Annotated in this window: 39 protein-coding genes (1 of these 39 running past the window's edge); 20 read left to right on the top strand and 19 right to left on the bottom strand. The window is 66.8% G+C overall.

Annotated features, from left to right (window positions below; all coding sequences use genetic code 11):
- Positions 1–322: 322 nt before the first annotated feature.
- Positions 323–1,090, bottom strand: a complete 768-nt coding sequence (locus tag A6723_RS11260; protein WP_054910930.1) for a helix-turn-helix domain-containing protein — start codon at positions 1,088–1,090, stop codon at positions 323–325.
- 303 nt (positions 1,091–1,393) lie between these two features.
- Between A6723_RS11260 and hppD the strand changes: the two genes are divergently transcribed.
- From hppD to A6723_RS11240, 4 genes are all read left to right on the top strand, one after another.
- A complete protein-coding gene (gene hppD / locus A6723_RS11255) occupies positions 1,394–2,476 on the top strand; it encodes a 4-hydroxyphenylpyruvate dioxygenase (protein WP_054910929.1) in 1,083 nt (360 codons plus the stop codon).
- 52 nt (positions 2,477–2,528) lie between these two features.
- A complete protein-coding gene (maiA, locus tag A6723_RS11250; RefSeq protein ID WP_054910928.1) occupies positions 2,529–3,170 on the top strand; it encodes a maleylacetoacetate isomerase in 642 nt (213 codons plus the stop codon).
- Between the two features lie 112 nt (positions 3,171–3,282).
- Complete coding sequence (locus A6723_RS11245; RefSeq protein WP_054910927.1) at positions 3,283–4,698, top strand: amino acid permease; 1,416 nt, start codon at positions 3,283–3,285, stop codon at positions 4,696–4,698.
- Positions 4,699–4,799: 101 nt separating this feature from the next.
- Positions 4,800–5,177, top strand: coding sequence for an MliC family protein (locus A6723_RS11240; RefSeq protein WP_024764361.1), 378 nt, complete (start codon positions 4,800–4,802; stop codon positions 5,175–5,177).
- 170 nt (positions 5,178–5,347) lie between these two features.
- On the opposite strand, the gene A6723_RS11235 is transcribed toward A6723_RS11240, so the two are convergent.
- Positions 5,348–6,142: a nucleoside-binding protein gene (locus tag A6723_RS11235; RefSeq protein ID WP_226046570.1), complete on the bottom strand. Its 795-nt coding sequence runs from the start codon at positions 6,140–6,142 to the stop codon at positions 5,348–5,350.
- 369 nt (positions 6,143–6,511) lie between these two features.
- Here A6723_RS11235 and arfB point away from each other — a divergent pair, with 369 nt between their 5' ends.
- Complete coding sequence (gene arfB, locus A6723_RS11230) at positions 6,512–6,925, top strand: alternative ribosome rescue aminoacyl-tRNA hydrolase ArfB (RefSeq protein WP_054910926.1); 414 nt, start codon at positions 6,512–6,514, stop codon at positions 6,923–6,925.
- Positions 6,926–7,185: 260 nt separating this feature from the next.
- Here the strand turns inward: arfB and A6723_RS11225 are convergent, their stop codons facing one another.
- The 5 genes from A6723_RS11225 to glcD all read right to left on the bottom strand — a co-directional run bounded on the left by A6723_RS11225 (position 7,186) and on the right by glcD (position 13,315).
- The gene (locus A6723_RS11225; RefSeq protein ID WP_054910925.1) at positions 7,186–8,871 is read right to left on the bottom strand and encodes a lactate permease LctP family transporter; all 1,686 of its coding nucleotides are present in this window, start codon (positions 8,869–8,871) and stop codon (positions 7,186–7,188) included.
- Positions 8,872–9,124: 253 nt separating this feature from the next.
- Positions 9,125–9,523 (bottom strand): heme-binding protein, encoded by a 399-nt coding sequence (locus A6723_RS11220; RefSeq protein WP_054910924.1) that lies wholly within the window; start codon positions 9,521–9,523, stop codon positions 9,125–9,127.
- Positions 9,502–10,776, bottom strand: a complete 1,275-nt coding sequence (gene glcF / locus A6723_RS11215) for a glycolate oxidase subunit GlcF (RefSeq protein WP_054910923.1) — start codon at positions 10,774–10,776, stop codon at positions 9,502–9,504. The genes A6723_RS11220 and glcF overlap by 22 nt, the downstream gene beginning before the upstream one ends.
- Positions 10,776–11,816, bottom strand: coding sequence for a glycolate oxidase subunit GlcE (glcE, locus tag A6723_RS11210; protein WP_054910922.1), 1,041 nt, complete (start codon positions 11,814–11,816; stop codon positions 10,776–10,778). Before glcE ends, glcF begins: the two co-directional genes overlap by 1 nt.
- Entirely contained in the window at positions 11,816–13,315 is a 1,500-nt protein-coding gene (gene glcD / locus A6723_RS11205; RefSeq protein WP_054910921.1) for a glycolate oxidase subunit GlcD, read from the bottom strand. Before glcD ends, glcE begins: the two co-directional genes overlap by 1 nt.
- Positions 13,316–13,543: 228 nt before the next feature.
- Here glcD and glcC point away from each other — a divergent pair, with 228 nt between their 5' ends.
- The gene (gene glcC / locus A6723_RS11200) at positions 13,544–14,314 is read left to right on the top strand and encodes a transcriptional regulator GlcC (RefSeq protein ID WP_054910920.1); all 771 of its coding nucleotides are present in this window, start codon (positions 13,544–13,546) and stop codon (positions 14,312–14,314) included.
- Positions 14,315–14,523: 209 nt separating this feature from the next.
- On the opposite strand, the gene A6723_RS11195 is transcribed toward glcC, so the two are convergent.
- On the bottom strand, positions 14,524–14,943 hold the full coding sequence (locus A6723_RS11195; RefSeq protein WP_054910919.1) for a MerR family transcriptional regulator: 420 nt from the start codon (positions 14,941–14,943) through the stop codon (positions 14,524–14,526).
- A 92-nt stretch (positions 14,944–15,035) separates the two neighbouring features.
- Here A6723_RS11195 and A6723_RS11190 point away from each other — a divergent pair, with 92 nt between their 5' ends.
- Positions 15,036–16,268, top strand: coding sequence for an NADH:flavin oxidoreductase/NADH oxidase family protein (locus A6723_RS11190; RefSeq protein WP_054910918.1), 1,233 nt, complete (start codon positions 15,036–15,038; stop codon positions 16,266–16,268).
- Between the two features lie 168 nt (positions 16,269–16,436).
- On the opposite strand, the gene A6723_RS11185 is transcribed toward A6723_RS11190, so the two are convergent.
- On the bottom strand, positions 16,437–17,162 hold the full coding sequence (locus tag A6723_RS11185; RefSeq protein ID WP_024764350.1) for an SDR family oxidoreductase: 726 nt from the start codon (positions 17,160–17,162) through the stop codon (positions 16,437–16,439).
- 112 nt (positions 17,163–17,274) lie between these two features.
- Between A6723_RS11185 and A6723_RS11180 the strand changes: the two genes are divergently transcribed.
- Positions 17,275–18,069, top strand: a complete 795-nt coding sequence (locus A6723_RS11180) for a LysR family transcriptional regulator (RefSeq protein WP_054910917.1) — start codon at positions 17,275–17,277, stop codon at positions 18,067–18,069.
- Between the two features lies 1 nt (position 18,070).
- Here the strand turns inward: A6723_RS11180 and A6723_RS11175 are convergent, their stop codons facing one another.
- Positions 18,071–19,267, bottom strand: coding sequence for an MFS transporter (locus tag A6723_RS11175; RefSeq protein ID WP_054910916.1), 1,197 nt, complete (start codon positions 19,265–19,267; stop codon positions 18,071–18,073).
- Between the two features lie 88 nt (positions 19,268–19,355).
- Here A6723_RS11175 and A6723_RS11170 point away from each other — a divergent pair, with 88 nt between their 5' ends.
- Positions 19,356–19,910, top strand: coding sequence for a TetR/AcrR family transcriptional regulator (locus A6723_RS11170; RefSeq protein WP_082450908.1), 555 nt, complete (start codon positions 19,356–19,358; stop codon positions 19,908–19,910).
- Positions 19,911–20,035: 125 nt separating this feature from the next.
- On the opposite strand, the gene A6723_RS11165 is transcribed toward A6723_RS11170, so the two are convergent.
- Positions 20,036–21,280: an NAD(P)/FAD-dependent oxidoreductase gene (locus A6723_RS11165; RefSeq protein WP_054910914.1), complete on the bottom strand. Its 1,245-nt coding sequence runs from the start codon at positions 21,278–21,280 to the stop codon at positions 20,036–20,038.
- Positions 21,281–21,473: 193 nt separating this feature from the next.
- A complete protein-coding gene (locus A6723_RS11160) occupies positions 21,474–22,544 on the bottom strand; it encodes an AbrB family transcriptional regulator (RefSeq protein ID WP_024764345.1) in 1,071 nt (356 codons plus the stop codon).
- A gap of 106 nt (positions 22,545–22,650) precedes the next feature.
- On the opposite strand from A6723_RS11160, the gene A6723_RS11155 reads away from it, so the two are divergent.
- Positions 22,651–23,553: a LysR family transcriptional regulator gene (locus A6723_RS11155; protein ID WP_064979649.1), complete on the top strand. Its 903-nt coding sequence runs from the start codon at positions 22,651–22,653 to the stop codon at positions 23,551–23,553.
- A gap of 290 nt (positions 23,554–23,843) precedes the next feature.
- Here the strand turns inward: A6723_RS11155 and A6723_RS11150 are convergent, their stop codons facing one another.
- Together A6723_RS11150 and A6723_RS11145 are read right to left on the bottom strand one after the other, a co-directional pair.
- The gene (locus A6723_RS11150) at positions 23,844–24,626 is read right to left on the bottom strand and encodes a 2-keto-4-pentenoate hydratase (RefSeq protein WP_064979647.1); all 783 of its coding nucleotides are present in this window, start codon (positions 24,624–24,626) and stop codon (positions 23,844–23,846) included.
- An 11-nt stretch (positions 24,627–24,637) separates the two neighbouring features.
- Positions 24,638–25,531: a TauD/TfdA family dioxygenase gene (locus A6723_RS11145; RefSeq protein WP_054909395.1), complete on the bottom strand. Its 894-nt coding sequence runs from the start codon at positions 25,529–25,531 to the stop codon at positions 24,638–24,640.
- Positions 25,532–25,654: 123 nt separating this feature from the next.
- Between A6723_RS11145 and A6723_RS11140 the strand changes: the two genes are divergently transcribed.
- From A6723_RS11140 to A6723_RS11115, 6 genes are all read left to right on the top strand, one after another.
- Positions 25,655–26,686, top strand: coding sequence for an AraC family transcriptional regulator (locus A6723_RS11140; RefSeq protein ID WP_054909394.1), 1,032 nt, complete (start codon positions 25,655–25,657; stop codon positions 26,684–26,686).
- Positions 26,687–27,031: 345 nt separating this feature from the next.
- Positions 27,032–29,311 carry an acylase gene (locus A6723_RS11135; RefSeq protein WP_082450740.1) on the top strand — a complete coding sequence of 760 codons (2,280 nt, stop codon included), beginning with the start codon at positions 27,032–27,034 and terminating at the stop codon, positions 29,309–29,311.
- Between the two features lie 186 nt (positions 29,312–29,497).
- Positions 29,498–30,415: a polyphosphate kinase 2 gene (ppk2, locus tag A6723_RS11130; protein ID WP_054909393.1), complete on the top strand. Its 918-nt coding sequence runs from the start codon at positions 29,498–29,500 to the stop codon at positions 30,413–30,415.
- 181 nt (positions 30,416–30,596) lie between these two features.
- Positions 30,597–32,210 (top strand): inorganic phosphate transporter, encoded by a 1,614-nt coding sequence (locus A6723_RS11125; protein ID WP_054909392.1) that lies wholly within the window; start codon positions 30,597–30,599, stop codon positions 32,208–32,210.
- A gap of 432 nt (positions 32,211–32,642) precedes the next feature.
- Positions 32,643–33,881 carry a glutamine synthetase family protein gene (locus A6723_RS11120; protein ID WP_175405539.1) on the top strand — a complete coding sequence of 413 codons (1,239 nt, stop codon included), beginning with the start codon at positions 32,643–32,645 and terminating at the stop codon, positions 33,879–33,881.
- 287 nt (positions 33,882–34,168) lie between these two features.
- Positions 34,169–35,509 (top strand): MFS transporter, encoded by a 1,341-nt coding sequence (locus A6723_RS11115; RefSeq protein WP_054909390.1) that lies wholly within the window; start codon positions 34,169–34,171, stop codon positions 35,507–35,509.
- A 43-nt stretch (positions 35,510–35,552) separates the two neighbouring features.
- Here A6723_RS11115 and A6723_RS11110 read toward each other — a convergent pair whose 3' ends face one another.
- The 4 genes from A6723_RS11110 to flgA all read right to left on the bottom strand — a co-directional run bounded on the left by A6723_RS11110 (position 35,553) and on the right by flgA (position 38,127).
- Positions 35,553–36,302, bottom strand: a complete 750-nt coding sequence (locus A6723_RS11110; protein WP_054909389.1) for a flagellar brake protein — start codon at positions 36,300–36,302, stop codon at positions 35,553–35,555.
- Between the two features lie 105 nt (positions 36,303–36,407).
- The gene (locus A6723_RS11105; protein ID WP_054909388.1) at positions 36,408–36,869 is read right to left on the bottom strand and encodes a flagella synthesis protein FlgN; all 462 of its coding nucleotides are present in this window, start codon (positions 36,867–36,869) and stop codon (positions 36,408–36,410) included.
- A gap of 43 nt (positions 36,870–36,912) precedes the next feature.
- Positions 36,913–37,227, bottom strand: coding sequence for a flagellar biosynthesis anti-sigma factor FlgM (gene flgM / locus A6723_RS11100; protein ID WP_024764336.1), 315 nt, complete (start codon positions 37,225–37,227; stop codon positions 36,913–36,915).
- A 141-nt stretch (positions 37,228–37,368) separates the two neighbouring features.
- Entirely contained in the window at positions 37,369–38,127 is a 759-nt protein-coding gene (gene flgA / locus A6723_RS11095) for a flagellar basal body P-ring formation chaperone FlgA (RefSeq protein ID WP_052239092.1), read from the bottom strand.
- 67 nt (positions 38,128–38,194) lie between these two features.
- Between flgA and A6723_RS11090 the strand changes: the two genes are divergently transcribed.
- Both A6723_RS11090 and cheR read left to right on the top strand, forming a co-directional pair.
- The gene (locus A6723_RS11090; RefSeq protein WP_037011045.1) at positions 38,195–39,133 is read left to right on the top strand and encodes a chemotaxis protein CheV; all 939 of its coding nucleotides are present in this window, start codon (positions 38,195–38,197) and stop codon (positions 39,131–39,133) included.
- 121 nt (positions 39,134–39,254) lie between these two features.
- Positions 39,255–40,076 carry a protein-glutamate O-methyltransferase CheR gene (gene cheR, locus A6723_RS11085; protein WP_024764333.1) on the top strand — a complete coding sequence of 274 codons (822 nt, stop codon included), beginning with the start codon at positions 39,255–39,257 and terminating at the stop codon, positions 40,074–40,076.
- 77 nt (positions 40,077–40,153) lie between these two features.
- On the opposite strand, the gene A6723_RS11080 is transcribed toward cheR, so the two are convergent.
- Positions 40,154–40,522, bottom strand: coding sequence for a hypothetical protein (locus tag A6723_RS11080; protein ID WP_054909387.1), 369 nt, complete (start codon positions 40,520–40,522; stop codon positions 40,154–40,156).
- A gap of 112 nt (positions 40,523–40,634) precedes the next feature.
- On the opposite strand from A6723_RS11080, the gene A6723_RS11075 reads away from it, so the two are divergent.
- Positions 40,635–44,951, top strand: a complete 4,317-nt coding sequence (locus A6723_RS11075; protein ID WP_054909386.1) for a DEAD/DEAH box helicase — start codon at positions 40,635–40,637, stop codon at positions 44,949–44,951.
- Between the two features lie 57 nt (positions 44,952–45,008).
- On the top strand, positions 45,009–46,180 hold the 5' portion of the coding sequence (locus A6723_RS11070; protein WP_054909385.1) for a glycosyltransferase family 39 protein. The gene runs 349 nt beyond the window's last position; only the first 1,172 of its 1,521 coding nucleotides appear in the window; it begins with the start codon at positions 45,009–45,011; its stop codon lies beyond the right edge, outside the window.

The following is a 46,180-nucleotide window of genomic DNA, read 5'->3' as shown; positions in this document are numbered from 1 at the left end:
CCCGGACATCCGGTTTTTCGCTTGGGGCGAAAAATACCCTCGTTGAATTGAAGTTTCAGGGGCACGCSRCGAMGGGCCATCCCTGGCCCATCGCCGCTCTCGCGACATCCATGTCGCTCAACCCCTGAAACTCCAATTCAACGAGGCCTCCTGAACGGGGCATTCCGGAGCGCTTGGATGTTTCTCTGGAAGTCTTCTAGAAGCCAGAACCAGAACCAGAGCGTGATGCACGCTTTTCCTGTAGGAGCGAGCTTGCTCGCGAACCCGCAAGGCACGGTGCAATGCCGTTCGTGAGCAAGCTCGCTCCTACGAAAGGCCCGGCCTATCGGGCGCAATACTCCGACGGCGCCACGCCCAGTTCGCGGCGGAACATCTCGCTGAAGCTCCCCGGCTGATACCCCAGCCCATGGGCGATCTGGCTCACCGCGAGGCCTTCGTTGAGCTGCGCCACCGCCGTGGCCAGCTGCACCTGCCGGCGCCACTGGGCGAAGCCCATGCCCAGGCTGCGCTGAAACAGGCGGGCGAGGGTGCGCACGCTGGCGCCGGCGTCGGCGGCGTGCTGCTCGAAGGAAATCTCCTGGCTCGGCTCGGCCATCACCGCCAGGCACAGGTTCAGCAGGCGGCGGTCGGAATCCTCCGGCAGCGGCACGCGCAGCAGCAGGCTGCGGGCGCGTTGCAGCTCCAGCACCGCCAGTTGCGACAGCGCCTGGTAGTAGTCGGTGTCCGGCTCGCGCTCGTGCTGCACCAGTGTGACGATCAGCTCGCGCAGCAGCCCGCCGACCTCGAACGCCTGCACCTGCTCGCCCAGCGAATCCGCCGTGCCCGGCCGCAGGTAGATGTTGCGCATCTGCAGCTCGCTGACCACGCGGATGCCATGAAGCACCTGGGGCGGTAGCCAGACGGCGCGATTGGGCGGCACCAGCAGCGCTTCGGAGGGCGTCTCCAGCCACATCACGCCGGACATCGCATAGAGCACCTGCCCCCAGTCATGGGAGTGCGGCTCGATGTGCAGGCCGCGCGGATAGCTGCGGGCGAGGGCGCGCAGTGGAGCGGGCGTGGCGTCGAAATCGGGGGGAGCGGCGCGGGCCATGGGACGATTCGGGCAGGGGAGATGGGCCGCATGGTAGCCGCCACGCGACGGCCTGACGAGTACGCGGCACTCGCACTGGCACGCCGGCGCACCACCTTGTCACGAATTCTTTACGGTGCGGCGGCATGCCGCACGGGGCTTTGGGCGACGTAAGGATTTCTTGCCGCGCCGTGGCTCCCGTGGCCCCGGTAACGCCCCGCCGGTGGCTTGTTCCAAAGCTCCGCGGCGGTTGTGATGAAGGTATTCCAAACGCCTGGGCGGCCCCTGCGCCGAACCAGCCGATAACGACAACGAGGAGGCCGGATGAACGCCGTGACCAAGATCGAGCAACACAACCCCATCGGCACCGACGGCTTCGAGTTCGTCGAATTCACCGCCCCCGACGCCCAGGGCATCGAGCAACTGCGCCAGCTGTTCACCGGCATGGGCTTCACCGAGACCGCCAAGCACCGTTCCAAGGAAGTCTTCCTGTTCCAGCAGAACGACATCAACATCGTGCTCAACGGCAGCCCCACCGGCCACGTCCACGAGTTCGCCAGGAAGCACGGGCCGAGCGCCTGCGCCATGGCCTTCCGGGTGAAGAATGCCGCCCAGGCCGCCGCCTACGTCGAATCCCAGGGCGCCAAGCTGGTGGGCAGCCACGCCAACTTCGGCGAGCTGAACATCCCCTGCGTCGAAGGCATTGGCGGTTCGCTGCTGTATCTCGTCGACCGTTATGGCGACAAGAGCATCTATGACGTCGACTTCGAGTTCATCGAAGGCCGCAGCGCCACCGACAACGCCGTCGGCCTGCTGTGCATCGACCACCTGACCCACAACGTCAAGCGCGGCCAGATGGACGTCTGGTCCGGCTTCTACGAGCGCATCGCCAACTTCCGCGAGATCCGCTACTTCGACATCGAAGGCAAGCTCACCGGCCTGCTGTCCCGCGCCATGACCGCGCCCTGCGGCAAGATCCGCATCCCGATCAACGAGTCGGCCGACGACAAGTCGCAGATCGAGGAATTCATCCGCGAGTACCACGGCGAAGGCATCCAGCACATCGCCCTGACCACCGAGAACATCTACGAAACCGTGCGCCAGCTGCGCGCCAACGGCGTGGACTTCATGACCACTCCGGACACCTACTACGAGAAGGTCGACACCCGCGTCGCCGGCCACGGCGAATCGCTGAAGGACCTGCGCGAGCTGAGCATCCTGATCGACGGCGCACCGGGTGACGACGGCATCCTGCTGCAGATCTTCACCAACACGGTGATCGGCCCGATCTTCTTCGAGATCATCCAGCGCAAGGGCAACCAGGGCTTCGGCGAGGGCAACTTCAAGGCCCTGTTCGAATCCATCGAGGAAGACCAGATTCGCCGTGGCGTGATCTCCGATCAGTAAATCGCTAGCAGGGTGGCCGCGCGCGTAGCGTGGCCACCTTCGGAGAAACGCCATGCTCACCCTGTACTCCTACTGGCGCTCCAGCGCCGCCTACCGTGTGCGCATCGCGCTCGGCCTCAAGGGCCTGGCCTACCGCCAGGTGCCGGTGCACCTGGTGAAGGACGGCGGCCAGCAGCACGCCGCCGACTACAAGGCGCTCAATCCCCAGGAACTGCTGCCGCTGCTGGTGGACGGCGATGCACGCATTGCCCAGTCCCTGGCCATCCTCGAATACCTCGACGAAACCCATCCGCAACCCGGCCTGCTGCCGCGCGATGCGCTGCAGCGTGCGCAGGTTCGCGCACTGTCCCTGCATATCGCCTGCGACATTCACCCGCTGAACAACCTGCGTGTGCTGCAGTACCTCAGCGGCCCGCTGGCGGTGGCGGACGAGGCGAAGACGGCATGGATTCGCCACTGGGTCGAAACCGGCCTGCATGCGGTAGAGGAGGGCGTTTCCAGCTGGAGCGGCCCGCTATCCCTCGGCGAGCGCCCCGGCTACTTCGAGGCTTGCCTGATTCCCCAGCTGTACAACGCCCGTCGCTTTGACTGCGACCTCTCCGGCTGCCCGCGCCTGCTCGCCATCGCCGCGCGCTGCGAGCTCCTCGAGGCCTTTCAGCAGGCCGCTCCGGAGGTGCAGCCCGACGCCCAGTAACCCTGTAAACCAGCCTGCCCGCTCCACCGCTCTTTAGCCTTGCCTTGCCCGCACCGTCTGGCCACAAGCCGGGCGGCCGAATCCCGTCACAGATAAAAACAACAGGTGACGCATGACGCGTGAAACTCAACACGCAGGCCAGCTCCAGCGCGGCCTGAAGAATCGCCATATCCAGCTGATCGCCCTCGGCGGCGCCATCGGTACCGGGCTGTTCCTCGGCTCGGCCGGGGTGCTCAAGTCTGCCGGGCCGTCGATGATCCTCGGTTATGCCATCGCCGGCTTCATTGCCTTCCTGATCATGCGCCAGCTCGGCGAAATGATCGTCGAGGAGCCCGTGGCCGGCTCCTTCAGCCACTTCGCACACAAGTACTGGGGCGGTTTTGCCGGCTTCCTCTCGGGCTGGAACTGCTGGGTGCTGTACATCCTGGTGGGCATGTCGGAGCTCACCGCGGTGGGCAAGTACATCCACTACTGGTGGCCGGACGTGCCGACCTGGGCCACGGCGGCAGTCTTCTTCGTGGTGGTCAACGCGATCAACCTGTTCAACGTGAAGGCCTTCGGCGAGGCGGAGTTCTGGTTCGCCATCATCAAGGTCGCCGCCATCGTCGGCATGATCGCCCTGGGCTGCTACCTGCTGGCCAGCGGCACCGGGGGCGAGCAGGCAACCGTGAGCAACCTGTGGGCCCACGGCGGCTTCTTCCCCAATGGCATCAGCGGGCTGGTGATGGCCATGGCGATCATCATGTTCTCCTTCGGCGGGCTGGAGATGCTCGGCTTCACCGCCGCCGAGGCCGACCAGCCGAAAAAGGTGATCCCCAAGGCGATCAACCAGGTGATCTACCGCATCCTGATCTTCTACATCGGCGCGCTCACCGTGCTGCTCTCGCTGACCCCGTGGGACAGCCTGCTGCAGACCCTCAACGCCTCCGGCGACTCCTACAGCGGCAGCCCCTTCGTGCAGATCTTCTCGATGATCGGCAGCGGCACCGCGGCGCACGTTCTCAACTTCGTGGTGCTCACTGCCGCGCTGTCGGTCTACAACAGCGGCACCTACTGCAACGGCCGCATGCTGGTGGGCCTGGCGGAGCAGGGCGATGCCCCGCGCGCGCTGGCCAAGGTGGACACCCGTGGCGTGCCGGTGCGCTCGCTGATGGTCTCCGCGGCGGTGACCTTCCTCGCCGTGCTGGTGAACTACCTGGTGCCGGCCCGCGCGCTGGAGCTGCTGATGTCCCTGGTGGTCGCCGCGCTGGTGATCAACTGGGCGATGATCAGCCTGGCGCACCTGAAGTTCCGCGCGCACATGGATGCCGAGGGCAAGCGCACCGCCTTCCGCGCGGTGGCTTATCCAGCGGCCAACTGGCTATGCCTCGGCTTCGTGGTGTTCATCCTCGGCGTCATGCTGCTCACGCCGGGCATCCAGGTCTCGGTCTACGCGATCCCGGTGTGGTTGCTGGTGATGTACGGTTGCTATCGCCTCAAGCGCCAGCCGGCTGCGCGCAGCAGCGCCAGCGCGGCGCTGGCTGACTGACCTGGCGGCCTGATCCTACGTTGGGTCGAGCCGCGCGCGATTGACCGCGCGGCCCGATCCTTCCTAGAGTGACCGGGCCATTTTTCGTCAGAGGGATACTCATGAAAAAAGCACTTTGGCTGCTCGCGGCGGCCGTGCCGGTCATCCTCGTCGCTTGCGGCGGTGAAGAGAAGAAAGCACCCCAGGTCGACGCGCTGGTCCTGCCCGGCGACGCCAAGCTGGATTCGCGCAGCGTCTCGTACAAGTGCGAGGACGGCCGCAAGATCAGCGTGCAGTACCTGAACAAGGGCGACAACAGCCTGGCCGTGGTGCCGGTGACGGACGCCTCCAGCCTGGTCTTCGCCAATGTCATCTCTGCCTCCGGCGCGCGCTATGCCGCCGGGCAGTACGTCTGGTGGACCAAGGGCGAAGACGCGACCCTGTACAAGGATTGGAAAGGCGGCGAGCCCGCCGATGGCGTGGCCTGCAAGGAGCGTTGATGCTTCCTGTACTGCGCTGACGAAAAAGCCCGGCATTGGCCGGGCTTTTTCATGATGGGGGCAGAGTCAGGCGGGTTCGCGAGCAAGCTCGCTCCTACAGGGTCCGGCTCGCGTCCGGTATTGCTTTCTGTAGGAGCGAGCTTGCTCGCGAACCACAGCCACTTCCGACTCTAGAAGGTGAATTCCAGGTTCACCGTCGGCGTCGAGGTACGGGTGCCACGCCCGCCATCCACGCCGAACTTGTTGTGCCAGTACTCGTAGCCCACGCCCAGCCACAGGTTCGGCTGGCGCTTGGTGCCGGGCAGGGTGGCGAACATCAGCGAGGTACGGACCAGCGTTTCCGGCGCGGTGTCGTTGTCGTTGTAGTCCTCGCCCTTCTCCCCGGTGTAGTTCAGGAAGCCCTGGAACTTCGCACCGTGATCACCCAGCTGGAATGGCCGCAGCCAGGTCAGGTTGAGCATGTAGGTGGTGTCGAAGGTGTGGTCCGGGTGTTTCGCGTTGGGGATGCCGGAGTGGTTCTTCTCGCGGTAGTAGAACAGCGAGAGGTCCAGCACGCCGGGGCCGTTGAACTTGATAGTCGGGCCGAACACCAGCGCGCGCTTCTTCGCCGAGCCGAGGTTGTTGTTGCGGCTGGCGTCGAAGCCGAAGGTGAAGGCGTGGTCCTTCACCAGGCCCTTGCCCTGCGGCAGGTCGAACACCCGCGAGGCGAACAGCTGGCTGCGGAATACCCCGTAGACCTCACTGCTGCCGTGGTCGGTGCCCTTGCGCGGATCATCGCTGTCGGACTGCAGCACGTCGAGGTGGAAGAAGTTGCTGCCGTAGCGGTAACCATCGGCGTGGCTGAAGCTGAAGATGCGCTTGCTGATGTCGTGCGGGTTGTTCGGGTTGGTGAATCCCTTGCCGTAGCGGAAGCCCAGCGTGTTGCTGGTCCACTCGAAGAAGCGATCGTCTTCGGCCTGCGCCATGCCCAGCGGGGCGAGGACCAGCGCGGTACCGAGGGCGAACCGGCGACCGTTGCTCAGGCGGCGGCTGGATCGCGGTTGGGGGCGGGCGGCGCCAACGGCCGTCGTCGCGGATGAAACCATGCTGCACCTCTGTGTTTTTCTTGTTTTTGTGGCTTGGGGGCCGGCGTCCCGCAGGAGGAACTGCGGTCGGTGACAGGCTGGGTTCTAATGGTGAATTGATGACATTGCAAGAAAAACTTGTACACAAATTAGTATACAAAAATTGACGCGGAAGTCAGGAACGGGCGCTCCACGGCGGGCTAGATGGCTTCGGGACACCAGCGGCGCTGCGCGGTATCCTGATGTTCATTTCCACTTTGAATGCTTCCCATGCTGCAGATTTCCAACACCGTGCAGATCCCCGACGCGGAGATCGAGCTGACTGCCATCCGCGCCCAGGGCGCCGGCGGGCAGAACGTCAACAAAGTGTCCAGCGCGGTGCACCTGCGCTTCGATGTGCGCGCCTCGTCCCTGCCGGAGTTCTACAAGGAACGCCTGCTCGCGCTCAGCGACCAGCGCATCACCAGCGACGGCGTGGTGGTGATCAAGGCGCAGCAGTTCCGGACCCAGGAACAGAATCGCGAGGACGCGCTCAACCGCCTGGCGGAGCTGATCCGCAGCGCCACGAAAGTGGAGAAGAAGCGCCGCCCGACCAAGCCGACGCTGGGCTCGAAGACGCGCCGGCTGGAGAGTAAGAGCAAGCGGGGCAACATCAAGGCGGGGCGAGGGAAGGTGGATTACTGACCCGTTGGTTCGGTTGGACATTGGTGCCCGGGCGATTCCCTCTCCCCAGCCCTGGCTGCGCGCCCCGCTCCGAAGGGAGAGGGTTAGGGAGAGGGGCTCTTGGCCTTCGTAGGAGCGAGCTTGCTCGCGAACCAGGGCCCGCTGCGAAATCGGTTCGCGAGCAATAACGATGGCGTCCCCCTCGCTTCTGCAGATACCCAGCCCCGCACGGCGGATAACGCTGGCGCGTTATGCGCCCTACGCAAATCTCCGGCGGCGACTCAGTGCACCAGCATCCCCGTGAACACATACGCCTGCGCCAGGGTGATCAAGCCGATGAACGCCGCGAAGATCAGGCTGTGCTTGACCGTGAAGCGGAACAGGTCCGACTCCCGGCCGACCATCCCGGTGGCTGCGCAGGCCACGGCGATGGACTGTGGCGAGATCATCTTGCCGGTGACTCCGCCGGTGGTGTTGGCCGCTACCAGCAGCGTGTCGCTAACGCCGATCTGGTGCGCGGTAGTCGCCTGCAGCGAGCCGAACAGGGCATTGGATGACGTGTCCGACCCGGTGAGGAACACCCCCAGCCAGCCGAGGAACGGCGAGAAGAACGGGAAGGCTGCGCCGGTTCCGGCCAGCACCAGCGCCAGCGTGGTGGACATGCCCGAGTAGTTGGTGACGAACGCGAAGGCCAGCACCATGCCGATGGTCAGCACCGGCCATTTCAGCTCCAGCAGCGTATCGCGGAAGGTCACCGCGCCGCTCTTGAAGTCGATGCGCAGGATGGCCATCGAAATCAGTGCCGAAATGAAGATCGCCGTGCCGCTGGCCGACACCAGGTCGAACTTGTAGATCGCCGGCATGGGTGTCGGGTTGGCGACGATAGGGGCGGCCTTGAGCACCAACTGGTCGAGGTAGGGCACAGCAATCACCGCCACCCAGCTCTCCAGCGCGCCGCCGGGCAGGAACAGCGCCTTGAACGGCTTCATGGTCCAGATCGTCACCAGCACCGTCAGGATCAGGAACGGCGACCAGGCCTTGATGATCTGCCCCAGGCTGTACTGCAACTCCTGGCGCGGGCCGCCGCCGAAGTTGCCCAGTGTCGCGCTGCCGTCGGCATTGATGCTGGAGAACTCCGTTTCGCGCAGGTTTACCGGCTGCCACACCCGCAGGAACAGCGTCAGGCAGACCATGCTCAGCAGCGCGGAGGTGATGTCCGGCAGTTCCGGGCCGATGAAGTTGGAGGTGAGGAACTGGCTGACCGCGAAGGTGCCGCCGGCCACCAGCAGCGCCGGCCAGGTTTCGCGAATGCCGCGCCAGCCGTCCATCATCGCCACCAGCCAGAACGGCACGATCACCGACAGGATCGGTAACTGCCGCCCGGCCATGGCGCCGATCTTGAAGGCATCCACCCCCGACACCTGCCCGGCGACGATGATCGGGATGCCCAGCGCACCGAAGGCTACCGGCGCGGTGTTGGCGATCAGGCACAGCCCTGCCGCATACAGCGGGTTGAAGCCCAGGCCGACCAGCAGCGCCGCGGTGATCGCCACTGGTGCGCCGAAGCCCGCCGCACCTTCGAGAAACGCGCCGAAGGAGAAGCCGATCAGCACCACCTGCAAACGCTGGTCGGTGGTGATCGACAGCACCGAGCTGCGGATGATCTCGAACTGCCCGCTCTTCACCGTCAGCTTGTAGAGGAACACCGCCGCGACGATGATCCAGGCGATTGGCCAGAGCCCGTAGAAGAAGCCGTAGACCGCCGACGCCAGGGCCTTGTCCACCGGCATGTGGTAGACGAATACCGCGACCAGCAATGACAGCACCAGGGTGATCGCGCCGGCGACATGCCCCTTCAGGCGGAACACCGCCAGCGCGAGGAAGAAGAAGATGATCGGCACGAGGGCCGCCAGTGCCGACAGCCCGAGGCTGCCGAGCGGGGTGTAGAGCTGTTGCCAGGTTTGCATGGGGATTGTCCCTTGTTGTTGTGGATGCACACGGCAAAGCGTCAGCGTTGGATAACTTTCGTCGGTGGTGCGTTGGACGGCGGCCGGCGATGTGCCGGCGCCCATGGAAAAAGCCCCGGCACGCGGCGCGTAACGGGGCTTTTGAATAACGCTGCAGGCACGCTTTCGCGGGCGTCGCCGCCGGCTCGCTCGAAGCCGACGGCGACCGCAACCCGGCCGCCGGGCACCTGTCGCCGGAGTCGCGTGGGCGCCATCACAGCGCCGCCACGCCTGCGCTGGCAACCTGCTCATCTTCCCCGGCTTTCACGCCGGAGACGCCGACCGCGCCGATCACCTGGCCTTCGACGACGACCGGCACGCCGCCTTCCAGCGAAGTGATCAGCGGCGCACTGACGAAGGCCACGCGGCCGTTGTTGACCATGTCCTCGTAGCCCTTGGTTTCGCGCCGGCCCAGCGCCGCGCTGCGGGCCTTTTCGGTGGCGATGTAGGCACTGGCCGGGGCACAGCCGTCGAGGCGTTCCAGGGCCAGCGGGTGGCCGCCGTCGTCCACTACCACGATGGACACCGCCCAGTGATTGCGCTGCGCCTCATCGCGGGCTGCGGTGAGGATGCGGCCGACCTCCTGCTGGGTCAGAACGGCTTTGTTGAGCATGCTTGCACCTCGCCTTGAGAGTGGGGTTGCGGCGCGTCGGCCAGCGCTTCCTCCACCAGTTCGATCCAGTGCCGAACCGGTGTGCGTCCCGCGCCGCCCAGGTGTGTCTGGCAGCCGATATTGGCGGTGACGATGACCTCCGGGTTGCCGCTTTCCAGTGCCTGCATCCGGTTGTCGCGCAGCCGCCTGGACAGCGCCGGCTGGGTCAGCGAATAGGTGCCGGCGGAGCCGCAGCACAGGTGGCTGTCCGGTACGCCGGTAAGGCTGAAGCCCAGGCGCGTGAGCACGCTTTCCACCGCGCCGCCCAGCTTCAGCGCGTGCTGCAGCGTGCAGGGGCAGTGGAAGGCCAGGCGGCGATCGCCCTGCAGGTGGAGTTCTTCCAGCGGCTCGTCGCGCAGCACTTCGGAGAGGTCGCGGGACAGCTCGCTGATCCGCTTTGCCTTGGCGGCGTAGGCGGCGTCGCGTTCCAGCAGGTGACCGTAATCGCGGACGAAGGCACCACAGCCGCTGGCGGTCTGCACGATGGCCTCGGCGCCGGCTTCGATGGAAGGCCACCAGGCGTCGATGTTGCGCCGGGCGCGGTCCAGCCCGTCTTCCTGGGCGTTCAGGTGATAGTCCACGGCGCCGCAGCAACCGGCGTCCGCCGCCGGGATCACGCTGATGCCCAGACGATCCAGCACCCGCGCGGTGGCGGCATTGGTGTTGGGGGAAAGTGTCGGTTGCACGCAGCCCTCGAGCATCAGCATGCGCCGGGTGTGGTGTGGTTTCGGGCGTTCCACGGGCGGGTGTGGATGGCGCGGCAGTTTGCTTTGCAGGCTCTCCGGAAGCAGTGGGTAGAAGGCCCGCCCGGCCTTGGCCAGCGCGCCGAACAGAGCGGCATTCGGCACCACGGCGCGCAGGCCGCGACGCATCGCGCGCTCGCCGAAGGTTCGCGGCACCTGCTCCTCGACCACCGCGCGGCCGATGTCCAGCAGGTTGTGGTAGTCCACGCCGGAAGGGCAGGTGCTTTCGCAATTGCGGCAGCTCAGGCAGCGGTCCAGATGTTCGCGGGTGCTGGCGCTGGGCTTGTGGCCTTCGAGCACCTGCTTGATCAGGTAGATGCGGCCGCGCGGGCCGTCCAGTTCGTCGCCCAGCAACTGGTAGGTCGGGCAGGTGGCGGTGCAGAAGCCGCAGTGCACGCAGGAGCGCAGGATGCGCTCGGCTTCCTCGGCGCGCGGCAGATGCCTGGCCTGTTCGCTCAGGTTGGTTTGCATCAGAGCTCCCTGTACATCCGGCCGGGGTTGAAGATGCCTTGCGGGTCCAGCTGCTGCTTGAGGCTGCGGTGATAGCGCAGCAGGGCGGCAGGTAGCGGATGGAATGCATCGTCACCCGGCGCGTAGCGAGTGGCGTGGCCGCCGAACTCGGCGACGCTGTGGCGGATCAGCTCGGCGTCCGCGTCGGACTTCAGCCAGCGTTGCGCGCCGCCCCAGTCGATCAGTTGTTCACCCGGCAGGGCTATCGCCGGGGTCGCGTTGGGCAGTGACAGCCGCCACAGCGTGCCGGGGCCGGTGAAGAAGCCGAGGCGCTGCTCGCGCAAGTCCTGCCAGTAATCGCTGCCGATCTCCTCGCCACCCAGGCGCAGGCGTGCGGAACACACGGAGCCTTCGCCGCCCTCCAGGCGTAAATGCAGCGCCGTTCCGTCGTAGCAGGCGGCGGTGATCGGGATCGGTTGCGCGCCCCATTCCGCCAGTTCTCCCAGCGCCTGGTGAATGTCCATTTGCAGGCGCAGGCTGGCGCACATCCGGGGTTTGGGCAGCACCTTCATCGACACTTCGGTGATCAGCCCCAGGCAGCCGAAACTGCCGGCGAGCAAGCGGGAGAGGTCATAGCCGGCGACGTTCTTCATTACCTCGCCGCCAAAGCGCAGCAGCTTGCCGTGCCCGGTGATCACCCGTGTGCCCAGCACGTAGTCGCGCACCGAGCCCGACCAGGGCCGGCGCGGGCCGGATATCCCGGCCGCGACCATGCCGCCGAAGGTTGCTGTGGAAAAGTCTGGTGGCTCGCAGGGAAGCATCTGCCCGGCGGCCTCCAGCGCCGCTTCGATCTCCGCCAGCGGCGTGCCGGCGCGGGCGGTGAGCACCAGCTCGGTCGGGTCGTAGCTGACGATGCCGCAATGGGCGCGGGTATCCAGCTCCACGCCGTTCACCGGGCGGCCGAGGAAGGCCTTGCTGTCACCGCCGCGAAGACGCAGCGGCGTTCGAGCGTGGAGCGCTTGGTTCACCTGTTCGAGCAGGTCGGCACTGGCATCGGCCATCAGAAACGCTCCAGGTCGGGGAAGGGCAACTGGCCGTGGTGCACGTGCATGGCGCCGAATTCGGCGCAGCGGTGCAGGGTCGGGATGTTCTTGCCGGGGTTGAGCAGGCGGTCCGGGTCGAAGGCCGCCTTCACCGCATGGAACAGGGTCAGTTCGTCGCTGTTGAACTGCGCGCACATCTGGTTGATCTTCTCGCGCCCCACGCCGTGTTCGCCGGTGATGCTGCCGCCCACCGCCACGCAGAGTTCGAGTATCTTGCCGCCGATGGCTTCGGCGCGCTCCAGCTCGCCGGGCACGTTGGCGTCGAAGAGGATCAGCGGGTGCATGTTGCCGTCGCCGGCATGGAATACGTTGGCCACGCGCAGGCCGAATTCCTTCGACAACTCGGCGATGCCGTGCAGCACGCGCGGCAGCTCGCGGCGCGGGATGGTGCCGTCCATGCAGTAGTAGTCCGGGGAGATGCGCCCCACCGCGGGGAAGGCGTTCTTGCGCCCAGCCCAGAAGCGCACGCGCTCGGCCTCGTCGCAGGCCAGCCGCACATCGGTGGCGCCGGCCGCGCGCAACACGCCGTCGACGCGCTGGCAGTCGTCCTGTACGTCAGCCTCCACGCCGTCCAGTTCGCACAGCAGGATGGCCGCCGCGTCCACCGGGTAGCCGGCGTGGATGAAGTCTTCGGCAGCGCGAATCGACAGGTTGTCCATCATCTCCAGCCCGCCGGGGATGATGCCGGCGGCGATGATGTCGGCCACCGCGCGGCCGGCCTTTTCCACCGAATCGAAACTGGCCAGCAGCACCCGCGCCACCTGCGGCCGGGGCAGCAGCTTGACGGTGACCTCGGTGACGATGCCAAGCATGCCTTCGGAGCCGGTGAACAGCGCCAGCAGGTCGAAGCCGGGGCTGTCGAGGGCGTCGCTGCCCAACGTCAGGTGCTCGCCCTCGACGGTGAGGATGTCCACCTTCAGTAGGTTGTGCACGGTCAGGCCGTACTTGAGGCAATGCACACCGCCGGCGTTCTCGGCGACGTTGCCGCCGATGGAACAGGCGATCTGCGACGACGGATCGGGGGCGTAGTAAAGCCCGTGCGGCGCGGCGGCCTGGGAGATCGCCAGGTTGCGCACGCCGGGTTGCACGCGGGCGAAGCGGCCGGCGGTGTTCACTTCGAGAATGCGGTTGAAGCGCGCCATCACCAGCAGGATGCCTTTCTCCAGCGGCAGCGCACCGCCGGACAGGCCCGTGCCCGCGCCACGCGCCACCACCGGTACCTGGCGCGCGTGGCAGAGCTTGAGCAGCGCCTGCACCTGCTCGATGCGCTCGGGCAGCGCCACCAGCATCGGCACCGTGCGGTAGGCGGAGAGGCCGTCGCACTCGTAGGGCTTCAAGTCTTCGGCGTTGTGCAGCAGTTCGAGGTCGGGCAGTGTCGCGCGCAGCTCGGCGAGCAGGGCGGACTTGTCGACGGCAGGCAGCGCGCCGTCGACGCGCTCGTCGTAGAGGATATTCATGGGCCACGGTGCTCTGATCTTGTTATTGGACGAGCCCGTCAGGCGGGCTTCATGAGCCACAGCGCCGTGAACATGCGGCCGCCGCTTCGCGGGCGTCCATCGGCTTTCACACTGGTCGGACCAGTTGTTGCGTGCCGCTGCGCTGGAAAGGCCCGGCCGTGGCGGCTAGGGTTGTTGGGCACGAGGCAGGTGGTTACCTGCTGGTCCTACCAGTTGTGGAGCCATTCGATGACCAGCATCCAGCAGGGCAAGCAGCGCGTCGCCGACCAGGTGGCGGAAAAGATCGAGCGCCTGATCGTCGATGGCGTGCTCAAGGTCGGCCAGGCGTTGCCGTCGGAACGGCGCCTGGTGGAGAAGCTCGGCTGTTCGCGCTCGGCGTTGCGCGAGGGGCTGCGAGCGTTGCGCGGGCGCGGCATCGTCGATACCGAGCAGGGGCGGGGATCGTTCGTTGCCGACCTGACCGGCGCCGAGGATGTCTCGCCGCTGCTGCACCTGTTCCGCTCGCAGCCGCGTACGCTCTACGACCTGCTGGAAGTGCGCGCGTTGCTGGAAGGCGAGTCCGCCCGGCTGGCCGCCCTGCGCGCCACGGAGGTCGACCTGTTGCTGATCGGCCGGCGCTTCGAGGAGATGCATGCGGCTTTCGATGAGCCGCAACCGCTGGACCCGCGCGAACACGCCCGGCGCGACCACGCCTTCCACCAGGCGATCAGCGAGGCCTCGCACAACCCGGTGCTGGTGCATACGCTGCAGTCGCTCAACGAGCTGATGCTCAGCACCGTCTTCGCCTCGGTGAACAACCTCTACAACCGCCCGCCGCAGAAGCGCCAGATCGATCGCCAGCATGCGCGGCTGTATCGCGCCATCGTCGAGCGCCAGCCGGAACAGGCCCAGCGCGCTGCCCGCGAGCATATCCACGGCGTGCGCGACAACCTGCGGGAGATCGAGCAGGAAGAACAGCGGCTGGTGCGGGCGACCTTGCGGCTGGAGGGTTGGAAATAACTGGGGAGCGTGAGACGCAACCGTAGGGCGAGTAACGCGCCAGCGTTATCCGCCGTTTCGGGACTGGCGGCGGATAACCTGTTCCAGGTTATGCGCCCTACATACTGGCGCGGAGTCTTTTTGTAGGAGCGAGCTTGCTCGCGAACGGTGTTCCAGGCAGCTCCGGCGCGAAGCGGTTCGCGAGCAAGCTCGCTCCTACAGGGGCCGTGTCAGCGCCGTGCCTTGCGCTCGCGCATCTCCGCCAGCATGCGTTCGGCATTCGCTGCGCAACCCATGCCTTCGGGCTTGTTCTCGATACCCTCGATCACTTCCAGCAGGCGCAAACGGTTCTGCTGCAGTTGCCGCTCCATCGCCTCGATCTCCGCGACCTTGCGGCGCAGGCCGGCGACCAGTTCGCCGTGGCCGTTCTCGATGGGGTTGGAGTGCGGCAGCAGGTTGCGGATTTCCTCCAGGGTGAAACCGGTCTGCTGGGCGCTGCGGATGATTTCCAGCAGGTCGAGGGTTTCTGCCGGGTACTCGCGGTAGCCGTTGGCCAGGCGGCGGGCCGGGGCGATCAGCCCGCTGGCTTCGTAGAAGCGGATGCGCGAGGGGGCGAGGCCGCTGAGGCTGGCCAGTTCACCGATTTTCATGCTGGGCTCCGAAAGGGGCTTGACCTTGAAGTAAACTTTAAACTTAACCTCGCTGCCGTCACAACCCATCAGGACAACCTCGGAGCCTAGCCATGTCGCCCTTCCAGCCCCTGCGCCTGCCCAACGGCGGCGAAGTCCCCAACCGTATCGCCAAGGCCGCCATGGAAGAGAACATGGCCGACGCCGACCAGGCGCCTTCGGCTGCCTTGCTGCGCCTTTACCAGGCCTGGGCGGACGGCGGCGTCGGCCTGATCCTCAGCGGCAACGTGATGATCGACGGCCGCGCCATGACCGGCCCCGGCGGCGTGGTGCTGGAAAACGACCGGCAGCTGGAGCGCTTCCGCGAATGGGCGCGCATCGGCCGTTCCCGTGGTGCGCAGTTCTGGTTGCAGCTGAACCATCCTGGTCGCCAGGTGCAGACCAACCTCGGCCAGGGCGCCATCGCGCCGTCGGTGGTGCCGCTGGAGATGGGCAAGTTCTCCAAGCTGTTCGCCGTCGCCCGCGAGATGACCGAGGCCGATATCGCCGAGGTGATCCGTCGTTTCGTCCGCGCCGCGCAGTTGTCCGAGCAGGCCGGCTTCACCGGCGTGCAGATCCACGCCGCCCACGGCTACCTGCTCAGCCAATTCCTCTCGCCGCTGGCGAACAAGCGCCAGGATCGCTGGGGCGGTTCGCTGGAAAACCGTGCGCGGCTGTTGCTGGAGGTCGTGCGTGCGGTGCGCGCCGCAGTGTCGCCGGAGTTCTGCGTGGGAGTGAAGATCAACTCGGCCGACTTCCAGCGCGGCGGCTTCGACGCCAGCGACGCGCGCCAGGTGATCGAGTGGCTGAACGACGAGAAGGTCGACCTGGTCGAGCTGTCCGGCGGCAGCTACGAGGCGCCGGCCATGCAGGGTGACGCCCGTGACGGCCGGACCCTGGCGCGCGAGGCGTACTTCCTCGAATTCGCCCGTGAGATGCGCGAGGCGGCGCGCATGCCGCTGATGGTCACCGGCGGTATTCGGCGCCTGCCGGTGGCGGAACAGGTGCTGGACAGCGGGCTGGACATGGTCGGCATCGGCACCGCCCTGGCCCTGGAGCCGCAACTGGTACTGCACTGGCAGCGTGGCAGCCAGACCCAGCCGCAACTGCCGCCGATCCGCTGGCGCTCCAAGCCGCTGGCGGCGCTGGCCTACATGGCGCTGGTCAAGTTGCAGCTGCACCGCATCGGCGCCCACCGTGCGCCCAACCCGCAGGCTTCGCCGTGGCGCACGCTGGTGATGGAGCAGTGGCGCACGCTGCGCCGGGCCAAGCAGTACCGCCGCTGGGCGGCTAGGCAGGCGGGATGATCTTCACTGGCTGACGCCTTCGTAGGATGGCGTGGAGCGAAGCGATACCCATCGACTCCTGCCGCATTGGCAGCATGGGTATCGCCTAGGCTCCACCCATCCTACGGTGGTGTTCTTCCGGGAGGGGGGCGCGCATGCGCTCTTGCAAGAACCCTCGGGCCAGGCCGATCAAGCCTGCTGCCGTGTCGCCGCCAGCACGATCTCGCGGATGCACACGCCCTGCGGCTGGTTGTAGGCGTAGCCGATGGCGTTGGCCACGTCCTCGGCACTGAGCACCTTGCCGCCCATCTCGCGTTTCCAGTCCTGATAGCCGCTCTTGATCGCCTCGTCGGTGGTGTGGCTGAGCAACTCGGTTTCCACCGCGCCGGGAGCGATGGTCACCACGCGGACGTTGTGCGCCGCGACTTCCTCGCGCAGGTTCTCGGAGATCGCGTGCACGGCGAACTTGGTGCCGACATAGGCGACGTGGTTGGGGAAGGTCTTGCGCCCGGCCACCGAGCTGACATTGATCACGCTGCCCTGGTTGCGCTCGACCATGCCCTTGAGTACGGCGTGCACGCCGTTGAGCAGGCCCTTCACGTTGACGTCGAGCATGCGCTCCCACTCGGCCGGATCCTGCTCGACCATGTTGCCCAGCAGCATCACGCCAGCGTTGTTCACCAGCGCGTCAGCCGGGCCGAAACGCTTCTCGGCTTCCTCGACGGCGGCCAGCAGGGCTTCGCGGTCAGTCACATCGACAGCACGGCACAGCGCGTTCGGCAGCTTGAGGGCTTCCAGGCGCTCGATGCGCCGGGCGAGCAGCAGCAGCGGGTGACCTTGCTGGGAAAAGAGGCGGGCGGTGGCTTCGCCGATGCCGGAACTGGCGCCGGTGACGATGATCAGGGGCTTGCTCATGGTGGTTCTCCTGCAATCGAAAATCTGGATGCCTGGACGATGCAGTGAAGTATATTTAGCGCATTGCTGCCTGAAAAATGGCTTATTCCTGTGCCTGGTATCGGGATTTCCTATGGATATTCGACAGCTTGCCGCCTTCGTCGCGGTCTTCGAAGAGCGCAACATCACCGCCGCCGCGCAGCGCCTGTTCGTCAGCCAACCCACGCTGTCCGCCACCGTGCGCCAGCTGGAGGAGAGCCTGGGCACCGAGCTGTTCGTGCGCCAACCGCGCGGTGTGGATGTCAGCGAAGCGGCGCGCACCCTGTACCCGCGAGCCCGTGCCCTGCTGGCCGAGGCGGAGGGTTTGCGCAAGCTGTTCCGCCAGTCGTCGGAGCGGCAGCCGCTGCACCTGGGCGTGGAAGGGGACATCAGCGCCGAGCAGATCGAGCGCTTCGTCGGCCTGGCCCGGCAAGCGATCCCCAACCTGCAACTGCACCTGGAAGAAGGCTGTGTGGGCGAGGCGCGGCTGGCAGCGGAGGAGTTCTGTTGCGAGGACGAACTGTTCGTTCCGGTGTGGGACGATCCGTACGTATTGGTGCTGCCGCCCGGCGCCGAGAGTATGCCAGTCGACGCGTGGATCACCTGTCCGTCGCACCCATCGCACCAGCGTTTGATGACTGCCTACGGCAGCGCACCGGTGGTCGCGCAGGCCAGCACCCTGAATCTTGCCCTGCGGCTGGTCAGTGCCGGCCTGGGCGCGGCTATCCTTCCGGCCTCGTTGCTGGGCGGCGCTCCGGCCGTGCGCAGCGGAACCTTGAACCTGCCGCTACCCGTGCGCCGCATCGGCCTTTGCCACGCCGCCCAGGCGCTGGAGCAGCCGGCGGTGCGCGCGCTCTACGACTTCCTGCGCGCCCGTGAGGCGGCCTGATTCAGGCCGGCGCCTTCTGCGCGGCGGGTGCGCGCAAGGACAGCAGCAGGACCAGCGACGCCGCGAGAATCTGCAGGCTGGCGTAGCCGTTGGTGGTGGCGACCAGGCCATAACGCTGGATCGCCAGCCCGGCGAGGATCGCCGGCACGCTGAAAGCCAGGTAGCTGAGCACGTAGAAGCTCGCCATCAGTGCACCGCGCTCGTGGGCGTGGGCCAGCGGCACCACCGAGCGCAATGCGCCGAGGAAGGCGCCGCCAAAGCCAAGGCCCGCCACCGCGGTACCGAGGAAGAACAGCCAGAGGTTGGAGGAATCCACGCCGAGCAGGGTGATCAGCAGGCCGATGATCAGGGCCAGCCCGCCGCGGCGCAGGATGACCGCTGCCGGCCGGTTGCGCAGCGCGAAGATCGCCACGGCGCCGCAGAAACACAGCAGCGAGACCAGCCCACCGCCGATCATCGGAACCTGCAGACCGGTCACCTGGCGCGCCAGGGTCGGGCCCAGCGATAGGTAGAAACCGCCCAGCGCCCAGAGGCTGGCGTTCAGCGGCGCCACGCTCCAGAACGCCCGGCGCGCCTGCGGGGGAATGCGAATGCGCGGCTTCAGCGAGGCCAGCGCACCGGGCTGCCTGCTGACGCTTTCCGGCAGCCAGCGCAACAGCACCAGGGCCAGCGCGAATACCGCCAGCAGCCAGACATAGACGCGGTGCAGCGGGTCGCCGCCGAACTGAACCAGTGCGCTGCTGCCCAGTGCGCCCAGCGCCATGCCGAGCATGGGCGCGACGCTGTTGATCAACGGGCCGCGCTCACGGTCGATGTCGAGCATGGCGGCGCCCAGTACAGCGGTCGCGATGCCGGTGGCGAAGCCTTGCAGCAGGCGCGCGGCGATCAGCAGTTCCACCGAGTTGGCGTAGAGGAACACGCTCATCGCCAGCAACTCGATGATCAGCGCCGCACGGATCAGTGGGCGGCGGCCGAGGTAGTCCGACAGCGAACCGAATACCAGCAGCGCCAGCATCAGCCCGCCGGCGTAGATGCTGAACGCCAGCGTCAGCAGGGCAGGGGAGAACTGCCAGGACTCGCGGTACAGCGCATAGAGCGGCGTGGGCGCGGCAGCGGCGGCGAGGAAGGCCATGAGGATCGCGGTCAGCAGCAGGGCCGGGAAAAAGCCGGGCGCGCTTTTGGGTAAGGTCTGTGCCATGATTCAGCTCGCAAAGGCTAAGATTTTGCTTTTGCGAGATGCTGGACCCGTTTTCGGATAAAAGCAAATTCTTTGCGTTAAGGTGCTTATGGCAATTAATCAGGGTGTTCGTCCAGGCGGCCGCAGCGCGCGGGTGCAGGCGTCGGTGCACAAGGCTGTCCAGGAGTTGCTGGAAGAGCGCGACCGCGCGGAACTGACCGTGCCGCTGATCGCGGCGCGCGCCGGTGTCACGCCCTCGACCATCTACCGGCGCTGGGGCGACCTCAGCGAGTTGCTCGGCGATGTCGCGCTGGAGCGCATCCGCCCGGATGCCGAGCCGGCCGATACCGGCAGCCTGCGCGGCGACCTGCTGGCCTGGGGCGAGCAGTACATGGAGGAGACCGCCTCGGTGCCCGGCCGCGCGGTAGTGCTCGACCTGCTGGCCGCTGGCGGCGGCTGCTCCGGGCGCTGCATGGCGATTGCCTGCGGCCAGTTCGACATCATCCTGCTGCGGGCCAAGGGGCGCGGCGAGAAGCTGCCGGAGGTCGACCGCATCGTCGACCGGCTGATGGCGCCGCTGGTGTACCGCATCCTGTTTTCCGGCGAGGAGCTGGATACGGGCTATGTCGAGCGGTTGGTCGATCTGACGCTGGACGGGGTGTAGCGGATTCGTGGACAGGCTTCCTGCCTGCCATTGGCGCATTCGTAGGATGGCGTGGAGCGCAGCGATACCCATCGATCCTGGCACCGACAGCATGGGTATCGCCTAGGCTCCACCCATCCTACGTTTCAACTCGGAGCGCCGGCGTTTCGAATGGCATTCGTCCACGCCTGCAGAGTTCTGCAGGCCGCGAGGGCAATCTCGTCATCGCTGCGCCCCGCGAATACGCGCTCCAGTGCATCTGCGGCGATCAACCCGGCGATCGTGGGCGTGCCCACTGCGTCGGTAAGATCGAGCCATTCACCGAAGCTGGCGGGCGTGTCGTACCAGCGCAGATATCCCGACGGCGACACCGGCCACCAGCGTTCCTCGAATTGCAGCACGACCTTTTCCAGCCGACCCATCCCCAGGTGCGCCAGCGCATCCTGCTGCACGGGTGGCAAAGGCGGATTGAAGTGGATATCGCGCAGCACGCCGATGGGCACGGTACAGATGCAGAAGTCCCAGCTTTCGTCGCCTGCCCGCACTTTTGCGCCCGACCAGTCGATGTCTGCCACTGGCTGGTTCAGGCGGATATCCAGCCCTTGGGCGAGGTGCGCGACCAGCTGTGAATAGCCTTGCGGCAGGAAGCGGTCGCCGGCGCCGACGCCTTCTTCGTCCAGCGTATCCACCGACAGCGACTCCAGCGGCAGACAGGCTTCCAGGATCAGGTTGGCGTCCAGGGCGAAGCGGGTGGCGCGACGGGTTTCTTCGTCGCGATCCTGCAGGTAGCGCGCGACGCCTTCCGCCAGCGGCAGATGGCGGTCGATCCCGGCGCGCAGGGCTTCCCAGGCGGCATCGATGTTCGGCAGCGGGCCGTCGGCCGCAGCGGCCAGGGGGTGGCTGAAATCGGTTGCCTGCAACGGCAGGCCCAGTTGCTGTGCGTGCGCGGCGAGTGCGTTGTCGTCGAACTGCTGCAACCAGGCGGCGCCTTCGTCTGCCTTTATCGAGCCGAGCGAAATACTGTGCACACGGCCGCCGAGACGACCACGGGCTTCCAGCACCACGCACTCGATAGCGGCCTCCCGCAGGCGGCGCGCTGCGGCGAGACCAGCGAAGCCCGCGCCGATCACCAGCACCCGGCGGGCGCCACTTTCGATGGCGGCTTCAGCGGCGCGCAGGCCATCGTCCCAGGCACCGTGGGTCATGGCGGGGGCGCTTGGGTTGCAGGCTTCGCCGGCCAGTACCAGCTTGCTGCCCAGGACCTCACCCAGCCGGCGCCGATGCTCCGGCGTGCCGCCGGGCAGCAGGGTGCTGTAGGCGCCGCGGCTGAACGGGTCGTCGCTCCAGTGGGTGACGTGGAAGGCGGTGGGGCGGTGGCGAAGGCTATCCATGGCGGGCTCGCTCGGTGAAGGAGCGACGACCTTAGCGGGGGTGGGTTCGCCGGCACAAGGCCACGGGTGGGGGCATTGTGTAGGAGCGAGCTTGCTCGCGAACCGCCCAGCCTTGGAGCTGCCGGTTGACCCTGTTCGCGAGCAAGAGCTAGGCGCCCCCCTCGCTCCTACAGGTTCAGGTCCAGACCTGGCCTCAGGCGCGGCTCAGGCGGATCACCGTGCGGGCGACGGAAACCCCGGTGAACAGCACCACGAACAGCCGCAGCGTCTGCATCGCCAGGACCAGGCCGACGTCGGAGTGGGTGTCCACCGCGATGATCGCCATGGCATCCAGGCCGCCGGGGCTGGTGGCGAGGTAGAGGGAGAGGAAGTCCATCCCGGTGATGGCCGCCAGCGCCCAGGCGAACAGTGCGCAGCTGGCGATCAGCGCCAGCGCGCTGACCAGCATGGCCGGCAGGTGGCGGCCGACGTAGGCAAGGCTTTCGCGGTCGAAGCGCAGGCCGATGTAGCAGCCGATCACGCCGTAGGCGCTGGCCAGTAACCAGTGCGGCAGGGTGATGTGCAGCACGCCGGTGAGCTGAAGAACCGCTCCGGCCACCAGCGGCACCAGCAGCGGACCGGCCGGCAGCTTCGCGCCGGCAGTGGTGCAGACGAAGATCAGCAACAGGCAGTTGATCAGGTCGGGCAGGGTGGCGGTGTCGATGATCGGCGTGCTGTGCGCCACTGAACCGCCGCCTTCGATGCCGAGGAAGCGCCCGACCAGCGCACCGGCCATGACCACGCAGACCACCCGCACGTACTGCATGGTGGCGACCACGCGCGGGTCGGCGCCGTTGGCTTCGGCCATCGACACCATGGCCGCCGCGCCGCCCGGCGCGGTGCCCCAGGCGGCCGTGCTGCCGGGGATGCCGCCGAAGCGCACCATGGCATAGCTGACGGCAGCGGACAGCAGCACGGTAAGCACCGTGGCGCTGAGCATCAATGGCCAGGACGCAACCATCGCCTGCAGCACCGACCAGCTCATGGCGTGGGCGACCAGCAGGCCGATGCAGCCCTGGCTGAGGCGGAAGGCGCTGCGCGGCAGGCGGATTTCCGCGCCGCTGACACCAAAGGCAATGGCCACCAGCATGGGCCCGAGGAACAGCGCGGCAGGGATGCCGAGCCAGGTGAGCAGTTGCCCGGCGCCTGCGGCCCCGAGCGCCAGGGTCAGCCATTGCAGGCTGACGGGGATACGGGCGACGAAGAGGGCGGGACGACTGGACACGGACGGCTCCGGACGGGGAAGACGGAGGAATTATCGGTAGCCGGATCGATCAAGTCTATTTTCTAATAGTCATGAATCCATTCCTGAAATTTATCGGTTGGCCGCCATGGACCTGCGTGATCTCGCCTACTTCGAAACCATCGCCGAACTCGGCCACCTGGGGCGCGCCGCCGAGCGCCTGGGGCGCAGCCAGCCGGCGCTGACCAAGAGCATCCAGCGCCTGGAGGAGTCCCTTGGCGCGCGCCTGTTCCAGCGCGATGGCCGACGGATTCGCCTGACGCCGGCCGGCGAACTGATGCTCCAGCGTGCCCGGCAACTGCGTCAGGACATCGAGGAAACTCGCCGCGAGGTGCGCGATTTCGCCAGTGGAGTGGTGGGCAATATCCGCCTGGGCTGTGCGGCGACCATGGCCGAGTACCTGTTGCCGCGCCTCACCGAGGACCTGCTGGCCCGTGCGCCGGAGGTCACCATGAGCCTGGTGCTGGGCCAGGACGACGTGCTGCGCGAAGCATTGCGCAGCGGGCGGCTGGACATGGCGATCTGCTCGCGGATCGTCGACGACCCGCAACTGAGCAGCGAACCGCTGCTGCAGGATCAGGTGGTGGTAGTCGCCAGCCGCGACCATCCGATCTTCGACGCACCCGTAGCCATGGCCGACCTGTGCCGTTATCGCTGGGTACTGCCGGCGACCGGGGTGTCGTCGCGGCGCTGGATGGACGCCACCTTCCAGGCCCACCAGTTGCCAATGCCGCAGGTGCAGATCGAGACCAACGCGATTCCCATGCTGCCCAACCTGATCGCCCGCACCCGCCTGCTCAGCTTCATCGCCCGCGAGGCGCTGGCGGGTGGCCACGGGATGGACCAGTTGCGCGAGGTGCAGCTGGCCGAGACCACGCTGACACGGACCATCGGGCTGGCCGTGCGCGAGGGCGCCTACCTGTCGCCGGCGGCACAGTTGCTGCGGGGGATGCTGCGCGAACATGCGGGGCGGTTTGGAGCGGAGCTCTGATGGCGCGCGGGCATGGAGCCCGCAGCGCGAATAACGCCCTGGCGTTATCCGCCGTGAGTTTTCGGCGGATAACCTGTTCCAGGTTATGCGCCCTACGCTGCTGGGGAAGCATCCGGGACGGTTCGCWGTGGCGTTGTAGCGGCGCGCGGGCACGGAACCCGTAGGGCGAATAACGCCCTGGCGTTATCCGCCGCGAGTTATTGGCGGATAACCGGTTCCAGGTGATGTGCCTTACCCCGCTGGGGGGACGCGCTTAGCGAAGTTGCAAGAGACCGGGCCCGTCTACTCCGTCATTGCTCGAAGCTACAGCCGACGCGTCCCAGCCCCTCGATTTCCAGCTCGAATGCGTCTCCCGGCGCAACCGGCGACATCGGTGCCAGGGCCCCGCACAGCAGGACGTCTCCCGCTTTGAGCGGCGCGTCCAGGCGTGCCATGCGCCGCGCCAGCCAGAGGCCGATGTCGAGCATCGCCCCGAGGGTCGTCCGGGTTGGCGGGAAGGCCGGCGCGCCATTGCGCAGCAGTTGCACTGCCAGCGCGGCGTCGTCCAGTCTTTCCAGCGCCACCGGCCGGTCGCCGGTCAGGTAGAGGCCCGCGCAGAGGTTGTCGGCCACCGAGTCGAGCAGGCCGATCTGCCAGTTGGCCACGGCGGTGTCGTTGATCTCGATGGCCGGGACCGCACCTTCGATGCAGGCGCGAAAAGTGGCCAGATCGAGCTCTCCCGTCGGCAGGTTGCGGCCGATGAGCAGGGCGAGTTCTGCCTCGATTCGCGGTTGCAGCAGGCGTTCGCGGGCGATAAGCGCGCCGGATCGACAGCGCAGGCTGGCGAGCAAGCGGCCGTGAACCGGTTCGCCGACCTTGAGCGCCGCCTGCATTGCCGGCGAGATCAGCCCGGCCTTGGCGCCCGCCAGGCGTTCGCCGCCGGCCAGCGCGAGGTCGATGCCCAGCGCCTGCACGCGATAGGCGTCGTCCAACCCGGTGAGGCCAAAGTGTGCCGCTGGCGCGGCGATGGGCGTTCGGCTGGCCCGCGCCTCGGCCAGGGCGTGGGCGGCGGCGTGGAGCTTGTTTGTGTTCATCGTTGGGCTCCTCAGCGGCTCGGAACTTCGCCCACCACGGTGGTGCGGTACATCTCCCGGCGCATGCCGTGGTAGTCCGACACCGGGTAGTGCCAGGTGCTGCGGTTGTCCCAGATCGCCAGGGTGCCGGCAGTCCAGCGCATGCGGCAGGTGAAGGCCGGCTGGGTGGCGATGCCGAACAGGTAGTCCAGCAGCGGTTGCGACTCGGCCGGGCGCATGCCCTTGATGCCGCTGGTGTAGGCCGGGTTGATGTAGAGGACTTTCTTGCCGGTCTCCGGGTGTTTGATCACCAGCGGGTGCGAGCGCACTTCGCCATCGTGGCTGCCGTAGCGCACCGCCATGTTTTCCATCAGATCGTTGTGCTTGGCCTCGGCGCCGTAGGCGCGCTCCGGGCTGTGGATGGCGTCGAGGGTTTCCAGTTGTGCGCGCAGCTTCGGCGACAGCCATTCATAGGCCAGCGCCAGGTTGGCGTAGAGGGTGTCGCCGCCGAACGGCGGGATGTCGTGGCCGTAGAGCAGGGTGAAAGCCGGCGGGCGCTCCTGGAACGACCAGTCGCTGTGCCAGGCGCCGCCGAACACCACCGGGGTCTTCTCGTTGGCTTCCTTCACCACCCGCACCACATGCGGGTGATCTTCCATGCCGACCACATAGGGCTCACGGCCGAATTCGCCGAAGCGCAGGGTCACGGCTTCGAGGTTTTCCACGCTCAAGTCCTGCCCGCGGATGAACAGCACCTTGTGCGCCAGCAGTGCCTGGCGCAGTTCGGCGTAGCCGTCGTCGCCCAGGGTGGTCAGGTCCAGGTCGCTGACGTCCGCGCCGATGGCGCCGGTGGCCGGGACGATACGGAAGTGCTTGTACTCGGCGGCGCGGTTCTGGCTGGGCAACGCGTAGAAGAACTCGAACATGGGGAAGCCTCTTGTGAGTGTTATTGGCACCTCAAGCATGGTCAGCGCCGTCACTTTCTTCCATGATCAAGTCCGCCAAAAATTGACTTTTCCCGCCATGCGGCGGCCAACGAGGAATTCGTGATGGACTGGCGCCAGACCCGCGAAATCACCGGAGTGCAGTACCTGCTCGACAGCGCCCACGACGAAGGCATCGACGCTGATGATTGCCTGGTGGGCAGCGCCATCTCGCCCGCCGACCTGCAGGCGCGCGCCGGGCGCATCCAGGCGTGGCAGGAGCTGGCGGTGATCCGCAACCTGTTGCAGCGCAGGGACAGGCCGGGCCTGGGTTTGGCCACCGGGCGGCGCTATCACCTGACGTCGCTGGGGTTGCTGGGTTTCACCATGCTCGCCAGCCGCACCCTGCAGGAAGCCTTCGAAACCTTCGGCCGCTACCAGAGCCTGGCCCTGACCCTTTGCCCCGTGAGCAGCGAGGCGGAGGCGCGCGGGGTGTGGCTGGTGTACGACGATCGCGTGCTGCCCGAGGATGCCCGTGCCTTCGTGGTGGAGCGCGGCATTGCCGGTTGCTGGCAATTGTCCGGCGAATTGCTGCAGCGGCCGCTGCAGCCCCTGGCCATCGAACTGCGCTGCCCGGCGCCAGCCGATGCCAGCGTGTTCCGCGACATCTTCGGCATCGAGCCGCTGTTCGAGGCGCCACGCAACGCCATGCTCTTTGCCCTGGAAGACCTGCAGGCGCCGCTGCCGCAAGCACAGATCAGCGCGCGCGACAGCGGCGAGCAACTCTGCGAGCGCCTCTGTGGAGAGTTGGCGCTGACCCTGGCCGCCACGCCGACCGCGCGGCAGGTCCAGCAACTGTTGTTGCGTGATTCCGCCAGCCTGCTCGGCGCTGCCGCAGTGGCCGAGCGGCTGGGTCTTTCCGAGCGCACGCTGCAACGGCGCCTGGCGCAGGAGGGGCAGAGCCTGCAGGGGCTGAACGACGGCATCAAACGGCGTCTGGCCGAGCGCCTGCTATGCGAATCGCGGATGGATCTGCATGGCATCGCGCAGTGCCTGGGCTACGCCGAGGCGGCGAGTTTCTCCCGCGCTTTCCAGCGCTGGACGGGGCAGTCGCCCGGTCGTTGGAAGCGTCAGTCCGGAACCCTCCCGGCGCCCTGAAGTCGAACCGCCCGCGACGCCTCTGGAACGGGCGAAAGCCGCGAGATAGAGCCTTGCTGTGTGGCCGATTGCCATCGGTCGCGGGTTAATTTCGCGTGTGGCCCATCCGTTCCCCTGAAGAGGCGCGTCGCTTTTTTCGCGAGGCGACCGACAAGAAAAAGGAGAACCCATGTCCTCAGCAACCTGCCTGCGCGCGTGCCTCGGAAGGCGCGGCGCGATGACCTTCAGCGCACTGCATTGGCCGGCGTGAGCCGCCCTCCAACCCTTGCACCGGCACCGCGCGAGCGGCGCGGCCGCGTGCCCCTGGCCGGGCATCCGGCCGTCATCCGAGCATTGAGGGAATCAATGAGCAAGACCTTCCGACTGGCCGCCGTGGCCGGCAGCCTGCTGGCTTCCGGACTACCCGCGCTGGCCTATGGCGCCGAACTCGAGGCGCAGATCCGCTGGACCCGCTACGGCATCCCGCACATCCAGGCCAGGGACGAACTGGGCCTGGGCTACGGCATCGGCTACGCCTATGCCCGCGACAACGCCTGCCTGCTGGCCGAGGAAGCCCTCACCGCGCGGGGCGAACGCTCGCGCTACTTCGGCGTGGACGGCAAGTCCTCCGCCGGCATCGGCAACCTGCCCTCGGACTTCTTCTACACCTGGCTCAACGACAACGAATCCCTGCGTCGCCTGCGCAGCGCCCAGCCGCAGCCGATCCGCGACCTGCTCGATGGCTACGCGGCCGGCTACAACCGCTGGCTGTGGGATACCCAGGCGGCCGGCACGCAGTGCGCGGGCAAGGCCTGGCTGCGCCCGCTGGAGAGTGACGACCTGCTGCGCCTGACCCGCCGGCTGCTGGTGCAATCCGGTGCCGGGCAGTTCGCCGAGGCGATGATGGCAGCGGCGCCGCCGGGCCAGGCGACGTCCTCCATCGTCAGCGACGGCGAGGTACTGGCGGCGATGGAGCGGCGCGAGAACTTCCACCAGAACCACGGCAGCAACGCCGTCGCGGTGGGCAGCGAGCGTTCTGTGGACGGCAACGGCCTGCTGCTGGCCAACCCGCATTTCCCCTGGTTCGGCGCGCTGCGTTTCTACCAGATGCACCTGACCATTCCCGGCCAGCTCGATGTGATGGGCGCTTCGCTGCCGGGCATGCCGCTGGTGAATATCGGCTTCAGCAAGGACCTGGCCTGGAGCCATACGGTGGACACCTCCAGCCACTTCACCTTGTATCGACTGGACCTCGACCCGCAGGACCCGCACAGCTACCGCGTCGATGGCCAGTCGCGGCCGTTGAAGGAAGTCACCCTGCGCGTGCGGGTACGTGAGGCCGACGGCCGCGTGGGCACGCGCAGCCACACGCTGTACGAGTCCGAGTACGGCCCGCTGCTCAGCGTGCCCGGCAAATTCCCCTGGAACGCCAATGAAGCCTTCGCCGTGCGCGACGCCAACCTGGGCAACGACCGCGTGCTGCAGCAGTGGTACGCCATCGATCACGCGCGCAGCCTGGATGAGCTGCGCGACAGCGTGGAGCGGGTACAGGGGATTCCGTGGGTCAACACCCTGGCCACTGACGCAGAAGGCAAGGTGCTCTACCTCAATCAATCGGTGGTGCCTTACCTGAGCCAGCAGCAATTGGCCGACTGCGCGATCCCCGCTTTCCAGAAGCAGGGCCTGCCGGTGCTGCAGGGCGGACGTCGCGCCTGCAACTGGTCCAGCGCACCGGGGGCGCGTCATGCCGGCCTCACGCCGCCGGAGCAGATGCCGGCGCTGGAGCGCCAGGACTTCGTGCAGAACTCCAATGACAGCGCCTGGCTGAGCAACCCGGCGCAGCCGCTGACCGGTTTCTCGCCGCTGGTGAGCCGCGATTCGATCCCGGTCAGCGCCCGTGCGCGCTTCGCCCTGGAACGCCTGAAGGGCGACGGCAAGATCGGCCCGGACGACCTGCAGAAGTTGGTCACCGACAACCGCGTCTACGTGGCCGACCTGCTCCTCGACGACCTGCTGCAACTGTGCAAGCCAGCCCCGGCGGGCGCGGAGGCGGCCTGCGCCGCGCTGGGCTCGTGGGACCGCCACGTCAACCTCGACAGCAATCCCGGCTTCGCCTACTTCCAGGCCTTCGTCGCGCGCTTCCTGAAGATCGAGGGTGGCTGGCGCCTGCCCTTCGATCCCAAGCTGCCGCTGGCCACGCCCTCGGGCATCGCCCTGGACAAGCCGGAGGTGCGCCAGCAGGCGCAGCAGGCCCTGGTGGCCGCCGGGCAGGAGATCGACGCCCGCAAGATCCAGGCAGATGAGACCTGGGGTGAGCTGCAACTGACCGGCGACCAGGCCAATCCCCTGGGCATCCCTGGCGGCACCGGCAACGAGGGCGTCTACAACGCCATCACTTCGCAGTGGCAGGGCGACCATTACCGCGTGCTCAGCGGCAGCAGCTATATCCAACTGGTCGACTTCACCGCCGACGGGCCGAAGGCGCGCGGGCTGCTGACGTTCTCGCAGTCCAGCGAACCCGGCTCGCCGCACCATCGTGACCAGACCGAGCTGTTCGCCCGGCAGCAATGGCCGGATCTGCCGTTTACCGACGAGCAGATCAAGGCCGATCCGGAGCTGAAGGTGATGGAACTGCGCGAGCGGTGAGCTGAGCTCACGGATCTTGTAGGAGCGAGCTTGCTCGCGAACGGTGCTCTCCGGCAGCTCGGAGCTGTGCGGTTCGCGAGCAAGCTCGCTCCTACAGGCCGATCACTGGCACGGCGACCGCTGTCACCAGCCTGACACCGTCGGGGCCTAGTCTGGCGGCAAAGCCCCGACGCGTAGGCCGCCGCCATGCCCCTGACCAATGAATCCGTGATCCGCCGCATCCACCGCGAACTGCTCGACCACAGCGACGAAGAGCTGGAGCTGGAACTGCTGGAAGACGTGCGCAACCTCGACGAACTGTTCGACGAGCACGCTGACGTCGATGAGGAGAAGCTCGCCCGCCGTCGCTACTTCAGCGAGCTGTTCCGCCTGCAGGGCGAGCTGGTGAAACTGCAGAGCTGGGTGGTGAAGACCGGCCACAAGGTGGTCATTCTCTTCGAGGGCCGTGACGCGGCGGGCAAGGGTGGCGTGATCAAGCGCATCACCCAACGCCTCAATCCGCGYGTSTGCCGSGTCGCCGCGCTGCCCGCGCCGAACGAYCGCGAGCAGACCCAGTGGTACTTCCAGCGCTACGTCTCGCACCTGCCGGCGGCGGGGGAGATCGTCCTGTTCGACCGCAGCTGGTACAACCGCGCTGGCGTCGAACGGGTCATGGGGTTCTGCAACGACGAGCAGTACGAGGAGTTCTTCCGCAGCGTGCCTGAGTTCGAGCGCATGCTGGCGCGCTCGGGCATCCAGCTGATCAAGTACTGGTTTTCCATCTCCGACGACGAACAGCACCTGCGCTTCCTCAGCCGCATCCACGACCCGCTCAAGCAGTGGAAGCTCAGCCCCATGGACCTGGAGTCGCGCCGGCGCTGGGAGGCCTACACCAAGGCCAAGGAAATCATGCTGGACCGCACCCATATTGCCGAGGCGCCCTGGTGGGTGGTGCAGGCCGACGACAAGAAGCGCGCGCGGCTGAACTGCATCAGCCATCTGCTGAACCTGATTCCCTATGAGGACGTGGAGCATCCGTCGGTGATCCTGCCCGCGCGGCAGCGCAACGAGGATTACTCGCGCACACCGACCCCGCGGGAAATCGTGGTGCCAGAGGTTTACTGAAGCTGGTTGGGCAGAGCTTTTCGTAGGAGCGAGCTTGCTCGCGAACCTGGCCGATTGTCGCGGTGTCAGGCGGTTCGCGAGCAAGCTCGCTCCTACAGCGTCCAGTGCCTGGCGTTGAGACATAACCTGTAACATTCCCCGCCGATCATGACCGGGACATCCCCCCACGCGGACTCCCAGCATGACCACCGATACCCTGGCCGCCGGCGACCTTCCCGTCGCCGAAGCACGGCCCCATCTGGAACGCAAGCCCGGCCGCATTACCGCCTTCATCTTCTTCGCCGTGCTCGCCGTCGGCCTGCTGTTCTCGGCCTGGAGCCTGGTGCGTGACGTTGACGACGTCACCACTGCGGTCACCACCTGGACGCCGTTCCTGCTGCTCGGGGTCGCCCTGTTCATCGCCCTGGGCTTCGAGTTCGTCAACGGCTTCCACGACACCGCCAACGCAGTGGCCACCGTCATCTATACGCACTCGCTGCCGCCGCACTTCGCGGTGGTCTGGTCGGGCTGCTTCAACTTCCTTGGCGTGCTGCTCTCCAGCGGCGCGGTGGCCTTCGGCATCATCGCCCTGCTGCCGGTGGAGCTGATCCTGCAGGTCGGTTCCTCGGCCGGTTTCGCCATGGTCTTCGCCCTGCTGATCGCCGCCATCCTGTGGAACCTCGGCACCTGGTGGCTGGGCTTGCCGGCGTCGTCCTCGCACACCCTGATCGGCTCGATCATCGGCGTGGGCATCGCCAATGCGCTGATGCACGGCCGCGACGGCACCAGCGGCGTTGACTGGGCGCAGGCGACCAAGGTCGGCTACTCGCTGCTGCTCTCGCCGCTGATCGGCTTCGTCTGCGCCGCGCTCCTGCTGCTGGCGCTGCGCCTGCTGGTAAGGAACCGCGCGCTGTACAAGGCGCCCAAGGGCAAGACGCCGCCGCCGTGGTGGATTCGTGGTCTGCTGATTCTCACCTGCACCGGCGTCTCCTTCGCCCACGGTTCCAACGACGGGCAGAAGGGCATGGGCCTGATCATGCTGATCCTGGTCGGCACCCTGCCGATGGCCTACGCGCTGAACCGCACCATGCCGGCGGACCAGACCGTGCAGTTCGTCGCCATCGCCGAGGTCACCCAGCAGGCGTTGGTCCGCGCCGCGCCGCAGCCGGCCCCGGCCGACCCGCGCGCGGTGCTCTCGGAATACGTGCGCACCAAGGAAGCCAAGCCGGAGCTGATCCCGTCGCTGGCGGCGCTGACCGGCGCCATCGGCGCGGAAGTGAAGGGCTACGGCAGCCTCGCTCGCGTGCCGGCCGAAGCCATGGGCAACGTGCGCAACGACATGTACCTGACCAGCGAAGCGATCCGCCTGATGGACAAGGACAAGGTCGGCAGCTTCGACGCCGACACCACCAGCAAGCTGGCGGCGTTCAAGGGCAAGATCGACGAGTCGACCCGCTTCATCCCGCTGTGGGTGAAGGTCGCCGTGGCCATCGCCCTCGGCCTGGGCACTATGGTCGGCTGGAAGCGCATCGTGGTCACCGTCGGCGAGAAGATCGGCAAGACCCACCTGACCTACGCCCAGGGAGCCTCGGCGGAGCTGGTGGCGATGATGACCATCGGCGCAGCGGACATGTACGGGTTGCCGGTATCGACGACCCACGTGCTGTCTTCCGGCGTTGCCGGCACCATGGCCGCCAACGGCTCGGGGCTGCAGATGCGCACCATCCGCAACCTGCTGATGGCCTGGGTGCTGACCCTGCCGGCAGCCATCGTGCTCTCCGCTTCGCTGTACTGGCTGTTCACCCACCTGTTCTGATGGCGGGTGACTCAGTGAAAACGCCGCTCCACGGAGCGGCGTTTTCATTCTGCGCATCCGCACGTGTGCGCACCATTTTCCCGGCGTGGGCCTTTGTAGGATGGGTGGAGCGCAGCGATACCCATGCTGTCGGTATGCCGATTTGATGGGTATCGCTGCGCTCCACGCCATCCTACGTCGTGCTCATCCCGTTACTCCGTTCGGTGGCTTTTGCAACGGCCCCATTCTGGCCCGCTTGAAATATCGAACGCGTGGTGCGTATTTTGTACGGGCTAGCGCACCTCGCGCGGCGTCCTGTGACACGGACAAGAAGAACAAGGATAAGAAGTCATGAGTAACGATCTAGGAGTCCCGCTCGCCGAACGCCTGGCTGGAGTGGAAGAGATCGAGTGCGTCACCCCCGACCTCAACGGGGTGCCGCGTGGCAAGGTGATGACCGGCGAGGGCTTCCTCACCGGGCGCCGGTTGCAACTGGCGCGTGGCGTCCTGCTGCAATGCATCATGGGCGGCTACCCGCCGGCCAAGTACTACGGCAGCGACGACGGTGACCTCGCGCTGATCGCCGAGCCCACCCAGATCCACCGCCTGCCCTGGAGCGACGAACCCCGCGCCTTCGCCATCTGCGATGCGGTGGAACTCGACGGCAAGCCGTCCGGCCTGTCCACCCGTGGCCTGCTCAAGCAGGTCGTGGCGCGCTACGCCGAGCGCGGCTGGAGCCCGGTGGTGGCGACCGAGTTGGAGTTCTTCGTCTTCGCGCCCAACCCCGACGCCAACGAAGCCTTCCAGGCGCCGGTCGGCCTCGACGGTCGCCGCGAGATCGGCCACTCGGCCTTCAGCGTGTCCTCCAACAACGGCCTGCGGCCGTTCTTCCAGGACGTTTACCGCTGCATGGAAGCGGTGGGGCTGGAACGCGACACCTTCATGCACGAGATGGGCACCACCCAGTTCGAGATCAACTTCCTGCACGGCGACCCGGTGCTGCTGGCCGACCAGACCTTCCTCTTCAAGCACCTGCTCAAGGAAGTCGCGCTCAAGCACGGGCTGATCGTGGTGTGCATGGCCAAGCCGCTGGCGCACACGCCGGGCAGTTCGATGCACATCCACCAGAGCGTGGTCGATGGCGAAGGCCGCAACATCTTCACCGATGCCCATGGCGAGGCCACGCCGGCGTTCCGCCATTTCATCGGTGGCCAACAGGCGTGCCTGGCGGACTTCACCCTGCTGTTCGCGCCGAACGTGAATTCCTTCCAGCGCCTGTGCCACCCCTACGCGTCGCCGAACAACGCCTGCTGGTCCCACGACAACCGCGCCGCCGGCCTGCGCATTCCGGCCAGCGCACCGGTCGCCCGGCGAGTGGAAAATCGCCTGGCCGGAGCTGACGCCAACCCCTACCTGGCCATCGCCGCGAGCCTGGCGGCCGGCCTGCACGGCATCGAGCAGGCGCTGGAGCCCACCGCGCCGATCCAGGGTGAGTTCGAGGTGCCGGACGAGCTGCTGCTGCCGTGCACGATGTACGACGCGATGCAGCGCCTCAAGCGCAGCGAACTGGCCCGCGAGGTATTCGGCAACGAGTTCATCGACGGCTACTGCGCGACCAAGTCCATGGAGCTGACCAGCTTCTTCGACGAGATCAGCCCCTGGGAGCGCCGCGTACTCGCAGCCCAGGCCTGATGTCGAAAGTCTGATGTCAAAGTCGTGAGTCGCGTGCCCGCCGACACAGCTGCGGCGAAAGTCTGATGCAGCTGTGATCGGCGCCTATCTCCAGGCGATCTTCAAGCCATCCTCGTTCATCCCGCCGGTATCCTTCGAACTAGCCCGCATCACCGGGCGCGACACTCGCTATTCCGGGCCCGGCAGGGCTCTCGACGCGCCGATTGGCAGCCTCTAATGTGTCACGGCAAGTCCCGCTTTCCGCTGCCCGGACACTGTGCCGGGGTTGTTCTGGACCAGGAGGTCCAATGCTTCGGATCGTCACTGCCTTCCGCGCTCTGTACTTCGCCGCCGTCATGCTCCTGACCGGTTCCGGTCTGCTCAGTACCTATCTCGCCCTGCGCCTGGGCGCCGAGAAGGTCGACGGGCTATGGATCGGCGCCATGATGGCCGCCTACTACCTCGGCCTCGTCCTCGGCGGCAAGATCGGCCACCGGCTGATCGCCCGCGTCGGCCATATCCGCGCCTACGTCGCCTGTGGCGGGCTGGTTACCGCCGCGGTGCTGGGCATCGGCCTGCTGCCGTGGATCGGCTTCTGGCTGGTGCTGCGGGTCGCCATCGGCCTGGGAATGATGTGCCAGTACATGGTCATCGAGAGCTGGCTCAACGAACAGGCCGAGGCGCGCCAGCGCGGGCTGGTGTTCGCCGGCTACATGGTCGCGTCGTACCTGGGGCTGGTACTTGGCCAACTGGTGCTGGTGGTGCATCCGGGACTGGGCCCGGAGCTGCCGATGCTGATTGCGCTGTGCTTTGCGCTGTCGCTGATCCCGGTGGCGATCACCCACAAGGTCCACCCCGCGCCGCTGCGCCCGGCGCCACTGGAGCCGCGCTTCTTCATCCAGCGGGTGCCGCAGTCGCTGACCACGGTGCTGGTGTCGGGGCTGGTGATCGGTTCGTTCTACGGCCTGGCGCCGCTCTACGCGGTGCGCCAGGGCTTGAGCACCGAGGAAATCGGCCTGTTCATGGGCGGCTGCATCTTCGCCGGTTTGGTTGTGCAGTGGCCGCTGGGCTGGTTGTCGGATCGCTATGACCGCGCGGCGCTGATCCGCAATGCCGCGATACTGCTGCTGGTGGTCGCCCTGCCGCTGGCCCTGCTGCCGGTGCTGCCGCTGCCGCCGATGACGCTGGCCTGGCTGTTGCCGCTGGGCTTCGTGGTCTGCCTGGTGCAGTTCACCCTCTACCCGCTGGCGGTGGCGTTCTCCAATGACCACGTCGAAGGCGAGCATCGCGTCTCCCTCACCGCCATGTTGCTGGTGACCTTCGGTGTCGGCGCCTGTATCGGCCCGCTGGCGGCTGGCGCGCTGATGAAAGCTTTTGGCGCCAACATGCTCTACGCGTTCGTCTGCGCCTGTTCGTTGATCCTGATCTGGCGCGTGCACCCGGAAAAAGTCAGCGGCGTACACCGGGTCGACGAGGCGCCGGTCAAGCACGTCGCCACGCCGGACAGCCTGGCGTCCTCGCCATTGTCCGCCGCGCTCGACCCGCGGGTCGACGAGGCCGCCGTGGAAGAGCAGATGAAGGGCAACGACAACAGCGCGCCGGTACCCGAGAAGGGCACGGAAGCAGAGGAAGAAAGCCGGCCCGCGTGAGGCCGAGAGGGAAGGGCGGCAGGTGCTTGCCGCCCCGCAGGGACTAGAACAGTTCGTCCTTCTCGAAGCGCCGGGCTTCGCGCTGCAGCTGGTAGACGAAGCGCTCGATGTTGCGCTGGGCCAGGCCGCTCATCTGGTGGAAGCGTACGCCAGCGAAGCTGTAGCCGACCTTTTCCTCGAAATGCACGTGGCGCAGTTCGACTTCCATGGTCAGGGCGCCAAAGGGCAGGCGCGCGGTGAATTCCTCGTAGATCTGGCCGGGCTGCAGGCGCTCGGCGGCGTTGCCTTCCAGGCGGATCTTGCATCCGGTGGCGGAGATATCGATCAGGTTGCCCTTGAGCGGCGCCTTGAGCTTGCTGCCGGCAATTTCCACGGCCACCGGCTGGCCCTGGCCCACGGGGGCGCGGAAGGCGTTGCGGCGCTGGTGATAGAGCATCTCGGTCGGCACCGGCAGCCAGTAGCAGCGGGCACCGTCGATCTCGGAGAAGAAGGCGTTCTGGGTGTTCTCCCAGGCAATGCGCACGCCTTCATGGAAGGCCTCGATACGGAACTGCTCGCCGTTCTGCAGGAAGCGCTCGCCATCGTTGGGGATCAGTTCGTCCAAGGCGACGATGTTGCGCTCGCGGTTGACCTCGACGACAAAGCTCTGGAAGCGCTGGCCGCGCCCTTCGAAGGTGATGACCAGGGGATCGTGACTGTCCATCAGTAATTTCAGGCTGGCGTGGATCTCCACCGGAGCTTTCAGGACCTTCGGTGGTTGAGGGCCATTTTCCTCGACGAACGGATTGGACACGGTCCGCGAATCTCCATTGTGTTTGTTATGAGTAAGGCACGGGGCAGGATCGATAGTGGCATTTTGCCCAAAGGCTGGCTGCCAGGCCAGCTTTCCGACGAACGCTCAGGCCTGGCTCAGCGGACGCTGGCGGTTGCCCTGGGTCGAACCGCCGTAGCGGTCATAGAGGCGTGGGGTGTCCTGGCCGCGCAGGATGTCGAGCGTGCGCTCGGTGCTGGCCTGGCCGGAGCGGATGATTCGGCCGTTGCGCTGGTTGGCTTCCTGGCAGCGTTCCAGCAGCGCACCTAGTTCCTCCGCGCGTGCGGGGAGCAGGGGATTGCCGGTGGCCTGGGCGATCTGCGCGAGCCCTTCGCGATCCACGCTGACACCGGCCTGCAGCAGCGCCTGGGCGCGGATGCGGCCATTCTGCTCAAGCTGCTGCAGAAGCGGCAGCTTGCCGTCGAGCAGCTTCTGCAACTGATCGAGATCCCGCGCTTGCAGCGCCTGGTACTCGTCGTCGATCAATTGCAGCAGGGTGCTGGCTGCTTCGATGTCGCCGTTGATCAGGGAAAGCAGGGCGTCGGACATCTTGGGCTCGGCGTTCTAGCGGTTGACCAGGCGCTGAGTGAACTCAGCGCTGGGATTCGAAATCGAGCAGCTTGCTGGCGACTTTCTGGCTGTCGACCTGGTAGCTGCCGTCAGCGATGGCCGCTTTGATGCGAGCCACTTTCTCGTTGTCGACCACGGGCTGGTCCTTCAGTTGATCGCTTACTTTCTGTAGTTGCTGCGCGGTATCGCTCAGCTGTACCGACTCGCCGCTCTTGACCGGGGCGTTGACGGAGGCATTCTCTGCGGCGGCTTCGCTGCGACCGCTCTGGGCAGCACTGCTACGGCCAGTGCTGGCTGTCGTAGAGGCTGGGTTCAGCCGGTTGAAGTCGATGACCATGGTGGAAACCTCTGGAGGTATTGGACGCTTGCCAAGCTTTTCGGCCGTCCTGGGAGAAACTTTAGGCCGAATTTTCGTGCGCCCGAGCACATTTTGCAGATGGCTGCGTTCATCATGCCAGAAAATCGCCGGGGCCGAGCGCTACAGGCTGACTTCCACGGTCCCCGGCTCGACTACGCGCGCCCTGACGATACGCTGGGAGCGCAGGTTGCGCACGCGGATCTGCTCGCCGGGCACCCCGTCCGAGAGCGCTTCGCCGGGCATGAATACGTTGATCGCATTGGTCTTGGCGCGAATCACCACTTGGTCGCCCTTGCGCACGGCCGCTGCCTGTTCGAGGAACACCGGCGCCAGTACCTGGTCGTTGACCGTCGGGCGCTTGAGCTTCATGCCGACCACCTGCTGTGGATCGGTCAGGTAGCCCTGGTTCAGTTGGCCGACGTCGCGCTCGACGACGCTGATATCGCCTGGCTCGATGACCCGGTTGCGCTGCAGGGGCAGGGTGGTGACGACAACTTGACGGTACAGCCTGACCGTCGCCGGAACGAATACCGTCCAGGGAGAGCTGCCTTCGCAGATGACCCGCACGGTGACCCGACCAACGGGTTGCGCCGGGCTTTCCAGCTTCTGCGTCAGGTCCTTGTCGCACTGCGCCAGGCGCAGCCGGGGGTCGATGCGGGCGACTTCGATCTCGTAGCGTGCGTCTATGCCGGAAGTCTGCAGATAATCTTCCACCTTGAACTCAAGAAAGCCCTGGGTGGAGCCGATAAGGATCTCAGGCGCGGTGAAGCCTTCCGCCCCAGCCGGGGAGAGGGTCAGCGCACCCGCCATGCCGAGTAGCGCAGCCACCAGGGCGCGCGCGGGTCTCGGATGTCGGAAAAATGTCGTTGCCTGTTTCATGCAACGGTTTAAGCAATGGTCATGCCGTCTCTGCCAGCAGGGCGGCGTTGCGTGCACAGGAGGCTCAATGGCCGGAGTCATGGATTCGGTCAACCAGCGTACGCAGCTGGTTGGCCAGAATCGTCTCGAACTGCTGCTGTTCCGCTTGAACGGCAGCCAGCTGTACGGGATCAACGTGTTCAAGGTGAAGGAGGTGCTGCAGTGCCCCCGCCTGACCGTGATGCCCAAGTCCAGCCAGGTGGTGCGCGGGGTGGCGAACATCCGCGGCGGTACCATCCCGATCCTCGATCTGGCGCTGGCCACGGGGCGTCACGCCCTGCGGGATGTCGCCAACAGTTTCGTGATCATCACCGAGTACAACACCAAGGTGCAGGGCTTCCTGGTGCACTCGGTGGAGCGCATCGTCAACATGAACTGGGAGTCGATCCATCCGCCACCCAAGGGGACCGGTCGCGACCACTACCTGACGGCAGTGACGCGGGTGGACAACCAGCTGGTGGAAATCATCGACGTGGAGAAGATCCTCGCCGAAGTGGCGCCGACCTCGGAGGACATCTCCGAAGGCGTGCTGGATGCCGACACCCAGGCCCGCGCGGTGAGCAAGCGCGTGCTGGTGGTGGACGACTCCTCGGTGGCGCGCAAGCAACTGGTGCGTTGCCTGGAAACCGTCGGCGTCGAGGTGCTGGCGCTCAACGATGGCCGCCAGGCGCTGGATTACCTGCACCAGATGGTGGAGGCCGGCGGGCATCCGGGCAGCGACCTGTTGATGGTGATCTCGGATATCGAGATGCCGGAGATGGACGGCTACACGCTCACGGCGGAAATCCGTCACGACCCGCGCATGCAGGATCTGCACATTCTCCTGCATACTTCGTTGTCCGGGGTGTTCAACCAGGCCATGGTGAAGAAGGTCGGCGCTGACGACTTCCTCGCCAAGTTCCGTCCCGATGACCTGGCGGCCCGCGTGTCGGACCGGATCAAGGCCGTGGATGGCGCGTCGGCCTGACGGGCAGTGACGAGATGCGGGTGGCGCCGGTGCCGCCCGCATCGTCTATGTTTTTTTGAGCACCGGTCAGGCAGTTGCCGCCGCACCGTCGGCAGCCGTCCACGAGCAAAGAGGTTTATCTGTGACATCCACCAATTCTGAATTCGAGCTGTTCCGGGATTTCCTGGAGAAGACCTGCGGCATCCTCCTGGGCGCCAACAAGCAGTACCTGGTCTCCAGCCGCTTGAACAAGTTGATGGAACAGCAGGGCATCAAGTCCCTGGGCGAGCTGGTGCAGAAGATCCAGATGCGCAGCCAGCTGCGCGAGCAGGTGGTCGACGCGATGACCACCAACGAGACCCTGTGGTTTCGCGATACCTACCCCTTCGAAGTACTGAAGAACCGCGTGCTGCCGGAGATGATCAAGGCTGCGCCCGGCCAGCGCCTGCGCATCTGGTCGGCGGCCTGCTCCTCGGGGCAGGAGCCTTATTCGCTGTCGATGGCCATCGACGAGTTCGAGCGCACCAACCTCGGCCAGCTCAAGGCGGGCGTGCAGATCGTCGCCACGGATCTCTCCGGCTCGATGCTCAGCGCCTGCAAGGCCGGTGAGTACGACAGCCTGGCGATTGGCCGCGGCCTGTCGCAGGAGCGCCTGGCGCGCTACTTCGACCAGAAGACCCCGGGGCGCTGGACGGTGAAGCCGGCGATCAAGAGCCGCGTGGAGTTCCGCGCGTTGAACCTGCTGGACAGCTACGCGACGCTGGGCAAGTTCGACATGGTGTTCTGCCGCAACGTACTGATCTATTTCTCGGCCGAGGTGAAGCGCGACATCCTGCTGCGCATCCATGCCACCCTCAAGCCCGGTGGCTACCTGTTCCTCGGCGCTTCCGAGGCGCTCAACGCACTGCCGGATCATTACCAGATGGTCCAGTGCAGCCCGGGCATCATCTACAAGGCCAAGTGATCGGCCGATACCCCGCCCGAGCGGGCGGGGTTCTCGTCGCGCTGTGCGGGCCATGGCCATGATCCGCAGGCTGCCCGTCACCAGGTCTTCGGCCGGTACCCTTTGACGCAGGCTCGCACTTCGTCGTCGATCACGTTGCCCGGCTTGATGCAGTCCGACAGCCTGCGCGGACTGTCGCTGTAGGGCGAAGCTGGCGGAGTGGCCTGCAGGCCGCTCGGGGAAATGCCCAGGCGTGTCTGCAGCAGCACCCAGCGTTCCTGGAGCCAGAGCTGGCTGGCGGGGGTGCGCCACAGGGCTGCGCCTGCCGCCACGATCAGCAAGGGAATGAGGAACCACAGCAACGCCTTCACCAGCATGCGCCACTTGCGCTTCGGCGCATCGGGAGGCTTCTGCCGGTTCTGTTGTTTGACCTGTTCCCAGTAGTAGTCGCGATCACGGTCGCTCATCGAGTGTCATTCCGCCGGCTGGATGGGTGCAGCGTAACGGCTGGCGCAGCGTGCGGCGAGGCGCGATCAGCGGTCCTTGTGACGGGCTTCGCGCACCACCATATTGGTCTGCATGACTGCCCCTCGAACCTCCACCCGCGGCAAGCGCGCCGATGTGCTGTCCGCCTTCCACCCGGCGGTGGCCGGCTGGTTCCGTGCGCATTTCAAGGCGCCGACCCAGGCGCAGGTACAGGCCTGGCCGGCGATCCAGGCGGGGGAATCGACGCTGGTCGCCGCACCCACCGGTTCGGGCAAGACGCTCACGGCTTTCCTCTCGGCCATCGATGCATTGGTCCGCGAGGGGCTGGATAACGGCGGCGTGCTGCCGGACCGCACCACGGTGGTCTACGTTTCGCCGCTCAAGGCGCTGTCCAACGACATTCGTATCAACCTCGAGGAACCGCTGGCCGGTATCCGCGCCGCGCTGGGCGAGATGGGCCTGCCGGAAGTGGACATCCGCACTGCCGTGCGCACCGGCGACACCACGACCAAGGAACGTGAGGCCATGCGCAAGCAGGTGCCGCATATCCTGGTGACCACGCCCGAATCGCTCTACGTGCTGCTCGGCTCGGACTCCGGCCGCGCCATGCTGGCCGGGGCGCGCAGCGTGATCGTCGATGAAATCCATGCACTGGCGGCGAGCAAGCGCGGCAGCCACCTGGCGCTGTCGCTGGAGCGTTTGCAGGCGTTGTGCGAGGCGCCGCTGGTGCGCATCGGCCTGTCCGCCACGCAGAAACCCATCGAAGCGGTGGCGCGTTTCCTGGTCGGCCGCCATCCGGCCTGCCGTATCGTCGACATCGGCTACAGCCGCCAGCGCGACCTGAACCTGGAGGTGCCGTCCGCGCCGCTGGAAGCGGTGATGTCCCACGACGTCTGGGACAAGGCCTACGACCGGCTGGCCGAACTGGCCGGCGAACACCGCACCACGCTGGTGTTCGTCAACACCCGGCGATTGGCTGAGCGCGTGACCCGGCATCTCGCCGAGCGCATCGGCGCCGGCTGGGTAGCGGCGCACCATGGCAGCCTGTCCAAGGAACTGCGCCTGGGCGCCGAGCAGCGGCTCAAGGCAGGGCAGCTGAAGGTGCTGGTAGCCACGGCCTCGCTGGAGCTGGGGATCGATATCGGCGACGTGGAGCTGGTCTGCCAGCTCGGCTCGCCGCGCTCCATCGCTGCCTTCCTGCAGCGTGTGGGGCGCTCCGGTCACAGTGTTGGCGGCACGCCCAAGGGGCGGCTGTTCCCGACCTCGCGGGATGACCTGATCGAATGCGTAGCGCTGCTCGACAGCGTGCGCCTGGGGGAACTGGACGCGCTGGAAATTCCCCGCGCACCGCTGGACGTCCTGGCCCAGCAGATCGTCGCTGAAGTGGCTTGCCAGGAATGGCGCGAGGACGCGCTGTTCGACCTGTTCACCGGCGCGCAGCCCTACGCCGAACTGAGCCGCGAGCACTTCGACGGCATGTTGCGCACCCTCGCCGAGGGCTACACCAGCCGCAACGGTCAGCGCGGCGCCTACCTGCACCGCGATGCGGTGCACCAGCGCCTGCGCGGCCGGCGCGGCGCCAAGCTGACCGCCGTGACTTCCGGCGGCACCATCCCCGACACCGGCGACTACGCCGTACTACTGGAGCCGCAAGGCCTGACCGTGGGCACGGTGAATGAGGATTTCGCCGTGGAAAGCCTGGCGGGCGACGTGTTCCAGCTCGGCAACATTTCCTACCGCATCCTGCGCGTCGAACCGGGCCGCGTGCGCGTCGAGGATGCCCAGGGCCAGCCGCCGAACATTCCCTTCTGGCTCGGCGAGGCGCCGGGGCGCAGCGATGAGCTGTCTACCAGTGTCGCTCGTCTGCGCGGCCAGCTGGACGAGTTGCTGGCCCAGGGCGAGAGCGATCCCGAACCGCTGGCGCGGGCCATCGACTGGCTGCAGGAACAGCTCGGCCTGAACGATGCGGCAGCGCGGCAACTGGTGGAATACCTGGCCCGTGCGCGCCACGCCCTCGGTGCACTGCCGACGCAGAAGACCCTGATACTCGAACGTTTCTTCGATGAATCCGGTGGCATGCAGCTGGTCATCCATTCGCCCTGCGGCAGCCGCCTCAACCGCGCCTGGGGCCTGGCGCTGCGCAAGCGCTTCTGTCGCACCTTCAACTTCGAACTGCAGGCCGCCGCCACCGAAGACGCGATCATCCTGTCGCTGTCCACCAGCCACAGCTTCCCGTTGGACGAGGTCTGGCGCTACCTGCATTCCAACAGCGCCGAGCACGTGCTGATCCAGGCGCTGCTCGATGCGCCGCTGTTCGGCGTGCGCTGGCGCTGGAACGCCACCACGGCGCTGGCGTTGCCGCGCTACAGCGGCGGTCGCAAGGTCGCCCCGCAGTTGCAGCGCATGCGCAGCGAAGACCTGTTGGCCTCGGTGTTCCCCGACCAGGTGGCGTGCCTGGAGAACATCGTTGGCGAGCGCGAGATTCCCGATCACCCGCTGGTGGCGCAGACCCTCGACGACTGCCTGCACGAAGCCATGGACTGCGAAGGCTGGCTGGCATTGCTGCGGCGCATGGAGCGCGGCGAGGTGACCTTGCTGGCGCGCGACCTGCCAGCACCTTCGCCATTGGCGGCGGAAGTGTTGTCGGCCAGCCCCTACGCCTTCCTCGACGATGCGCCACTGGAAGAGCGCCGTACCCAGGCCGTGCAGAGCCGTCGCTGGACCGATCCGGAAAGCGCCGACGATCTCGGCGCGCTGGATGCCGCCGCCATCGACGCGGTGCGCGCCGAGGCCTGGCCGGAAGCCCGCGACGCCGACGAGATGCACGAGGCGCTGACGGGCCTGGGCGGTATTCGCGAGAGCGAGGCACAGGCCAACGAGGGCTGGCCCTTCCTGCTCAAGTCGCTGGCCAGGGCGGGCCGGGCGACGCGCCTGGCGCTGTCGGTGGGCGATGTCTGGGTGGCGGCGGAGCGGCTCAGCCAGTGGCTGGCGCTGCATCCGCAGGTCACACGGACGCCCCTGCTGGACCTGCCACCGTCACTGCTTCAACCCTGCACGACCGATGAGGCGCAGGTCGAACTGGTACGGGCGCGCCTGACCGGTTTCGGCCCGCGGCTGTTGCGCGAGCTGGCCGACGACCTGGGGATATCCACCAGCGATGCCGGCTTCGCCCTGGCCAGCCTGGAGCGCGAGGGTTACGTACTGCGCGGCCGCTTCACGCCGGGCGCGGAGGAAGAGGAGTGGTCCGAGCGTCACTTGCTGGCGCGGATCCATCGCTACACGGTGAAGCGCCTGCGCCGGGAAATCGAACCGGTGCAACGTGCCGATTTCATGCGCTTCCTCTTCGACTGGCAGCGCGTCGCCAGCGGCACGCGGGTGCGCGGGGCGGAGTCCCTGGCCGGCGTGCTCAGTCAGCTGGAAGGCTTCCAGGCCGCAGCCTCAGCCTGGGAGAGCGACATCCTGCCCAGCCGCGTGGCTGACTACGGCATCAACTGGCTGGACGACCTCTGCCGTGCCGGCCGTATCGTCTGGGCGCGCTTGCCGGGCCGCAGCGCCGCAAAGGGCCGTGGTGGTCCGCTGAAGAGCACGCCTATCGTGCTCTTGCCGCGCGCGCAGATGGCGCAGTGGAGCGTGCTGGCTGTGGGGCAGGCGGACGCCGAGCTGTCGGCCAAGGCCGGCAAGGTGCTCGACGTGCTCAAGGAGCACGGCGCGTCATTCTTCGAGGAACTGGCCAGCGACAGCCACCTGCTGCGCACCGAGCTGGAAACCGTGCTGGGCGAACTGGTGGCGGCTGGGCGGGTGAATGCCGACAGCTTCGCCGGCCTGCGCGCCCTGCTGATGCCGGCGGCGCGTCGCCATCCGCAGCGCCGCTCGCGTACGCCGTTATTCGGCATGGCCGATGCCGGGCGCTGGGCGTTGCTGCGGCGCTCCACGCTGGAGCCCGGAGCACGGTTGCCGGCGGAAACCCTCGAACACGTCGCCATGACCCTGCTGCGCCGCTACGGCGTGGTCTGCTGGCGCCTGCTCGACCGCGAGGCCGACTGGCTGCCGCCGTGGCGTGACCTGTTGCGGGTTTATCACCGCCTGGAGGCGCGCGGGGAAATCCGCGGCGGGCGCTTCGTCGCGGGGCTGACCGGCGAGCAGTTCGCCCTCCCTGAAGCGGTCGGCCTGCTGCGCGACGTCCGTCGCCGGGAGGCGAACGGGGAATGGGTAGTGGTCTCCGCGGTGGATCCGCTGAACCTTGCCGGCACGCTGCTGCCGGGGCGCAAAGTGCCGGCGGTCAGCGGCAACCGGCTGCTCTACCGCGATGGCGTGCCGGTGGGCGCACTGATTGCGGGTGAGGTGGAGTTGCTGGCCGAACTGCCGCCCGCGGACCAGGCACTTGCGCGGGAACTGCTGATCCGTCGCTGATTCCGGCCTCGCCTGGCTTACACTCAGCGGCACGCACGTCTTTCCTGCGAGGGTGTGATGCTGTCCCGCGAGCCGCCGACTCTGCCTGTCCTGCTGCGCCAGTGGTGGTTCCTGCCGCTGCTGGTGCTCGCCCTGTGCCTGCGCCTTTATGGCCTGTCGGATTCGGCACTGTGGGGGGACGAGACCTCCAGCCTGTTCCTCGCCCGCTATTCGCCGGTCCAGCTCTGGCAGCACGCCGCCCACGACGTGCATCCGCCGCTGTACTTCTTCCTGCTGCATGCCTGGGTTGGAGTGGCGGGCGAGGGCGTTCTTTCGCTGCGATCGTTCAGCGCCGTGTTCGGCACGCTTGCGGTGTTTCTCGGCGGTTGGCTGGTGTGGCGGCTGGCTTCGCCGCGGGCCACTTTCATCGCCGTGCTGTTGTTGGCAATGCTGCCCACGGCGGTACGTTACAGCCAGGAAGTGCGCATGTATTCGCTGCTCGGCTGCTGGTTGCTGGCGGCGACCCTGGCGTTGCTGTACTGGCTGCAGGTGCAGCGGCGGCGCTATCTGCTGGTGTATGTCGCGCTGATGACCGCGGCCTTCTACACCCATTACTTCAGCCTGTTCGGCGCACTGGTGCAATGGCTCTGGTTGGCGACGCTGCCGAACAGCCCGCTGCGCCGACGCGACTGGTGGCTGGCGAACCTGGCCATCGCCGTGCTGTTCCTGCCCTGGTTACCGGGGTTGTTCGACCTGATCCGCCATATGGCGGTGCTGGAAGCGGGTGGCGACGTGGGCTGGCAGCCGCCGGTGGATGCGCGCTCGCTACCCTCGATGCTCTGGCAGTGGCTGGCGCAATCCGATGGCAACGAGTTGCCCTGGCCTGTGCTGCTCGGCGTGCCGCTGCTGCTGGTCGCGGCGGCTGCACTGGTGCTGCGCGCCGACCGCAGTCCCCAGCGTGGAGCGGTGCTGCTGGCACTCTATTGCGGCGTGCCCTTGCTCCTGCTGTATGGCATCTCGTTCATTTCCCCGGTGTTCGTCGAGCGCTATCTCACGGCCTTTGCCCTGGGCTTGCCGCTGCTGCTGGCGCTGGCGCTGGATCGCCTGCTGGATAAGCGCCGTGCGCTGGGTACGGTGCTGCTCGTGACCCTGCTGGGGTTGCAGGGCATCGGGGTGGCGCGCGCGATCGCCATCGACCCGGACGAGCAGTTCGACGGCATGGCGGCCTACGTCAACGCACACTACCGCGC

It is taken from the genome of Pseudomonas sp. AU11447 (genome assembly GCF_001672555.2).
GTDB lineage: Bacteria > Pseudomonadota > Gammaproteobacteria > Pseudomonadales > Pseudomonadaceae > Pseudomonas > Pseudomonas nitroreducens.
Note: the sequence above shows the minus strand (reverse complement) of the source record. Positions and strands in the feature narration are given on the sequence as shown.

Coding starts and splice junctions, on each gene's coding strand:
- A6723_RS11260 (WP_054910930.1), bottom strand. CDS start 1,090: ATGGCCCGCGCCGCTCCCCCCGATTTCGACGCCACGCCCGCTCCACTG.
- hppD (WP_054910929.1), top strand. CDS start 1,394: ATGAACGCCGTGACCAAGATCGAGCAACACAACCCCATCGGCACCGAC.
- maiA (WP_054910928.1), top strand. CDS start 2,529: ATGCTCACCCTGTACTCCTACTGGCGCTCCAGCGCCGCCTACCGTGTG.
- A6723_RS11245 (WP_054910927.1), top strand. CDS start 3,283: ATGACGCGTGAAACTCAACACGCAGGCCAGCTCCAGCGCGGCCTGAAG.
- A6723_RS11240 (WP_024764361.1), top strand. CDS start 4,800: ATGAAAAAAGCACTTTGGCTGCTCGCGGCGGCCGTGCCGGTCATCCTC.
- A6723_RS11235 (WP_226046570.1), bottom strand. CDS start 6,142: ATGGCGCAGGCCGAAGACGATCGCTTCTTCGAGTGGACCAGCAACACG.
- arfB (WP_054910926.1), top strand. CDS start 6,512: ATGCTGCAGATTTCCAACACCGTGCAGATCCCCGACGCGGAGATCGAG.
- A6723_RS11225 (WP_054910925.1), bottom strand. CDS start 8,871: ATGCAAACCTGGCAACAGCTCTACACCCCGCTCGGCAGCCTCGGGCTG.
- A6723_RS11220 (WP_054910924.1), bottom strand. CDS start 9,523: ATGCTCAACAAAGCCGTTCTGACCCAGCAGGAGGTCGGCCGCATCCTC.
- glcF (WP_054910923.1), bottom strand. CDS start 10,776: ATGCAAACCAACCTGAGCGAACAGGCCAGGCATCTGCCGCGCGCCGAG.
- glcE (WP_054910922.1), bottom strand. CDS start 11,816: ATGGCCGATGCCAGTGCCGACCTGCTCGAACAGGTGAACCAAGCGCTC.
- glcD (WP_054910921.1), bottom strand. CDS start 13,315: ATGAATATCCTCTACGACGAGCGCGTCGACGGCGCGCTGCCTGCCGTC.
- glcC (WP_054910920.1), top strand. CDS start 13,544: ATGACCAGCATCCAGCAGGGCAAGCAGCGCGTCGCCGACCAGGTGGCG.
- A6723_RS11195 (WP_054910919.1), bottom strand. CDS start 14,943: ATGAAAATCGGTGAACTGGCCAGCCTCAGCGGCCTCGCCCCCTCGCGC.
- A6723_RS11190 (WP_054910918.1), top strand. CDS start 15,036: ATGTCGCCCTTCCAGCCCCTGCGCCTGCCCAACGGCGGCGAAGTCCCC.
- A6723_RS11185 (WP_024764350.1), bottom strand. CDS start 17,162: ATGAGCAAGCCCCTGATCATCGTCACCGGCGCCAGTTCCGGCATCGGC.
- A6723_RS11180 (WP_054910917.1), top strand. CDS start 17,275: ATGGATATTCGACAGCTTGCCGCCTTCGTCGCGGTCTTCGAAGAGCGC.
- A6723_RS11175 (WP_054910916.1), bottom strand. CDS start 19,267: ATGGCACAGACCTTACCCAAAAGCGCGCCCGGCTTTTTCCCGGCCCTG.
- A6723_RS11170 (WP_082450908.1), top strand. CDS start 19,356: ATGGCAATTAATCAGGGTGTTCGTCCAGGCGGCCGCAGCGCGCGGGTG.
- A6723_RS11165 (WP_054910914.1), bottom strand. CDS start 21,280: ATGGATAGCCTTCGCCACCGCCCCACCGCCTTCCACGTCACCCACTGG.
- A6723_RS11155 (WP_064979649.1), top strand. CDS start 22,651: ATGGACCTGCGTGATCTCGCCTACTTCGAAACCATCGCCGAACTCGGC.
- A6723_RS11150 (WP_064979647.1), bottom strand. CDS start 24,626: ATGAACACAAACAAGCTCCACGCCGCCGCCCACGCCCTGGCCGAGGCG.
- A6723_RS11145 (WP_054909395.1), bottom strand. CDS start 25,531: ATGTTCGAGTTCTTCTACGCGTTGCCCAGCCAGAACCGCGCCGCCGAG.
- A6723_RS11140 (WP_054909394.1), top strand. CDS start 25,655: ATGGACTGGCGCCAGACCCGCGAAATCACCGGAGTGCAGTACCTGCTC.
- A6723_RS11135 (WP_082450740.1), top strand. CDS start 27,032: ATGAGCAAGACCTTCCGACTGGCCGCCGTGGCCGGCAGCCTGCTGGCT.
- A6723_RS11125 (WP_054909392.1), top strand. CDS start 30,597: ATGACCACCGATACCCTGGCCGCCGGCGACCTTCCCGTCGCCGAAGCA.
- A6723_RS11120 (WP_175405539.1), top strand. CDS start 32,643: ATGACCGGCGAGGGCTTCCTCACCGGGCGCCGGTTGCAACTGGCGCGT.
- A6723_RS11115 (WP_054909390.1), top strand. CDS start 34,169: ATGCTTCGGATCGTCACTGCCTTCCGCGCTCTGTACTTCGCCGCCGTC.
- A6723_RS11105 (WP_054909388.1), bottom strand. CDS start 36,869: ATGTCCGACGCCCTGCTTTCCCTGATCAACGGCGACATCGAAGCAGCC.
- flgM (WP_024764336.1), bottom strand. CDS start 37,227: ATGGTCATCGACTTCAACCGGCTGAACCCAGCCTCTACGACAGCCAGC.
- flgA (WP_052239092.1), bottom strand. CDS start 38,127: ATGAAACAGGCAACGACATTTTTCCGACATCCGAGACCCGCGCGCGCC.
- A6723_RS11090 (WP_037011045.1), top strand. CDS start 38,195: ATGGCCGGAGTCATGGATTCGGTCAACCAGCGTACGCAGCTGGTTGGC.
- A6723_RS11080 (WP_054909387.1), bottom strand. CDS start 40,522: ATGAGCGACCGTGATCGCGACTACTACTGGGAACAGGTCAAACAACAG.
- A6723_RS11075 (WP_054909386.1), top strand. CDS start 40,635: ATGACTGCCCCTCGAACCTCCACCCGCGGCAAGCGCGCCGATGTGCTG.